Genomic DNA, 50,776 nt, shown 5'->3' on the forward strand with positions numbered 1-50,776 from the left:
CCTGGGGTCCGCGAGCCACGCGGGCCAATTGAGGGATCTGCGGGGGTGGGTGCGGGGGGCTGGGCGCGGGGGGTGGGGCATGTGCCGTCGCTGGGGCGTGGGTTGGGTGCGACGTGACGCGAGATGCGAGGGACGCGAGGGATGCGATGCCTGCGGCGGCCTGCTGGTGTTCGGTGGGGGTGCGCGTGGCGGTTCGGTGCGTGGGTCGGGGTGCGAGGGATGCCTGCGGCGGCCTGCTGGTGTTCGGTGGGGGTGCGCGTGGCGCGGTTCGGTGGGTGGGTGGGTCGGTGCCGCGCCGGGGGTGTCCGCCCTCGGTCCGGTGGCAGGCGTTGCGCGAGAGGTCCTGTCCCTTGACACCGGACTGAGGTCGGGGCCGCGCCGGGGGGTGTCCGTCCTCGGTCCGGTGGCAGGCGTTGCGCGAGAGGTCCTGTTCCTTGACACCGGACTCTGCGGGCGGGCACTCCCCGACACGTCCCCTTCGCGCCGCGGGCGACTGCGGCCCGGTGGGGCCATCGCCCCATCTCGCCCCCGACGGGCGGATGATGCCGGATGCGCGATCGACGGCCGGTGGGGGCTGGTCGCGCGGTTCCCCGCGCCCCTGTGGGGCGATGCAGCCCCGCACCCTTCAACCCACCCGCAGGCCCGGACACCTCCAGCCCGTCCGGCGTTTGAGGACGAGGCCGTGCAGGCCGACGGGGGTCCAGGGGGCGGAGCCCCCTGGCGGGGTGGAAGGGGCGGAGCCCCTGGGGATGGGACGGGTAGGGGCGGCGGGGGCGAGAGACCCCCGGGGTCGGGCAGGAGGGCGCGGTGGAGTCCCCGGGGCCGGACGGGGACTTGGGTACGGCGGCTAGTCGGCCAGGTGGCGTTCCACCGTCTCGACCTTGGAGGTGAGACCGTCCGTCACGCCGGGGCGGATGTCCGCCTTGAGGACAAGGGAGACGCGAGGCGCGCGGGACTCGACCGCGGCCACGGCTCGCTTGACCACGTCCATGACCTCGTCCCACTCACCCTCGACGGAGGTGAACATCGCGTCGGTGCGGTTGGGCAGGCCGGACTCCCGGACCACTCGGACGGCGTCGGCGACGTACTCCCCCACGTCCTCGCCGACGCCCAGCGGTGTCACGGAGAACGCGACGATCATGCGTTGACGATCCCTTCCTTACGGGCGCGGGTGGCGATGACCGCGTCCTCGGCCTCGCGCTTGAGCTTGCGGTCGGCGAAGAAGCCGCCGGTCGGCAGGACGGAGAGGACGAAGTAGAGGGCGGCGGTCTTCAGCGGCCACTTGGCACGGTTCCAGGCGTCCGCCCAGAAGATCACGTACAGGATGAAGAGGACGCCGTGGACCGCACCCATCACGGGCACCGCGTTGAAGTCCGTGGTCCGCTTCAGCACCGAGCAGACGAGCAGGAGCAGGAACGACACCGCCTCGGGGGTCGAGACGAGGCGGAGGCGGCGGAGGGCGGTGGCGGTCTTGATGTCCACGGGTCACCTTCGGTGGGTTGGGTGGTTTCGGGGGAGAGACGTCGGTCGCTCGGACTGAGCTTGTGAACGCAAGCACAAACGCTCGTCCATTGTGGCAAACGCCGGGGGGTGGGTCGGCCTCGGGGTGGCGTCAGGGGTGAAGTCCACCCCCAGGATCTGTTGGCGGTGGGCACCGGCGGTTACCTTCGCTGCGTGGCGATGTTCCGACTGCAAGGCAGCAAGGTGCTCGCCGTCGACATGACCGGGGATGCCGTGAAGGCGAAGAACGGCTCGATGGTCGCGTACGACGGGCAGATGACCTTCAAGAAGATGAGCGGTGGGGGTGAGGGCCTGCGGGGCATGGTGACCCGGCGGCTCACCGGTGAGCAGATGACGGTGATGGAGGTGAAGGGGCATGGGACGTGCTGGTTCGCGGACCGGGCCTCCGAGATCAACCTGGTGAGCCTCCAGGGCGACAAGCTGTACGTCGAGTCGAGCAATCTGCTCGCCACGGACGCGGGGCTGCGGACAGGGACCAGCTTTACCGGGATGCGCGGCGCCTCACAGGGGAACGGGCTGTTCACGACCACCGTCGAGGGGCACGGCCAGGCGGCGATCATGTCGGACGGTCCGGCCGTGGTGTTGCGGGTCAGCTCGCAGTACCCGTTGACCGTCGATCCGGGGGCTTACGTGGCCCATCAGGGGAATCTGCGGCAGTCCTTCCAGTCCGGTGTGACGTTCCGCACGTTCATGGGGGAAGGCGGCGGCGAGGCCTTCCAGATCCGGTTCGAAGGGGACGGGCTGGTGTACGTACAGCCGAGCGAGCGGAACACGATCGCGGGGGACGTGTGAGATGGGCTTCCGCGAGATCAATTCCAAGATGGTCGAGGCGACCGTCATGCCGGGGCAGCGGCTGTTCAGCCAGCGCGGGGCCATGCTCGCCTACAAGGGCGAGGTGTCCTTCACTCCCAACATGAGCGGCGGTCAGGGCGGGATCATGTCGATGATCGGGCGCCGGGTGGCGAACGAGGACACCCCGCTGATGGCCGTCGAGGGCAGCGGGACCGTGCTCTTCGGGCACGGCGGGCATCACGTCCAGGTGATCAACCTCTCCGGCGACACCCTGTGCGTCGAGGCGGACCGCCTCCTCGCCTTCGAGGGCACCCTCCAGCAGGGCACGATGTTCCTCGGCTCGCAGGGCGGGGTCATGGGCATGGTGCGGGGGCAGGTCAGCGGGCAGGGGTTGTTCACGACGACCCTGAAGGGGCACGGGGCCGTGGCCGTCATGGCACACGGTGGTGTCTTCGAGATTCCGATCACCCCGCAGCGCCCGGTCCATGTGGACCCCCAGGCCTACGTCGCCCACCACGGCGACGTGCGCAACAAGCTGTCCACCGCGCTGGGCTGGCGCGACATGGTGGGCCGGGGCTCCGGTGAGGCCTTCCAGCTGGAGCTCAGCGGAAGCGGTGCGGTGTACGTCCAGGCTTCGGAGGAGAAGCTGTGAGCCAGTATCCGGGTGCGGGTCCGACCGTGTTCGACCCCATGACGCTGCCCTGCGACGACAACGTCAACGCCTACACCTTCTGCGTGGAGCTCAAGGGGAGCCAGTGGTTCCTTCAGAAGGGGAAGATGATCGCCTACTACGGCTCGATGGAGTTCAACGGCGTCGGGCACGGGCGACTCGACCAGCTTGTCCGTACGTCCTTTCATTCGCCACTGCACGCCAGTGACTGGGTCGTGGCGGCGGGCTCCGGCAAGATGCTGCTCGCTGACCGGGCCTTCGACGTCAATTCGTACGACCTCGAAGACGGCAACCTGACCATTCGCTCGGGCAACCTGCTCGCTTTTCAGCCAAGTCTTGCCCTCAAGCAATCAATCGTGCCGGGTTTTCTGACACTGATCGGAACCGGAAAGTTCGTGGCCGCATCTAACGGTCCGGTGGTGTTCATGGAACCCCCGATCCGGGTGGACCCGCAGGCGCTCGTCGGCTGGGCCGACTGCCCGTCGCCGTGCCACCACTACGACCATGGCTACATGACCGGCGTAATGGGCGGTCTACGTGCACTGACAGGCCTCGGCGGGGCCTCCGGAGAGGAGCATCAGTTCGAGTTCGCCGGAGCCGGTACGGTCCTGCTCCAGTCGACCGAGACCCTGATGGCCGAGCAGGCCACGGGGGCAGTTCCGTCGGGGGCCGGAGTACCGGGTGCCGGCGGGACGCACACAAGCCCTTCACAGACGGCCGGCACACAGCGCCTTCCCGGACAGCTCGGAGACCTCCAGCGTCGCTTCGGGCTGTGAGCGGTAGTCTGCGGAGTGTGACATCGAACGTGTGCGCACACAGGGATGTCACAGAAAACCCTCGCTAGTTCGCCTTTCAACTTTTTAGGTAGACTTCATTCATGGAGACCGAGACGGCCACCCACTGGCTGACCGATGCGGAGCAGTGCGCCTGGCGCACCCACCTGGAGGTCAACAGGCTCTTGACGTACCAGCTCGAGAAGGACCTCCAGCCGTTCGGCCTGACGATGAACGACTACGAGATCCTGGTGAACCTCTCCGAGTCGGAGGACGTACGGATGCGGATGAGCGACCTCGCGTCGGCCACCCTCCAGTCCAAGAGCCGCCTGTCCCACCAGATCACCCGGATGGAGAACGCGAACCTGGTCCGGCGTGAGAACTGCGAGTCCGACCGCCGCGGGCTCTACGCGGTCCTCACCGAGCACGGCATGGAGACGATGCAGAAGGTCGCGCCGCATCATGTGGCGTCGGTGCGCAGGCACTTCATCGACCTGCTGTCCCTCGACTCCCTGACCGAGCTCGACAAGGCCCTCAAGCCCATCGCCGAACACCTGCGCGGCCAGCGGGGACGTCCGTAACCCCGGCCCCCGGGGTCAGTGAGCCTGCGGCAGGCGGAGTTCGAACAGGGCTCCGCCCGCCGGCGCCCGGCCAACGGTGAGCGTGCCACCGTGCCGTACGGCGACGTCGCGGGCGATGGCCAGGCCAAGACCGGCACCGCCGTCGTCGCGGCTGCGGGCCTCGTCCAGCCGGACGAACCGCTCGAAGATCCGCTCCCGGTCGGCCTCGGCCACCCCGTCCCCGTCGTCGGCGACGGCCACGACGGCCCACTCCCCCTGCCGGTCGACGGTCACCGTGACCGCCGAGCGGGCGTGCCGCCCGGCGTTGTCCAGCAGGTTGGTGAGGATCCGCCCGACCTGTGCCCGCGACCCCGCCACCTCCACGGCCTGCGTGTCCGCCGTCACACCCGCGCGCCCCTCGGCCTGCTGCCGGGCCAGCGCGCCGAGGTCGAACCGCGTGTCACCGGGTCTCTCTCCCGCGTCCAGACGGGCGAGCAGCAGCAGATCCGCCGCCAGTGCCTGGAGCCGTACGGTGTCCTGCACGGCGCCGTCGAGGTCGAGCAACTCGGGGTGGGCGGCGCCCACTTCGAGCTGGGTGCGCAGCGACGCGACCGGGCTGCGCAGTTCGTGCGAGGCATCGGCTACGAACCGGCGCTGGCGTTCCACCGAGGCCTGGAGGGCGGCCAGCGTCTCGTTCGTGGTCAGCGCGAGGCGGGCGACCTCGTCGTGCGTGTCCGGCACCGGCACCCGGCGCGCGAGGTCCTCGGACGCGGTGATCGCGGCCATCTCGGTGCGGATGCCCTCGACCGGGCGCAGGGCGCGCCGGGTGACCAGCCAGGTGACGCCCGCGACGACGGCGAGCAGCAGCGGGAATCCGATCAGCAGGGCGGTCGACGCCGTACCCACGGCGCTCTGCTCGGCGGAGAGCGGCGCCCCGGCGTGGACGGTGAGGGTGCCCCTGTCCTCGAACTCGACCTCGACGGCGGCGAAACGGTAGTCCGCGGTCTTGCCGTCGAGGGTGGCGGAGCCGTTGCTGTAGTCGGTGTCCGTGCCGATCTCACCGGCCTCGGGGGCCTGGCCGGAGGCGCGGTCGTCCGAGTCGTCGGCGTCCTCGCGGCCCGTGCCGCCGGTGGCCGTGCGCGGGTGCACGGCGTCGACGCCCGTACCGCTGATCTTCTCCAGGTCCTCGCTGGCCGCGACCAGGTTCCCGTTCTCGTCGACGATCTGGACCGGCCGATCGTCGTCGTCGAGCGCGGACAGCCGGCCGTAGGGCCGCCCGTCGGACAGTTCGACGGCGATGTTCCGTGCGGTGCCCGCGGCCTCCGCTGCCGCCTGGCCGGTCAGGTTGGACCGCAGCGACAGCAGTACGGCGGTACCGGCAGCGACCAGTGCCACGGCGACGACGAGGGTGGCGGCCAGGGTCGCCCGGGACCGGACGGAACCGAAGAGCCGGCGGCTCATGGCGACGCCTCCATTCTCTCCAGCCGGTAGCCGGCCCCGCGCACCGTCCGGATGAGCCCGGCGCTCAGCTTGCGCCGCAGGGTGCTGACGTACACCTCGACGATGTTCGGGTCGCCCTCGTACGCGAAGTCCCAGACGTGCTCCAGGATCTCCGCCTTGGACACCACCTCACCGGCCCGCACCACGAGCTGCTCCAGGACCGCGAACTCCTTGGCGGTGAGGACTACTTCGCCGTCGCCGAGGAAGACGCGGCGCGCGGCGGTGTCGACCTTCAGATCCCCGTGGACGTGCACGGGCGAGGCCCCGGCGCCCTGTCCTCCGCGCCGCAGCAGCGCCTTGACGCGGGCGACGAGGACGACGTACGAGAAGGGCTTGGTCAGGTAGTCGTCGGCCCCGGTGTCCAGTCCCTCGGCCTCGTCGTACTCGCCGTCCTTGGCGGTGAGCATCAGGATCGGCACGTCGTGGCCGGCGGCGCGCAGGGCGGCGCAGACGCGGTAGCCGTTCATGCCGGGCAGCATGATGTCCAGGATCACGAGGTCGTACGACCCCTCCGAGGCCCGGTACAGCCCCTCCCTGCCGTCGTGTACGACGTCGACGGCGTACCCCTCGGCCGTCAGTCCCTTGGCGAGCGACAGGGCCAGCCGCTTTTCGTCCTCCACGATCAACAGGCGCATGCGTAAAGGTTCGCAAAGCGAAGCTGAAGATCTCTTCAGGGGGCTTCAGGTTCCTCTCAGCGTCGGTTCGGCAGATTGGTCTCCGTCGAAAGCAATCGCAGCAAAACGGGAGGGAACCCCCATGAAGCGCAACATCGTCATCGCCACCGTCGCCGCCGCGGCCCTGATCGGAGGCGGCACCGTCGCGGCCTACGCGTCCGGTGACGACGACAGCACGTCCACACAGCGTCAGTCGGCCGTCCGGGTCGCCGACGACCGGGACGACAGCGCGGAGGACGCGGCCGAGGACAAGGCGGACGACCGGGACGACGACGACCGTACGGCTGCCAACGGCACCCGTGTCACGGCAGCCGACGCGATCGCGGCCGCGCTCAAGCACACGCCGGGCACGGCCGTCTCCGCCGATCTGGACGACGACGGCTCCCACGTCTGGGAGGTGAACGTCGTCAAGGGCGACGGCTCCGACTACGACGTCCGGGTCTCCACCGACAACGGCAAGGTCCTCGGCGCCCAGCGCGACGACGATGACGACAACGACGGCCGCGAGGACCTCGCCGCGCTGAAGGGCGCGCGTGTGGACGCCCGCGAGGCCGCCCGGGCCGGCGCCGCGAAGGGCACTGTCACCGACGTCGACCTGGACGACGACGGTCCCGCCGTCTGGAACGTGGAGACCACGAAGGGCGAGTGGAAGGTCGACCTGAAGACGGGCAAGGTCACGCAGGACCAGGACGACCGTGACGGCGACGACGACTGACGGCCGACGGCAGGTAGCGCCTGACGGCCCGGGGACCGCGGATCATCGGCGACTGCGGTGCGTCGTGGCTCGTCGCCCGCGCGGCGGAGTCGCACATCGATACCGTCCCGCGTCTTCAGGTTGGCTGCGTTTCAGGCCCGCGTAAGCCCCGCCACCAGCTGGTCCGCCGCCCGGTACGGATCCAGTTCCCCGGCGACGATCTTCTCCGCCAGCGCACCCAGCCGGCGGTCGCCGTGGAGGTCTGCGATGCGTTCGCGCAGGGCGGTGACGGCGATGGTCTCGACCTCGCGGGCGGCCCGCGCGCGGCGGCGTTCGGCGAGGACTCCGCGCTCCTCCATCCACGCCCGGTGCTTCTCCAGGGCCTCCAGGACCTCGTCGACACCCTCGCCGCGCGCGGCGACCGTCTTGACGATCGGTGGGCGCCAGTCGCCGGGGCCGCGGGACTCGCCGAGGCCGAGCATGTGGTTGAGCTCGCGGGCGGTGGCGTCGGCGCCGTCGCGGTCGGCCTTGTTGACGACGTACACGTCGCCGATCTCCAGGATGCCCGCCTTCGCCGCCTGGATGCCGTCGCCCATGCCGGGGGCGAGCAGGACCACGCTCGTGTCCGCCTGGGAGGCGATCTCGACCTCCGACTGGCCCACGCCCACCGTCTCGACGAGGATCACGTCGCAGCCCGCCGCGTCCAGGACGCGGATCGCCTGCGGGGCCGCCCAGGCCAGACCGCCGAGGTGGCCGCGCGTCGCCATCGAGCGGATGTAGACGCCGGGGTCGGAGGCGTGGTCCGACATCCGGACGCGGTCGCCGAGGAGGGCGCCGCCCGAGAAGGGCGAGGACGGGTCGACGGCCAGGACGCCGACCCGCTTGCCCTGCTTGCGGTACGCCGTCACCAGCGCCGAGGTCGAGGTGGACTTGCCGACACCCGGTGAACCCGTCAACCCGACCACGTACGCGTTGCCCGTCAGCGGCGCCAGTGCCGCCATGACCTCCCGCAGCTGCGGGGACGCCCCCTCCACCAGGGAGATCAGCCGGGCCACGGCCCGCGGCCGGCCTTCCCTGGCCTGGGCCACCAGGGTGGAGACGTCCTGCATCACAGCTCCGTTCACGAAAGAGGTCCTACGGGGTCCTGCCAGGAGAACTCAGGCCTTGGGTACCCGCACGATCAGCGCGTCACCCTGGCCGCCACCGCCGCACAGCGCGGCCGCGCCGACGCCGCCGCCCCGCCGCTTGAGCTCCAGGGCCAGGTGCAGGACGAGCCGCGCACCCGACATACCGATCGGGTGACCCAGGGCGATGGCTCCGCCGTTGACGTTCACCCTTTCCGGGGACACTCCGAGGTCCTTCATTGACTGCACCGCGACGGCCGCGAAGGCCTCGTTGATCTCGATCAGGTCGAGGTCGGAGACCTCCAGGCCCTCCTTCTTCAGGGCGTGGGCGATGGCGTTGGACGGCTGGGACTGGAGGCTGTTGTCCGGGCCCGCCACATTGCCGTGGGCGCCGATCTCGGCGATCCAGTCCAGGCCGAGCTCCTGCGCCTTGGCCTTGCTCATGACGACGACCGCTGCGGCGCCGTCCGAGATCTGGGACGACGTACCCGCCGTGATCGTGCCGTCCTTGGCGAACGCCGGGCGCAGCTTGCCCAGCGACTCCGCGGTGGTCTCGGCGCGGATGCCCTCGTCCTTGCTGAAGACGACGGGCTCGCCCTTGCGCTGCGGGATCTCGATCGGGGTGATCTCGGCCTCGAAGATGCCGTTCTTCTGGGCGGCGGCCGCGCGCTGGTGGGACTGGGCGGCGATCTCGTCCTGCTCGGGACGCCGGATGCCGAGGCGGGTGTTGTGCTTCTCCGTGGACTCACCCATGGCGATGTTCTCGAAGGAGTCGGTCAGACCGTCGTACGCCATCGCGTCGAGCATCTCGATCGCGCCGTACTTGAAGCCCTCACGGGACTTCGGCAGCAGGTGCGGGGCGTTGGTCATGGACTCCTGGCCGCCCGCGACGACCACGTCGAACTCGCCGGCGCGGATCAGCTGGTCCGCGAGCGCGATCGCGTCGAGGCCGGACAGACACACCTTGTTGACGGTGAGCGCCGGGACGTTCATCGGGATGCCGGCCTTGACCGCGGCCTGGCGCGCCGGGATCTGGCCCGCGCCGGCCTGGAGCACCTGGCCCATGATCACGTACTGCACCTGGTCGCCGCCGATCCCCGCACGGTCGAGGGCGGCCTTGATCGCGAAGCCGCCGAGGTCGGCTCCGGAGAAGGACTTCAGTGAACCGAGCAACCGTCCCATGGGCGTACGCGCGCCCGCGACGATCACAGAGGTAGTTCCAGAAGACATGAGGTGCGATCCCCTTCCAGCTGGACAGCCGAGGAGTGAACGAGGGTTTACTTCGAATGTACTGAGTGGCACTCCGTGCCGTCACCGGGCCGTCAGTGTGATCGCGCGCACGTTGCGTAACCACCTCCGGGGCGCTGCACTGAATTCCATGCTGACGCGAATCGACCACATCGGGATCGCCTGTTTCGACCTGGACAAGACCGTGGAGTTCTACCGGGCCACGTACGGCTTCGAGGTGTTCCACTCCGAGGTCAACGAGGAGCAGGGTGTCCGCGAGGCCATGCTCAAGATCAACGACACCTCCGACGGCGGCGCCTCCTACCTGCAACTTCTCGAGCCCACGCGCCCGGACTCCACCGTGGCGAAGTGGCTCGACAAGAACGGCGAGGGTGTCCACCACATCGCTTTCGGTACGGCGGACGTGGACGGCGACGCCGCCGACATCAAGGACAAGGGCGTACGCGTTCTGTACGAAGAGCCCCGGCGCGGCTCCATGGGGTCACGAATCACCTTCCTGCACCCGAAGGATTGCCATGGCGTACTGACAGAACTGGTCACTTCGGCGCCTGTTGAGTCACCTGAGCACTGACCTCCGTACATATGGGCCGGTAGGGTTGGGGGCGGTCGCCGCTCAGTCCAGGGTGACCCGGCCCCTCCCGTCAAAGGTGGGACCGTTTCCGGGGTCCGGGTTTCGGGGGACGAGGGTGGGGCAACAGCCCGTGCTCCGCCGTTGATCTGACACCATTCCCCGGGGGCCCCGTTCGGCGGATGGACGGTGCTCGTATGGAGAGACTTGCGACCAGGGGACGGATGGGACCGCGCAGTGCGGGGCTACGAACGCCAGGAGCGAGAGCCGGCGGCTGACGTCGACCACCTCTCTCGGTTCGAGGCCGAGATGGATCGGCTGAAGACCGAGCGGGAGAAGGCGATCCAGCACGCCGAGGACCTCGGCTACCAGGTCGAGGTGCTGCGCGCCAAGCTGCACGAGGCGCGGCGGACCATCATGTCCCGGCCCGCCTTCGACGGCGGCGACATCGGCTATCAGGCCGAGCAGCTGTTGCGGAACGCGCAGGTCCAGGCCGACCAGCTGCGCCAGGAGGCCGAGCGCGAGCTGAGTCAGGCGCGTGCGCAGACCCAGCGGATCCTCCAGGAGCACGCGGAGAACGCGGCCCGGTTGCAGGCCGAACTGCACCAGGAGGCGGTGACCCGCCGCCAGCAGCTGGACCAGGAGCTGGCCGAGCGCCGGCAGACCGTCGAGTCGCACGTCAACGAGAACGTGGCGTGGGCGGAGCAGCTGCGGGCCCGGACCGAGCAGCAGGCCCGTCGGCTCCTCGACGAGTCGCGCACCGAGGCCGAACAGGCCATGGCGACCGCGCGCGCCGAGGCCGAGCGGCTCACCAGCGAGGCCCGCCAGCGGCTCACCAGCGCGGCCGAGGAGGCCCGCGCGGAGGCCGAGCAGATCCTGCGCCGCGCGCGGACGGATGCCGAGCGGCTGCTGAACGCCGCCTCGACGCAGGCCCAGGAGGCCACCGACCACGCCGAACAGCTGCGCAGCTCCACGGCGACCGAGTCGGACGCGGCCCGCCGGCAGGCCAGCGAGCTCAGCCGGGCCGCCGAGCAGCGCATGGCGGAGGCCGAGGAGGCGCTGCGCAAGGCGCAGTCCGAGGCCGAGAAGCTGGTCGCCGAGGCGAAGACGGCCGCCGAGAAGGCCCTCTCCAGCGCCGAGTCGGCCAACGAGCAGCGCACGCGTACGGCGAAGGAGCAGGTCGCCCGGCTGGTCAGCGAGGCCACCAAGGAGGCCGAGAGCACCAAGGCGGACGCGGAGCAGGTCGTCGCGGACGCCCGTGCCGAGGCCGAGAAGATCGTCGCCGAGGCCGCAGAGAAGGCCCGCACGGTCACCGCCGAGGAGAGCGCGACCCAGCTGTCCAAGGCGGCCAAGACCGCCGAGGACGTGCTGAACAAGGCGCAGGAGGACGCGCAGAACACCACCAAGGCCGCGGCCGAGGAGGCCGAGCGGATCCGTACGGAGGCCGAGGCCGAGGCGGACCGGCTGCGCGCCGAGGCGCATGACATCGCCGAGCAGCTCAAGGGCGCGGCGAAGGACGACACCAAGGAGTACCGCGCCAAGACGGTCGAGCTCCAGGAGGAGGCCCGTCGGCTGCGTGGCGAGGCCGAGCAGCTGCGCTCCGAGGCCGTCGCCGAGGGTGAGAAGATCCGCGCGGAGGCCCGCAAGGAGGCCGTCCAGCAGATCGAGGAGGCGGCCAAGACCGCCGAGGAGCTGCTGTCCAAGGCCAGGCAGGACGCGGACGAGCTGCGCCAGAAGGCCACGACGGACAGCGAGAAGGTCCGTACCGAGGCCATCGAGCGCGCGACGACGCTGCGCCGGCAGGCCGAGGAGACCCTCCAGCGCACCCGCCAGGAGGCCGAGCGGCACCGCGAGGAGGTCGTCGAGCAGGCCGAGGGCATCAAGTCCGACGCCGAGCGGGCCGCGCGGGAGCTGCACGAGGAGACCGAGCGGGCCATAGAGGCCCGCCGCACCGAGGCCGCCGAGGAGCTGGCGCGGCTTCACTCCGAGGCCGAGCAGCGGCTCGCGACGGCCGAGCAGGCGCTGAAGGACGCCCGCGAGGAGGCCGCGCGCATCCGGCGTGAGGCGGCCGAGGAGACCGACCGCCTGCGCGCCGAGTCCGCCGAGCGGATCCGTACGCTCCAGCAGCAGGCCGAGGAGGAGGCCGACCGGCTGCGCAACGAGGCCGCGTCGGACGCGTCCGCGTCCCGGGCCGAGGGCGAGGCCATCGCCGTACGCCTCAGGTCGGAGGCCGCGGCCGAGGCGGAGCGGCTGAAGTCGGAGGCGCAGGACACCGCCGACCGCGTCCGTGCGGAGGCGCAGGCCGCCGCCGAGCGGCTCGCCACGGAGGCGTCCGAGACGCTCGCCGCCGCGCAGGAGGAGGCCGCCCGGCGCCGTCGCGAGGCCGAGGAAACCCTCGGTTCCGCCCGTCAGGAGGCCGACCAGGAGCGCGAGCGGGCCCGCGAGCAGAGCGAGGAGCTGCTGGCCTCCGCCCGCAAGCGGGTGGAGGAGGCGCAGGCCGAGGCGGTCCGGCTGGTCGAGGAGGCCGACCGGCGCGCCACCGAGATGGTGTCGGCGGCCGAGCAGCACGCCCAGCAGGTCCGCGACTCCGTGTCGGGACTGCACGAGCAGGCCCAGGAGGAGATCGCCGGGCTGCGCAGTGCCGCCGAGCACGCGGCGGACCGTACGCGCAGGGAGGCGCAGGAGGAGGCGGACCGGGTCCGCTCCGACGCCTACGCCGAGCGGGAGCGGGCCAGCGAGGACGCGGGCCGCATCCGGCGCGAGGCGAACGAGGAGTCCGAGGCCGCCAAGTCCCTCGCCGAGCGCACGGTCGGGGAGGCGATCGCCGAGGCGGAGCGGCTGCGGTCGGACGCCGCCGAGCACGCCCAGCGGGTGCGTACGGAGGCGTCGGACGCCATCGCCGAGGCCGACCAGGCCGCGTCGCGCACCCGGGCCGACGCCCGCGAGGACGCCAACCGGATCCGGTCGGACGCGGCGACGCAGGCGGACACCCTCATCACCGAGGCGCGTTCGGAGGCCGAGCGGCTCCAGTCGGAGACGATCGCGGAGGCCGACCGGGTGCGCACCGACGCGCTCGCCAAGGCCGAGAAGCTGGTCGGGGACGCCACGTCGGAGGCGGAGCGGCTGCGCGCCGAGGCCGCGCAGACGGTGGGGTCGGCCCAGCAGCATGCCGAGCGGGTCCGCAGCGACTCCGAGCGCGTCAAGGCCGAGGCGGCCGCGGAGGCGGAGCGGCTGGTCAACGCGGCGCGCGAGGAGGCCGAGCGCACTCTCGAAGAGGCCCGCAAGGACGCCGGCAAGCGACGCCAGGACGTGGCCGAGCAGGTGGACAAGCTCATCACGGAGTCCACGGCCGAGGCGGACAAGCTGCTCACCGAGGCGCAGGCTCAGGCGCACAAGACGACCGCGGACGCCGAGGCGCAGGCCGACACCATGGTGGGCGCCGCCCGCAAGGAGGCCGACCGGCTGGTCTCCGAGGCGACGGTCGAGGGCAACTCGATGGTCGAGAAGGCCCGTACGGACGCGGACGAGCTGCTCGTCGGCGCCCGCCGGGACGCCACCTCGATCAGGGAGCGCGCGCAGGAGCTGCGCGACCGCATCACGACCGAGATCGAGGAACTGCACGAGCGGGCCCGCCGTGAGTCGGCCGAGACGATGAAGTCGGCCGGCGACCGCTGCGACGCGCTCATCAAGGCCGCCGAGGAGCAGTTGGCCAAGGCCCAGGCGAAGGCGAAGGAGCTGGTCTCGGAGGCCAACTCCGAGGCGGGCAAGGTCCGTATCGCCGCCGTCAAGAAGGCCGAGGGGCTGCTGAAGGAGGCCGAGCAGAAGCGGTCCACGCTGATCCGGGAGGCCGAGGAGCTGAAGGCCGAGGCGGTCCGCGAGGCGCGGCGCACGGTCGAGGAGGGCAAGCGCGAGCTGGAGGTCCTGGTCCGGCGCCGCGAGGACATCAACGCCGAGATCTCCCGTGTCCAGGACGTCCTGGAGGCGCTCGAGTCCTTCGAGGCGCCGTCCGCGGCGAAGGACGGCGGGGTCAAGGCGGGTGCGACGGTGGGAGCACCTCGATCGGGTGGCAAGTCATCAGACGGCTAGCGAAGCGGGAGCGTTCGGGTGTCTCCTGGGGCCTTTGACCAAGTTTTTGGCAAGCCGTCCGACGGTTAGCCACTCAAAAGGGGTCTCATTCTCCAGATCAAACACGTATCCGCTCGATGACACACCGCTTCGGCCCCTAGGATTCCACTTATCACCTCACCGGTCTCATTCGACAGGAACCCCATGAGCGACACTTCCCCCTACGGCTTCGAGCTTGTGCGGCGTGGGTACGACCGCGCTCAGGTGGACGAACGGATCTCGAAGCTCGTCTCCGACCGTGACAGCGCTCTCGCCCGCATCACCGCTCTGGAAAAGCGCATCGAGGAGCTCCACCTCGAGACGCAGAACGCCCAGGCTCAGGTAACCGACGCAGAGCCGTCGTACGCCGGTCTCGGCGCGCGTGTCGAGAAGATCCTCCGCCTCGCCGAGGAAGAGGCCAAGGATCTGCGCGAGGAGGCACGTCGCGCGGCCGAGCAGCACCGCGAGCTCGCGGAGTCGGCGGCCCAGCAGGTCCGCAACGACGCAGAATCGTTCGCTGCGGAGCGCAAGGCCAAGGCCGAGGACGAAGGCGTCCGGATCGTCGAGAAGGCCAAGAGCGACGCGTCCCAGCTGCGCTCCGAGGCGCAGAAGGACGCGCAGTCCAAGCGCGAGGAGGCGGACGCCCTCTTCGAGGAGACCCGTGCGAAGGCCGCGCAGGCCGCCGCCGACTTCGAGACGAACCTCGCCAAGCGCCGCGAGCAGTCCGAGCGCGACCTGGCGTCGCGTCAGCAGAAGGCGGAGAAGCGTCTCGCGGAGATCGAGCACCGCGCGGAGCAGCTGCGTCTGGAGGCGGAGAAGCTGCGCACCGACGCCGAGCGCCGGGCCCGCCAGACGGTGGAGACCGCCCAGCGTCAGGCCGAGGACATCGTGGCGGACGCCAACGCCAAGGCCGACCGCATCCGTTCGGAATCCGAGCGCGAGCTCGCGGCGCTCACCAACCGCCGCGACAGCATCAACGCTCAGCTGACGAACGTCCGCGAGATGCTGGCGACGCTCACGGGCGCCGCGGTGGCCGCCGCCGGCACCCCGGCCGAGGACGAGCCGATCTCCCGTGGGGTTCCCGCCCAGCAGACCCGGTAACGATCCGGCGCACGTCTGCTGAATTTTGGCAAAGCCCTCTGCCACTGGGGTGGCAGAGGGCTTTGTCCCGTTTTAGCGTGGGCGGCATGATCGAGCTTGAGGGGCTGACCAAGCGGTACGGCGAGAAGGTGGCGGTCAACAACCTCACCTTCACCGTCAGACCGGGCATCGTCACCGGCTTCCTCGGCCCCAACGGCGCCGGGAAGTCCACCACGATGCGGATGATCCTCGGTCTCGACCACCCCACCGCCGGCCATGTCCGTATCGACGGCAAGCGCTACGACCAGCTCAAGGACCCGCTCACGTACATCGGCGCGCTGCTGGAGGCGAAGGCCTGGCACGGCGGGCGCAGTGCGTTCAACCATCTGCTGTGTCTCGCACAGAGCAACGGCATTCCGACGAAGCGGGTGCGCGAGGTGCTGGAGACGGTCGGGCTGACGGCGGTCGCGAAGAAGAAGACCAAGGGCTTCTCGATGGGCATGGGCCAGCGGCTCGGCATCGCGGGCGCGCTGCTCGGCGATCCACGGATCCTGATGTTCGACGAGCCGGTCAACGGGCTCGACCCCGAGGGCATCCACTGGATCCGGAACCTGATGAAATCGCTGGCCGCTCAGGGGCGGACGGTGTTCGTCTCCTCGCATCTGATGAGCGAGATGGCCCTGACCGCCGACCACCTCGTGGTCATCGGACAGGGGCGGCTGCTCGCCGACACGTCCATGGCCGACTTCATCGAGCGGAACTCGCGCTCGTACGTCCGTATCCGCACCCCGCAGCGGGAGCTGCTGCTCGACGTCCTGCACACGGCCGGGATCACGGCGGTTCAGACCGGGGACGGGGCGTTGGAGGTCGACGGCACCAAGGCCGAGCAGATCGGTGAGCTGGCGGCGCGGCACGGGGTCGTGCTGCACGAGCTGAGCCCGCAACAGGCCTCCCTGGAGGAGGCGTTCATGCAACTGACCGCGGAGTCGGTGGAGTACCACGCGCACGCCGACGCCCTGCCCCCCGCACAGCAGCGGCTACAGCAACAGCAACAGCCGTGGGGCAGTGAGTGGAGGAGGAGCTGAGCATGGCAGCCACCCAGGTCGTCCGCTCCGAATGGACCAAGATCCGGTCCGTGGCCTCCACCGTGTGGACGCTGTCCCTCGCCGTGGTGGTCACCATCGCCCTCGGGATGCTGATCTCGGGTCTGTCGAACAGCGAGTTCGACAACATGAGCGAGCGGGACAGGCTCTCCTTCGATCCGACGTTCATCAGCTTCGCCGGGATGAGCCTCGGTCAGCTCGCGCTGATCGTGTTCGGTGTGCTCGTCGTGTCGAACGAGTACAGCACCGGCATGATCCGCACCTCCCTGGCCGCCGTACCGCGGCGCGGGACGTTCCTGGCCAGCAAGATCGCGGTCGCGACCGGCCTCGCGCTCGTCGTCGGCCTGGCCACCAGCTTCGTCACCTTCTTCCTTGGGCAGGCGATGCTAGGCGACCACCGGGCGGAGATCGGCGACCCGGGGGTGCTGCGGGCGGTGATCGGCGGCGGGCTCTACATGGCCCTCATCGCGATGTTCTCGATGGGCGTCGCCGCGATGCTGCGCTCGCCGATGCTGTCGCTGGGCATCCTGATGCCGTTCTTCTTCCTGGTCTCCAACATCCTCGGGAACGTCTCGGCGACCGAGAAGATCGGCCGCTATCTGCCCGACCAGGCCGGCAGCAGGATCATGCAGGTGGTCACCCCGATCGACGACGACAAGCCGTACGGCCCCTGGGGCGGCCTCGGGATCATGGTGCTGTGGGTGATCGCGGCGCTCCTGGGCGGCTACCTCACACTGAAGAAGCGGGACGCGTAGGCGCTCCGCCGGGAAGAGCCGCCCATGCCGTCGTTCGACTGCGGCGCCGTCGTGGCTGGTCGCGCCCACGCGGCGGTAGCCGCACATCGATCACAGCCCCGCGCCCCTTCGGGGCGCGTCACCGGACCCGCATCAGCGAGGGCCGTCGGCGAGTTTTTACTTGCCCTTGAGTGGAACCGTCAGCGCCTAGGTATCCTCCTAACCCTTACGGGGGGCGTGTGCCCCGCTGTCCTGATCCTTTCGATGGGTGCGGAGCATGATCGAAGCAGTCGGCCTGACCAAGCGCTACGGCGACAAGACCGCTGTGTACAACTTGTCCTTCCAGGTGCGGCCCGGTTCCGTCACCGGCTTCCTGGGCCCCAACGGCTCGGGCAAGTCGACGACGATGCGGATGATCCTCGGCCTGGACAACCCGACCGCGGGACGCGTCACGATCGGCGGCTACCCGTACCGCAAGCTGCCCAACGCCCCCCGCCAGGTCGGCGCCCTGCTGGACGCCAAGGCCGTGCACGGCGGCCGGGCCGCCCGCAACCACCTGCTGTCCCTCGCCCAGCTGTCCGGTATCCCGGCCCGGCGGGTGGACGAGGTGCTGGGCGTGGTCGGCCTCCAGGACGTGGCCGGCAAGCGCTCCAAGGGCTTCTCACTCGGCATGGGCCAGCGGCTCGGCATCGCCGCCGCACTGCTCGGCGACCCTCAGGTGCTGCTGTTCGACGAGCCGGTCAACGGCCTCGACCCCGAGGGCATCCTCTGGGTGCGGAACCTGATGAAGTCGCTGGCGGCCGAGGGCCGTACCGTCTTCGTCTCCTCCCACCTCATGAGCGAGATGGCGCTGACCGCCGACCATCTGATCGTGATCGGCCGCGGCCAGCTGCTCGCCGACATGAGCGTCAAGGACTTCATCGCGGCCAACTCCGCGGGCTTCGCCCGGGTCCGTACGCCCGACACCGAGCCGCAGCTGCGCGAGAAGCTGGCCGGCGCGCTCACCGAGGCGGGCGGCCACGTGCTGCCCGAGCAGGACGGCGCGCTGCGGGTGACGGGACTGCCGCTCCCCCGCATCAGCGACCTCGCGCACGACACGGACGTACGGCTGTGGGAGCTGTCTCCGCACCAGGCCTCGCTGGAGGAGGCGTACATGCGGATGACGCAGGGCGCGGTCGACTACCGCTCGACGACCGACCAGAAGGCCGGGCTGATGCAGCAGCAGCCGCCGGGCGCGCAGCCGCCGATGCCGGTGCCGGGTCAGGGCCAGCCCGGCTGGTACGCCCCGCCGCCGCCCCAGGAGGGCGGGCAGCCGTTCCCCGCGCCGCAGGGCCGGCCGGGGCCGTACGGCGGCCCTGGGGCGCCCGCCGCGGGTGCGCCCAACCCGTACGCCCAGCAGGCGCCCCAGGCACCGGCTCAGCCCCCTGCCGCACCGCCGCAGGCCCCGGCCCAGCCGCCCGCCGCGCCCGCCCCCTCCGCCCCTGCCGCCCTGACCAAGCCCGAGGACGCCCGATGAGCACGCCCCAGCCCCCGATGCCGCAGACCGCCGCACCGAACTGGCAGGCGGCGCCCGGCTCCTCGTATCCCACCTACACCTCGCCGATCCCCGTCGTGCGCACGCACCTCGGGCACGCGCTCGCCTCCGAGTGGACGAAGATCCGGTCAGTGCGCTCGACGATGTGGACGCTCGGCGTGTTCGTGCTGCTCGTCGTCGGCATCGGTCTGGCGGCCGCCGCGCTGGTCGCCGCCAACTCCTCGGACGGCAGCCTGAGCGGGGAGAGCCCGCTGGGGCTCGGCTTCTTCGGGCTGCTGCTCGGCAGCATGTGCATCATCACGCTCGGCGTGCTGACCACCGCTTCGGAGTACGGCACCGGCATGATCCGGACCACGATGACCGCCTGCCCGTCCCGCGGCCGCGTGCTGGTGGCGAAGGCGATCGTGTTCTTCACGGTCGCGTTCGTGGTGACGCTGGCGTCGTCCTTCATCGTCGCCCTCGCCGACGTGTCCATGGTGGACGCGCGCGAGCCCAGCGGCGAGGAGTGGTTGAAGGGCACGGTAGGCATCTCGCTCTACATCGCGCTGCTCGGCCTGCTCTCGCTCGTCGTCGGCTCGGTCATCCGGCATTCCGCGGGCGCGATCACGATCATGATCGGTGTGCTGCTGGCCCCGCTGGTCATCGCGCTGTTCATGTTCTCGGAGTCGCTGAAGGACCTCCAGCAGGCCCTGTTCGAGTACTCGATCCCGAGCCAGCTCGGCGTCTTCTACTCCCAGTCCCTCACCGACTCCGGCCCGTCCGGCTGGGACCCCCTCTGGATCATGCTCGGCGTCACCGCGGCCGCCTTCGCCGGCGCCTACGCCCTCCTGGAGAAGCGGGACGTCTGACCCGCCCCGACACCCCTGGAACTTCGGCGCGTTACAGGACCGCCGCACCCGCGTGGTGCGGCGGTCCTTGGCTTTCCAGCACGTCCGGAACGATCGAGCCGCCCGACAACCCCTAGAACTTCGGCGCGTTACGGGACCGCTGCACCCGCGTGGTGCGGCGGTCCTTGGCGTTCCAGCAGGCCTTGTGCCAGTGGCGGCGGTCGTCCACGCCCGCGTGGGCCTGCCAGGCGACGACGTGGGGGACGCCGTCCGGGATCAGTTGGTCGCAGCCGGGGCAGCGGTACGCCTTGCCCTGGGCGCTGGCGCCCGCCACATGCCGTACGTTCCAGTCCTCGCCCTGCCAGCTCTCCGTGGACTGCCAGCCGCCGTAGCGCGCGGAGCGGTCGTCCTCGGCGCTGTGTCCGGACGAGCCGGCTCCCTTGGGTCGGTTGCGACGCGGGGACACGGAACACCTCACGGGGCTATACAGGATGCGGGGGCCATGTCCAGCCTACGCCGCGCGGACAGGGGTAGCCGTACGGAACCAACCCCCACAAGTCCCCCACGCCGACGACCGATTCTGAAGACAATCCGCAAATCTCTTCGTCAAGCCGTGTCCTCGGCACGTGTCAGACGGTTATGCCGGGTGGGGGAGCTCCACGTCGGAGCCAAGGAAGCAGGAAAAGGCAATGCACGTAGGAAGTTTCGTGTTGGCGGCCCGGTTCCCGGGACAGGGCGAGGGGGAGGCGCTGCACCGCGCCGTCCGCTCCGCCGAGGTCGCCGAGGAAGCGGGGCTCGACTCGGTCTGGGTGGCCGAGCACCACTTCGTGCCGTACGGCACCTGTCCGTCCGCGATCACCCTGGCCGCCTTACTGCTCGGCCGTACCCGTCGGCTGAGGGTCGGCACGGCGGTCAGCGTGCTGCCCACGGCCCACCCGGTGGCCCTCGGCGAGCAGGCCGCGCTGCTGCACATCACCTCCGGCGGGCGGTTCTCGCTCGGCGTGGGGCGCGGCGGTCCGTGGGTCGACCTGGAGGTGTTCGGGTCGGGTCTCAAGGCGTACGAGGAGGGGTTCCCCGAATCGCTCGATCTGCTGCTGCGCTGGCTGCGCGAGCCCTCGGTCGCCTCCGCCGGCGAGCAGTTCGACTTCCGTGAAGTCCCCGTCGTGCCGAGGCCGTCGGAGTGCCTCACGGACGCCGAGGGCCCCGAGGTCGTCGTCGCGTGTACGTCACCGAAGAGCGTGCGGCTGGCGGCCGAGCGCGGGCTGCCGATGTTGCTCGGGATGCATGTGGGCGACGAGGAGAAGGCCGAGATGGTCGCTCTGTGGCGGGAGCACGCCCGCGCGGCCGGGCGACCGGCCGACGAGATCCGGGGCGCGGCCCATGTGTCGGCCGGCGTCTGCCAGATCGCGGACCGGCGCACGGACGCGGTGGAGACGCTGACCAAGGCGATGCCGGGCTGGCTCCGTCAGGGCCTGGAGGCCCATGTGACGGTGGACGGCCGCCATCGCGCGATGCGCGACCCACTGGCGTACACCGAACTGCTCTGCGGACTGCACCCGGTGGGCACCCCGCGCCTCGCCGCCGACCGCCTGGCGGCGACCAGCGAACGGACCGGTATCTCCCGTTTCGCCCTGCTCGTCGAGGGCTCGGGCGACCTGGCGGCCACCGAGGAGAACGTCCGTCGACTGGGCGCCGAAGTGCTGCCGCAGCTCGGCTGAAAGGCCCTGTGTCACCGTGCCGCCAGGGACTTGCCGCCCCGTACTGATTGCACCTCCCGCGTACGGAGCGGCAAGCAAGCGGCTTACCGCGTCAGCAGTCCCTGAATTCCGGGGACTGGTTCAGCAGCTGGCTGCGCACCGAGGTGAAGCGGGCGAGCGTCTCGTCGACCGAGGCGTCAAGCGGGAACACCGCCACCCGGTGGCAGTTCTGGAAGGCCAGTCGCACCCCGAAGTGCCGCTGCAGCGCGCCGCGTATCGCGTCACTCGCAAGTGCACGCAGCAACTGGCCACGTGCCTGCTCGTCCGGCGGGGGCGTCTGGTTGTCGGCGAACTGACCGCCGTCGACCTTCAGCTGGGCCACCAGGGAGCTGATCATCTCCCACGCATAGGGCAGGGAGGTCCGGACGCAGTCGACGAAGGCTGCTTCGTCGACCTCGCCTCGCTCGGCCTGTTCGAGTAGGGCCGGTGAGACGTCGAGCGACATGGGTTCTCCTCTCGCACCCCCACAACAGCGGGGGTTGCCTGACAGATAGGGGAGTTCGCGATACCGAACACTCTGTGTACACGCGTCGCGACCTCCCGTTTAATACGGTAGGCAACAGACGGTGACGGCACCAGGAGAATGCGTACATGGGCGGTCCCCGTTGGGCACACCAGGCCCACAATCGGCCAGAAATGAACAGTGGCATGCCGGGGTCATACGGACTCCCCCAGGGCGAATCGCGTCGACACCGGCCCGTCGAGTAGCGTTGCGGACCATGCGTCTCGTCATTGCCCGATGCTCCGTCGACTACGCGGGCCGGCTCACCGCCCACCTGCCCTCGGCGCCCCGTCTGATCCTGGTCAAGGCGGACGGAAGCGTCTCGATCCACGCGGACGACCGGGCCTACAAGCCCCTGAACTGGATGTCGCCGCCGTGCACCCTGAAGGAGGGTGACGGCGAGCAGAAGGACGTCTGGACCGTCACCAACAAGGGGGGCGAGAAGCTCATCATCACGATGGAGGAGATCCTCCACGACTCCTCGCACGAACTCGGCGTGGACCCCGGCCTGATCAAGGACGGCGTGGAAGCGCACCTCCAGGAGCTCCTCGCCGACCGCATCGAGACCCTCGGCGAGGGCTACACGCTCATCCGCCGCGAGTACATGACTGCCATCGGCCCGGTCGACATCCTGTGCCGCGACGCCGACGGCCAGACCGTCGCGGTCGAGATCAAGCGTCGCGGCGAGATCGACGGCGTGGAGCAGCTGACGCGCTATCTGGAGCTGCTGAACCGGGATCCCCATCTCGCGCCGGTACGCGGGATTTTCGCGGCCCAGGAGATCAAGCCCCAGGCCCGCGTCCTCGCGACGGACCGCGGGATCGGCTGCCAGGTGCTGGACTACGACGCCATGCGCGGGATCGAGGACGACAAGCTGCGGCTGTTCTGACGCGCGGCGGTTGGCAGTTCCACGACGGTGAGGGCCGGGTCCGTTCAACGGACCCGGCCCTCTTGTCTTGATCAGTGCCTCAGATCACGGTGTCCGAGCTGCTCGGTGAGCCTGCCTCCGTCGTCTCCGGTGCGCTGGCCGAACTGCTCGCAGGGGCACTGGAGCTTGCCGGGCCGCTGGCCGAGTCCGAGGTGGACGGTGTGGGCGTCGGTGTCGGCGTCGGTGTCGGGGTCGGCGTCGGCGTGGGAGTCGGTGTCGGTGTCGGTGTCGGCGTGGGAGTCGGCTTCGGTGACGAGGACGACGGCTTCGATGTCGGCTTCGTCGGAGAACTCGTCGTACCACCGCCGGAACTGTTCGTACCGCTCGGGTCGTCCGACGGCTCCGTCGCACCGTCCGTCGGCGTCGGGTCGTCCGACGTGCCGGGGGTGCCGTCGGGCCCCGGATCCGTCGGCCGGCTGGTCGCCGTACCCGTGTCGCCGGAGCTCTTCCCGTCGTCGCCCTCCGCCTTGTCGGCGCCGAGGCTGTCGTCGCCGATGCCCTGGCTGGCGGACGGGTTGACACCGACCTGGGTGGCCGGGGTGTCGGGGTTGTTGTCGGACGTGGCGCCGAGGGTCACCACCGTGCCGAGGACGGCCACGAGCAGGGCGCCCGAGCCGGCCGCGACGAGGTTGCGCCGGGCGAAGCCGCGGATGCCGCCCCGGCCCTTGTGCGAGGGCGCCGGGGACGGCGAGGGCGACGGTGCCGAGGCGCGGTGGGTGACCAGGGTCGTGGCGTCCCCGCCGGGCGGGAACGCGGCGGCCGGTACGCCTCCGGGCGGCGACTGCGACTCCTCGTAGCGCGCGTCCGGCACCTCCTCCCCCGCCGTGGCACCGAACGCGGCCACTCCCGGGGTCGTGCCGGAGCGGTCCGAGACCAGTGCGAGGGCTCGGCGGCCGGCGACGGTGCCGCGCTTGTCGGCGAGGGCGCCGCGCAGGCCGATGGAGGTCTCCAGCTCGGCGCGGGCCCGGTCCAGCCGGCCGCCGCAGAGCGCGAGGATGCCCAACTCGTGGTGGAAGTAGGCCTGTTCGGCGACGTCACCGGCCAGTCGGGCGGCCTCGGCGCCGACCCGCAGCGCCCGCTCCCAGGCGCTCCAGTGCAGCCCGGCCGCGAACGCGGGCCCCGCCGTGCGGGCCAGCTGCACGGTCGGGCTCTCCTCGCCCTCGGCGGGCGGTGTCGTAGCGGGCACGAGTACGCCGAGGGCGGCGAGCACGGCGTCCGCCTCGGCGCACACGCGCTCCGGGGTGACCGAGGGGTGGCCGGCCCACCAGCCGTAGTGCTGGGCGGCGGTGAGGGCGTTGTCCTGGACGTCCTCTGTGTATCCGGCGGCCTCGAGCTGGGCCTGCACGCCGGCGGCGAGCCGGTAGCGGGAGCCGACCGGTGAGACCAGTCCGCAGTCGGCGAGCTCGCCCAGCGCGGCGTCCGCGTGGGTGTCGCCGACCAGCGCGGGCAGATGCGCCTGGTGCGGCACCTCGCCGCCGAGCGCGACGGCGAACCTCAGGGCGGTACGGGCCGAGGCGCTGAGCCGTGAGGCGAGCAGCGGCGCGGGGCCGGCCGCCTCACCGAGGGAGGGCAGGGGTGTCTCCTCGCCGCGGCCCTCGGTGCCGTACGCCCCGTCGAAGGGCGCGTCGGCCGGGGGCGCGGTGTCCTCGAAGACGCCGTACTCGTCGACCGCTTCCGCGCCGGCCCGCAGCCGGTCCCGCTGCCGCAGCAGGGCGCCGGCCTGGACGAACCTGAGCGGCAGGCCCTCCGACTCGAACCACAGGTCGCCCGCCCAGTTCGCCTCGTCCTCGGTGAGGACCCGGCCGACCTGGCGCTCCAGGAGCTCCACGCTCGCGGCCCGGTCGAACCCGCCGAGGGCGACCTCCTCGATGCCGGAGTCGACGGACGGCGCGGGCACGTCGGGCGTGGCGCCGAGCAGGAACGCGCACTCGGGGGTCGCGTCCAGCAGCTCGTCGAGCGCGGCGCCGCCGAACTCGACGTCGTCCAGGACGACGACCGCGCCGATCTCCCGTACGAAGCCGAGCAGTTCGTCCCGATCCGGGCGGTGCAGGGGGGCGCTGTAGACGGCGTAGAAGAGGTCGTACAGCAGATCGTCCGGTGTGCGGTGGTAGCCGCTGAGCCGGACCACGCCGTCGGGGGCGAGGTCCGCGCAGTCCTCGGCAACGAGGTCGAGGAGACTGGTGCGGCCGGCGCCCGGGGCGCCGACCAGGCGCACGGAGCGACCACGGGCGAGCATCCGCACCAGCTGTTCGCGCTCGTCCTGGCGGGCCAGCAGCGGCTCGGTGGGACGGGTCGGGCCGGGGGGGACGGGTGGCTTGGCGGCGCGGTCGACCTCGGCGCGTTCGGCCGGGGTCAGCTTCGCGGGCCGCGACGGCCGTTCCGCCGGCGGGCAGACCTCGATCTCGCTGCCGTCGACCGGGTTGACGGTGAGCAGGAAGTCGCCCGAGACCAGCTGCACGGTGCGGGCGAGTGCGGGCGCGTGCTGTCCGAAGTCGGATGTGAGGGGGTCCCTGGGCGGGCGATGGCGCGACGACTGGCCGTCACCGTCATGGCCGTACTCCTCGGGTCCCCGGTTGTTCGGGTCCATAGGTTTCAAGCCCCCCAAAAGCGTCGTGTGCCCAAGCCAAGCCCCTCCCGGCCTTGCTGCACACCGCGCTGTCGCTTCTGGTCCGGGCCCGCTCGAAGGGGTTTGTCTAGGCGGCGGGCAGCCGAACCTTAAACCTTTGCACAGTATCTACGACAGGTCGGGGTACCGCGCCGTCCGAGACGTCACAGTCTCGTGAGGATTGTGCGTGACGTGCGCTTCGCAACCGGAACGCCCGACTGTCCCGCCCCACCCGTGCCGGGGGTCACACCCGAGGCAGGGACTCCACCCCGATACCGCCCTCGATCGCCAGGATCCGGTGCAGCCGGGTGGCCACCAGCAGGCGCTGCATCTGCGGCGGTACGCCGCGCAGCACCAGGCGCCGGCCGCAGCGGCCGGCCCGCCGGTGGGCCCCCATGATCACCCCGAGTCCGGTGGCGTCCCAGGAGTCCAGCTCGGACAGGTCGAGCACCAGATCGCCGACTCCGTCGTCGATGGCCGAGTGCAGGACAGTACGGGCGTCCGCCGCGCTGCGGACGTCGAGGACGCCCCCGACGACCAGTTCGGCGTGGTCGCCCCTGATGTGCATATGCGCTCCCCAAGCGTGCGTCGGTGCTCCGCGATGCGTGCCTGTGCTTGTTCCTGTGCCTGTGATTGCTATGAGTCTTCGCTGTGGCCGGTGATGCAACCTCTGACTGCGTTCAGCGGTCAGAGGTTGCCGTCTGTAAGCGAACCGATACCGAATTCACCCCATCGCGTGATGGGCGCGGGGGCTGTGCGGTGGTCTACGAAACCTCAGTAGCTGTAAAAGCCTTGCCCGCTCTTGCGGCCGATGTCACCCGCGTCCACCATCCGGCGCATCAGCTCCGGCGGGGCGAACTTCTCGTCCTGGGACTCGGTGTAGATGTTGCTGGTGGCGTGCAGCAGGATGTCGACGCCGGTGAGGTCCGCGGTGGCGAGCGGGCCCATGGCGTGGCCGAAGCCCAGCTTGCAGGCGAGGTCGATGTCCTCGGCGGTGGCGACGCCCGACTCGTACAGCTTGGTGGCCTCGACGACGAGGGCCGAGATCAGCCGGGTGGTGACGAAGCCGGCGACGTCCCGGTTGACGACGATGCAGGTCTTGCCGACGGACTCGGCGAACTCCCGTGCGGTGGCGAGGGTTTCGTCGCTCGTCTTGTAGCCGCGGACCAGCTCGACGAGCTGCATCATCGGCACCGGCGAGAAGAAGTGGACGCCGACGACCCGCTCGGGGCGCTCGGTCGCCGCCGCGATCTTGGTGATCGGGATCGCGGAGGTGTTGGAGGCGAGCACGGTGTCGTCCCGCACGATCTTGTCGAGCGCGCGGAAGATCTCGTGCTTGACCTCGAGCTTCTCGAAGACGGCCTCGATGACGACGTCCGCGTCGGCGGCGGCGTCCAGGTCGGTGGTCGCGGTGATCCGGGCGAGGGCGGCGTCGGCGTCGTGCGCCTCCAGCTTGCCCTTGCTGACGAACTTGTCGTACGACGCCTTGATGCCGTCGGTGCCACGCTTGAGAGCCTCGTCGGTGACGTCCCTGAGGACGACGTCCCACCCCGCCTGAGCGGAGACCTGGGCGATCCCGGAACCCATCAAGCCGGCGCCGATGACGGCAAGCTTCCGTGCCACTGTTGCGACTCCCCTTTGAAACGCCTTACACCCTGTTTAGGTTGCTCTTCGGCGGACCTTAGCGCTCGTGAGGGACTGTGTGACCGGTTAGTAACGCGAGTCACGTCTCATCTGACGGACATCACACCGGCACGGGTCATTCCACGCCTCGGACGGCGTAGTTGAGCACCTTCTCGCTCAACAGCTCCTCGATGTCGTCGAGAAGTACGAGCATCTCGCGTGACACTTTGCCCGGTTTGCGCCCGGCGACCATCTCCCGCCCGATGTGGACGAACACCGTCTGGTGGATCCAGGCGATCTGACCGGCGATCAGCCCCGGCAACGGGTCACCGGGCTCCGCGCCGGCCTCTTCACGCAGGGTCGACTCCAGGTGGTCGTGGATCTCCTGCTGAAGGCTCCACAGCCGCGAGCGCAGGGGCGGCGCCTCGTGGATGCAGCGCATGAACCGGTCGTAGCCCTCCATGAGTCCCAACCGGGGCGAGACGGCCTCGACCTCGGCGCGCAGCTCGCGCAGCACGGCCCGGGCGGCCGACTCCCCCGCCTCCCGGCCGCGCACCCAGCGGGAGAGCTGGTCGACGACGCCGGCGGAGCGGTCGAAGAAGAGGTCCTCCTTCGCCGGGAAGTAGTTGTAGACGGTGTTCACGGAGACGTCGGCGGCCTCTGCCACGTCCGCGATCGTCACGGTCACGAAACCGTGCTCCAGGAACAGCCCGGTGGCGATGTCCGAGATCCGCTGCCTCGTCTCGCGCTTCTTCCGCTCCCTGAGCCCTTCCGCCATGGACCCATCCTAGCTTCCGTGGACTCTCTTAAACTTTGGGGTCATTGCAAAATTTAAGGGACTCTGTTTTTCTGGGGTCATGCCCATCATCAGTACGGCCGGACTGGCCCGTACCTTCCAGACCAGGCTCGGCCCCGTGGAGGCCGTGCGCGGCATCGACCTGACCGTCCGCGAGGGTGAGATCCTCGGCTTCCTGGGCCCGAACGGGGCCGGCAAGACGACGACCCTGCGGATGCTGACGACCCTGCTGGCGCCCACCGGAGGCGCGGCCACCGTGGCCGGCCACGACCTCGCGACCGACCCCGCCGGGGTGCGCCGGGCGTGCGGATACGTGGCACAGTCGGGCGGCGTCGATCCCCAGATCACCATGCGGGAGGAGCTGGTCACCCAGGGCCGCCTGTACCGCCTGACGAAGGCGCAGGCGGCCGAGCGCGCCGAGGAACTGGCCCGCGACCTGGGACTGACCGACCTCCTCGACCACAAGGCGGGCGCCCTCTCCGGCGGGCAGCGGCGCCGCCTCGACATCGCGATGGCGCTCACGCATCGCCCGAAGGTCCTGTTCCTCGACGAGCCGACGACCGGCCTCGACCCCGGCAGCCGGGCCGACCTGTGGGACCTGATCCGGCACCTGCGCGACGAGCACGGCACGACGGTGTTCCTGACCACCCACTACCTCGACGAGGCCGACGCCCTCTCCGACCGCCTGGTAGTCGTCGACAAGGGCGTGGTCGTGGCGACGGGCACGCCGAGCGCGCTGAAGCTGGAGTACGGCGGCTCGATCGACGCGACCCTCCAGGACACCTTCCTCGCCATCACCGGCCGCAGCGTCACGCCGGCCGACGCCACCCCCGTAGCCGTATAGGAATCCCACGAAGATGCTGCTGCACGACACCGCCCTCATCTACGGCCGGTACCTCCGCCAGTCCCTTCGCTCCCGGTTCGCGCTGCTCTTCGGCGTGCTGATGCCGCTGCTGTATCTGCTGTTCTTCGGTCCACTGCTGACGGATCTGCCGCTCGGCGGGAGGGGGAGTTCATGGCAGGTGCTCGTCCCCGGTCTGCTGCTCCAACTAGGCCTGTTCGGGGCGTCGTTCGCCGGCTTCGCCGTCATCATCGAGAAGGGCCAGGGGGTGGTGGAGCGCATGCGCGTGACACCCGTCAGCCGCCTCGCCCTGCTGCTGGGGCGCGTCCTGCGGGACGCCACGGTGTTCGTCTTCCAGGCCGTGCTGCTGGTGCTGGCGGCACTCGTGATGGGACTGCGGGCTCCCCTGCCCGGTGTGCTGATCGGCTTCGCGTTCGTCGCGCTGCTGACGGTGTCGCTGGCCTCGTTGTCGTACGCGCTCGCGATGAAGGTCGACAGCCCGGCGGAGTTCGGCCCGGCGGTCAACGCCATGACGATGCCGATGATGCTGCTGTCGGGCCTGATGCTGCCGATGACGCTGGGGCCGCGGTGGCTGGATGTCCTGTCCCACTTCACCCCGTTCCGCTATCTGGTGGACGCGGTGCGAGACGCGTACGTCGGCTCGTACACGACGGCACACATGCTGTACGGCGCTTTGGTGGCCGTCGCCTTCGCGGCGCTGGCCGTGACGGTCGGCACACGCGTGTTCCGAACGGCCGGGGCGTAACTACGCTGGCCATATGGTCAATCTGACGCGCATCTACACCAGGACCGGCGACCAGGGCACCACCGCCCTCGGCGACATGAGCCGGGTCGCCAAGACCGATCTGCGGATCTCGGCGTACGCCGACGCCAACGAGGCGAACGCGGTGATCGGCACGGCCATCGCGCTGGGCGGGCTCGACGAGGAGGTCGTCAAGGTCCTCACCCGGGCGCAGAACGACCTGTTCGACGTGGGTGCGGACCTGTCGACGCCGGTGGTGGAGAGCCCGCAGTTCCCGCCGCTCAGGGTCGAGCAGTCCTACATCGACAAGCTGGAGGCGGACTGCGACCACTTCCTCGAGGGACTGGAGAAGCTGCGCTCCTTCATCCTCCCGGGCGGCACCGCGGGCGCGGCCCTGCTGCACCAGGCCTGCACGGTCGTACGCCGGGCCGAGCGCTCGACGTGGGCGGCGCTCGAGGTCCACGGCGAGACGATGAACCCGCTGACGGCGACGTACCTGAACCGCCTGTCCGACCTGCTGTTCATTCTGGCGCGGACGGCGAACAAGGAGGTCGGGGACGTGCTGTGGGTGCCGGGCGGCGAGCGCTGAGCCGCCCGGCCGAAGTCGGCGCGGCCGCGCCCCCGAAGGGGCGCGGGGCTGTGTTGAATCTGCGGCTACCGCCGCGCGGGCGCGACCAGCCACGAAGGGCCCGCAGAGGACCACGGTCTACAAGACCCGTTCCTTCGACGTGACAAGGCTGTCGGTGGCCTCAGAGCCACCCTTCGGCTGCCTCGGCCAGATCAGGTAGGTCAGCGCGACCAGGCCATGGATGCCGGCGGCCCGCAGCGCCACCCATTGGAACGACCGCAGCGACGACGTGTCACCGTCCCCGACGTACCAGATCGCCCCCTGGAGCAGGGCGAGCGCCACCGCCGCCGCGAGCAGTGTCCGCAGCCACAGCCGGCCCTCGTGCCGGGCCCGTGCCATGCCGTACTGCGGAGGCTTGGGCGGGCGCGGGGCACCGGCCAGGCGGTGCGCGGCGTGGCCGTCCAGCCAGCGGATCGTGTAGTGGCCGTAGGCCACGGTGAAGCCGATGTAGAGCGCGGCCAGGCCGTGCTCCCAGCCCGGCTCGGCGCCGTTCTTCAGGTCGATCGCCGTCGCGACGAACAGGACCAGCTCCAGCAACGGCTCGCACAGCAGCAGCACCACGCTCGTGCGGCGCCACTTCAGCAGGTAGCGGACGGCGAGGCCCAGCGCCAGCAGCACCCAGAAGCCGACCTCGCAGGCGATGATGAGGGCGACGATCACTTCATGCTCCCTTCGGTCACCGTTCCAGGCTCCCGTCGGGACCGGCCGCTTTCGTCGTCGGCGGTGACGAACTCGCGGTACATCGAAAGATGCAGTCCAGGACCCTTCCGCGGAACCAGGCGCCGAGCGCCCGGCCCGTGTTGGATGGAGGACATGGCCGTACGACTGCCCCGCCCGCACCGCTACGACTTGTGCGCCGCGCTGGCCGGACTGCTCGGCGGACTGCTGCTCTGGGGAGTGGGTCTCGCCACCCGGCCACGCAGCGAACCGCTCGTCCTGTGGGACGGACGCTGGCCCATCCTGCTGCCGCTCGCCGTCATCTCCTGCTGCGAGCTGCTGCGGCGCACCCATCCCCGCACCGGTCTGCTGATCGGCGTCGCCGCGCTGACCGTGGACACCATCACCCAGGGCAACCTGGTCACCCTCGTGATGTTCACGGACCTGGTCTACGCGGCCGTCCTGTACAGCCCGCCCGCCCCCGCCCGCCGTGTCCTGTGGATCAGCGGTCTGATGACCGTCGTCTGCACGGTGTTGCCCCTCGCCGTCTGGCGCACACCTGAGGCGCTGCTGGTCGGCGTGGTCGTGGGCCTGGTGGCGTTCACGCCCGCGGCCAGCGGCTGGATCGTGCGCAACCACCGCGACGCCGCCGACGCCGCCCGCCTGCGCGCCGAGCAGACCGCACTCCTGGCCGAGATGGACCGCGCCCAGGCCGTGACGGCGGAGCGCGCCCGCATGGCACGCGAGTTGCACGACATGGTCGCCAACCACCTCTCCGCCATCGCCATCCACTCCACGGCCGCGCTCTCCATCGCCGACCCGAAGACCTCCCAGGAGGCCCTGTCGGTCATCCGCGAGAACAGCGTCGAAGGGCTCGCCGAGATGCGCCGGCTCATCGGCATCCTGCGCGACGGCAACGGTGACACCGAGCCCGCCGCAACCCCCACCCTCGACGGTCTCGGCGCCCTCGTCGGCACCGCCCGCACCAACGGCCTCGACGTCACCCTCGACGCCGATCACGCCGGCAACCTCCCCGCGCCGGTGGAGCTGGCCGCGTACCGGATCGTCCAGGAGTCCCTCACCAACGCCTTGAAGCATGCCGGCCCCGGCCGGGTCACCGTCGCCCTGCGGCAGCGGGACGGCTCGCTGACCATCGCCGTGACCAGCCCGTACGGGGGCGACAGTGATGCGCCGCGCGCGCCGGGCTCCGGTGCCGGCCTGGTCGGGATGCGGGAGCGGGCCACCCTGCTCGGCGGCACGCTTCGGGCCGAGCCCGAGGACTCGGCGGACGGCAAGATCTGGGCCGTACGCGCCACACTCCCCATCGTCGAAGGAGACCCCGCATGATCCGCGTCCTCGTCGCCGAGGACCAGTCCGCCGTCCGTGCCGGGCTCGTCCTCATCCTGCGCAGCGCGCCCGACATCGAGGTGGTCGGCGAGGCGGCTGACGGCGAGCAGGCGGTGGCGCTGGCCCGGGAGCTGCGGCCGGACCTGGTGCTGATGGACGTACAGATGCCGCGTCTTGACGGGGTGTCGGCCACGCGACAGGTCGTGGCCGAGCAACTGGCCGATGTCCTCGTGCTCACCACCTTCGACCTCGACGAGTACGTCTTCGGCGCACTGCGCGCGGGCGCGTCCGGCTTCCTGCTGAAGAACACGGACGCGAAGGATCTGCTGGCGGCCGTGCGGACGGTGGCCCGCGGGGAGGGCCTGATCGCACCGGCCGTCACACGGCGGCTCATCGCCGAGTTCGCCGCCAAGCCCGTACGCGAGCCGAAGGCCGACCCCACGGTTCTGGATCAGCTCACCCGGCGCGAGCGCGAGGTGCTGTCCTGTCTCGGCGAGGGGCTGTCCAACGCCGACATCGCGTCCCGCCTCGACATGGCCGAGGCCACGGTGAAGACCCACGTCAGTCGTCTGCTGGGGAAGCTGGAGCTGCGCAGCCGGGTTCAAGCGGCCGTGTTGGCCCAGGAGTTGGGCATCTAGGGGTGGGGGCCCGGCCGTATACGAGAGTGGTCCAGACCTATTGACCTGTGGTCCAGACCTTTCTATTCTCGCGGCACCGTGGGCGTGAAGGCTCAGTCACGCCCCCAACTCCCCGAGGAGGCGCAGCATGCGCTTCAGACACAGAGCCATGGCGGGGTTCGCGACCCTGCTGCTCCCGCTGGCCGGTCTGGTCGGCCTCGCGAGCCCGGCCGAGGCAGCGACTTCCGCCACCGCCACCTACGCCAAGACCCAGGACTGGGGCTCCGGCTTCGAGGGCAAGTGGACGGTGAAGAACACCGGCACCACCTCCCTCAGCTCCTGGACCGTCGAGTGGGACTTCCCCTCCGGCACGTCCGTCACCTCCGCCTGGGACGCCGACGTCACATCGTCCGGCACCCACTGGACCGCCAGGAACAAGTCCTGGAACGGCACCCTCGCCCCCGGCGCCTCCGTCTCCTTCGGCTTCAACGGCGCCGGCTCCGGCTCGCCCGCGGGCTGCAAGCTGAACGGCGGCAGCTGTGACGGCGGAAGCGTCCCGGGGGACACGGCACCCTCCGCCCCCGGCACGCCCGCCGCCTCCGACATCACCAACACCTCGGTGAAGCTGTCCTGGAGCGCCGCCACCGACGACAAGGGCATCAAGAACTACGACGTCCTGCGCGACGGCGCCAAGGTCGCCACCGTGACGACGACGTCGTACTCCGACACCGGCCTCACCGCCGGCACCGACTACTCCTACACCGTCCAGGCCCGTGACACCGCCGACCAGACCGGCCCGGTCAGCGGCGCCCGCGCGGTGCGCACCACCGGCGGCACCACCGACCCGCCGCCCACCGGCGACAAGGTCAAGCTCGGCTACTTCACCGAGTGGGGCGTCTACGGCCGCAACTACCACGTCAAGAACCTGGTGACGTCGGGCTCGGCGTCGAAGATCACCCACATCAACTACGCGTTCGGCAACGTCAAGAACGGTCAGTGCACCGTCGACGACACCTACGCCGCCTACGACAAGGCCTACACCGCCGACCAGTCCGTCAGTGGCACCGCCGACACCTGGGACCAGCCGCTGCGCGGCAACTTCAACCAGCTGCGCCAGCTGAAGGCCAAGTACCCGCACATCAAGGTGCTGTACTCCTTCGGGGGCTGGACCTACTCCGGCGGCTTCGGCCAGGCCGCCGCCAACGCGGCCGCCTTCGCCAAGTCCTGCAAGGCCGTCGTCGAGGACCCGCGCTGGGCCGACGTCTTCGACGGAATCGACATCGACTGGGAGTACCCGAACGCCTGCGGCCTGACCTGCGACACCTCAGGACCTGCGGCCTTCAAGAACCTGATGTCGGCGCTGCGCACCGAGTTCGGCCCGAACTACCTGGTCACCGCGGCCATCACCGCCGACGGCTCCTCCGGCGGCAAGATCGACGCGGCCGACTACGGCGGCGCCGCCCAGTACCTCGACTGGTACAACGTGATGACGTACGACTACTTCGGCGCCTTCGACAAGGACGGCCCGACCGCCCCGCACTCCCCGCTCACCTCGTACGCCGGGATCCCGCAGGCGGGCTTCAACTCCGCGGACGCGATCGCCAAGCTCAAGTCCAAGGGCGTGCCCTCCAAGAAGCTGCTGCTCGGCATCGGCTTCTACGGCCGCGGCTGGACCGGCGTCACCCAGGCCGCCCCCGGCGGCTCGGCGACCGGCGCGGCTCCCGGCACCTACGAGGCCGGCATCGAGGACTACAAGGTCCTGAAGAACTCCTGCCCGGCCAGCGGCACCATCGCCGGCACGGCATACGCCTACTGCGGCAACAACTGGTGGTCCTACGACACTCCGTCGACGATCGCCGGGAAGATGACCTGGGCCAAGAACCAGGGCCTCGGTGGCGCGTTCTTCTGGGAGTTCAGCGGCGACACCGGCAACGGTGAGCTGGTGACCGCCATCAACAACGGGCTCAACCAGCAGACGAACCAAGCGACACAGACGTACTAGGCGACATTGACGCGCTGACCGGGCGGGGCTGCCTCAAGCCACGCGAGGAAACCGGTCAGCGCGTCTTCGCTCATGGCGAGTTCGAGGCGCGTGCCCCGGTGCAGACAGGTGAGGATCACCGCGTCGGAGAGCAGCGCCAGCTCCTCCTCGCCGTCGGGGACCCGGCGGCCGGCCACCTCGATGGCGGAGCGCTCCAGGATGCGGCGCGGGCGGTAGGCGTAGGAGAAGACGCGGTACCACTCGATGCGGTCGCCGTTGTAGCGGGCGACGCCGTAAGACCAGCCTTTGCCGTTGGTGTCGGGTTTCTCCGGGACGTCCCAGCGCAGCGAACAGTCGAAGGTGCCGCCCGAGCGCTGGATGAGTCTGCGGCGCAGGCCGAAGACGAACAACCCCAGCACCACGAGGGCGACGACGATTCCGCACACAGTCAGAGCGAGGACCATCGACACCGACCTCCTCGTCTCCTAGGTAACGGAACGGAAAAAACTTCCATATCTGCCTCAGCCGCGACCGGCACCGGATTGCTCCGGTCCCAGCCGCGGCTGAGTGACGTCATCGCGTGCGCTCCCCCAGAGCCTAAAGGGCTCGGGAGGTGACCTGGGGGGTCAGCGCGCCGTCGCCGCCCGCAGGCGGACCTCCGCGCGGCGCTCGGCGGACGCGTCGTCGTCCCCCTTCGCGCGCTCGAGTGCCCGCTCCGCGCGCTGGACATCGATCTCGTCCGACAGCTCGGCGATCTCGGCCAGCAGCGACAGCTTGTCGTCCGCGAAGGAGATGAAACCGCCGTGCACCGCGGCGATGACGGTTCCACCTTCACTCGTACGGATGGTCACCGGGCCCGACTCCAGCACACCGAGCAGCGGCTGGTGACCGGGCATGACGCCGATGTCGCCGGACGTGGTGCGCGCGATGACCAGGGTGGCCTGGCCGGACCAGACCTCACGGTCGGCGGCGACCAACGCGACGTGCAGCTCAGCAGCCAAGGTGGCTCCTCGGTTCACCACCCGGCGGTTCTGCCGGGTGTTGGTTACAAGTCTAGTAGGCGTGGATGAGGGGGCGGGACGAACCCCCGCCCCCTCCGTCAAGAGCTCAGTGGCTCAAGAGCACCGTGCGTCAGGAGACGCCCAGCTCCTTCGCGTTCTTCTTCAGGTCCTCGAGACCACCGCACATGAAGAACGCCTGCTCCGGGAAGTGGTCGAACTCGCCGTCGCAGATCGCGTTGAACGCGGTGATCGACTCGTCCAGCGGCACGTCCGAGCCGTCCACACCGGTGAACTGCTTGGCGACGTGCGTGTTCTGGGACAGGAAGCGCTCGACGCGGCGGGCACGCTGGACGACCAGCTTGTCCTCCTCGCTGAGCTCGTCGATACCGAGGATCGCGATGATGTCCTGGAGGTCCTTGTACTTCTGGAGGATCCCCTTGACACGCATGGCGGTGTTGTAGTGGTCCGCCGCGATGTAGCGCGGGTCCAGGATGCGGGACGTGGAGTCCAGCGGGTCGATCGCCGGGTAGATGCCCTTCTCGGAGATCGGACGGGACAGCACCGTCGTCGCGTCGAGGTGGGCGAACGTGGTGGCCGGGGCCGGGTCGGTCAGGTCGTCCGCGGGGACGTAGATCGCCTGCATCGAGGTGATCGAGTGACCACGGGTCGAGGTGATGCGCTCCTGGAGGAGACCCATCTCGTCGGCCAGGTTCGGCTGGTAACCCACCGCGGAGGGCATACGGCCGAGCAGGGTCGACACCTCGGAACCGGCCTGGGTGAAGCGGAAGATGTTGTCGATGAAGAACAGCACGTCCTGCTTCTGCACATCGCGGAAGTACTCCGCCATGGTCAGACCGGCGAGGGCCACGCGCAGACGGGTGCCCGGGGGCTCGTCCATCTGACCGAAGACCAGCGCGGTCTTGTCGATGACGCCCGACTCGCTCATCTCGTCGATGAGGTCGTTGCCCTCACGGGTGCGCTCACCGACACCGGCGAACACCGACACACCGTCGTGGTTGTTGGCGACGCGGTAGATCATCTCCTGGATGAGCACCGTCTTGCCGACGCCGGCGCCGCCGAACAGACCGATCTTTCCACCCTTGACGTACGGGGTGAGCAGGTCGATGCACTTGACGCCGGTCTCGAACATCTCGGTCTTCGACTCGAGCTCGTCGAAGTTCGGCGCCTTGCGGTGGATGGACCAGCGCTCGCCCTCGTAGGTCTCGTCGACGTTCAGCACCTCACCGAGGGTGTTGAACACCTTGCCCTTGGTGAAGTCGCCGACCGGGACAGTGATGCCCTTGCCGGTGTCGGTCACCGCGGCCTGGCGGACCAGACCGTCGGTGGGCTGCATGGAGATGGTGCGGACCAGGCCGTCACCCAGGTGCTGGGCGACTTCCAGGGTCAGGATCTTCTTCTCGCCCGCGTTCGCCGGGTCGGCGACCTCGACGTGGAGGGCGTTGTAGATCTCCGGCATCGCGTCGACGGGGAACTCCACGTCGACGACCGGGCCGATGACCCGGGCGACGCGGCCCGTGGCCGTCGCGGTCTCAACAGTGGTGGTCATTAGCGGTCACTCCCCGCGGTCGCGTCGGCCAGGGCTGCGGAGCCACCGACGATCTCGCTGATTTCCTGGGTGATTTCGGCCTGGCGGGCCGCGTTCGCGAGCCGGGACAGCGTCTCGATGAGCTCTCCGGCGTTGTCGGTGGCCGACTTCATCGCGCGCCGCGTGGCGGCGTGCTTGGAAGCGGCCGACTGGAGGAGCGCGTTGTAGATACGGCTCTCCACATAGCGCGGCAGCAGGGCGTCGAGGACGTCCTCCGCCGAGGGCTCGAAGTCGAACAGCGGAAGGATCTCGCCCTTGGACGGGGCCTCCTGCGCGACCTCTTCGAGACGGAGCGGCAGAAGCTGGGCGTCCAGCGCCTGCTGCGTCATCATCGACACGAACTCGGTGTAGACGATGTGGAGCTCGTCCACGCCGCCCTCGGCCGTCTCCGTCTCGATCGCCTCGATCAGCGGCGCCGCGACCTTCTTGGCGTCCGCGTACGTGGGCTCGTCGGTGAAGCCGCTCCACGACTCCGCGATCGTGCGCTCACGGAAGTTGTAGTGCGCCACACCACGGCGGCCGACGATGTAGACGTCGACCTCCTTGCCCTCGCGCTCCAGGCGCTCGGTCAGCTGCTCCGCCGCCTTGATGGCGTTGGAGTTGAAGGCGCCGGCAAGGCCACGGTCGCTCGTGAGGAGCAGCACCGCGGACCGCGTGACCGTCTCGGCCTGCGTGGTCAGCGGGTGCTTGGTGTTCGAGCCGGTGCCGACCGCCGTGACCGCGCGGGTGAGCTCGGTCGCGTACGGCGTGGAGGCCGCCACCTTGCGCTGCGCCTTGACGACGCGCGAGGCGGCGATCATCTCCATCGCCTTCGTGATCTTCTTGGTCGCGGTGACGGATCGGATGCGACGCTTGTAGACCCGGAGCTGGGCTCCCATGAGTCAGGTCCCTTCCTTACGTCACTTGGAGGCGCTGGTCGCCTTCGGGGCGGCCGGAGCCTCTTCGCCGAGGAGCTTGCCGTCCGCGGTCTCGAACTGCTTCTTGAACTCCGCGATGGCGTCGGCGACGGCGGTCAGGGTGTCGTCCGACATCTTGGCGCCCTCCTTGATGGAGGTCATGAGGCCCTGCTCCTTGCGGTGCAGGTACTCCAGGAGCTCCTTCTCGAAGCGGCGGATGTCGCCGACCGGGACGTCGTCCATCTTGCCGGTGGTGCCGGCCCACACGGAGACGACCTGGTCCTCGGTGGCCATCGGCTCGTACTGGGCCTGCTTCAGCAGCTCGACCATGCGCTGACCGCGCTCCAGCTGCGCCTTCGACGCGGAGTCCAGGTCGGAACCGAAGGCGGCGAACGCCTCCAGCTCACGGAACTGGGCGAGGTCGACGCGGAGACGGCCGGAGACCTGGCGCATCGCCTTGTGCTGCGCGGAACCACCGACTCGGGAGACGGAGATACCGACGTTCAGCGCGGGGCGCTGACCGGCGTTGAACAGGTCCGACTCCAGGAAGCACTGGCCGTCGGTGATGGAGATGACGTTGGTCGGGATGAACGCCGAGACGTCGTTGGCCTTGGTCTCGACGATCGGCAGACCGGTCATCGAGCCGGCACCCATGTCGTCGGAGAGCTTCGCGCAGCGCTCCAGCAGACGGGAGTGCAGGTAGAAGACGTCACCCGGGTAGGCCTCACGGCCCGGCGGGCGGCGCAGCAGCAGGGACACGGCGCGGTAGGCGTCGGCCTGCTTCGACAGGTCGTCGAAGATGATGAGGACGTGCTTGCCCTCGTACATCCACTGCTGGCCGATGGCCGAACCGGTGTACGGCGCCAGGTACTTGAAGCCGGCCGGGTCGGACGCCGGGGCGGCGACGATGGTCGTGTACTCCAGCGCGCCGTTCTCCTCCAGCGCGCGGCGGACCGACGCGATCGTCGAGCCCTTCTGGCCGATGGCGACGTAGATGCAGCGGACCTGCTTGCTCGGGTCGCCGGTGCGCCAGTTGTCGCGCTGGTTGATGATCGTGTCGACGCACAGCGCAGTCTTGCCGGTCTGGCGGTCACCGATGATCAGCTGACGCTGGCCACGGCCGATCGGGGTCATCGCGTCGACGGCCTTGTAGCCGGTCTCCATCGGCTCGTGCACCGACTTGCGCTGCATGACCGTGGGGGCCTGCAACTCAAGGGCGCGGCGGCCGGACGTCTCGATCTCGCCGAGGCCGTCGATCGGGTTGCCGAGCGGGTCGACGACGCGGCCGAGGTAGCCCTCGCCGACGGCCACGGAGAGGACCTCACCGGTACGGGAGACCGGCTGACCCTCCTCGATGCCGCTGAACTCACCGAGGACGATGGCACCGATCTCGCGCTCCTCGAGGTTGAGGGCGAGGCCGAGGGTGCCGTCCTCGAACTTCAGCAGTTCGTTGGCCATGGCCGAGGGCAGGCCCTCGACCTTCGCGATGCCGTCGCCGGCAAGGGTGACCGTACCGACCTCCTCGCGCGAGGCCGCGTCCGGCTTGTACGACTGGACGAAGTTCTCCAGCGCGTCCCGGATCTCCTCCGGCCGGATCGTGAGCTCCGCCATCTGGGTTCCCTGCTCTCCTTGTTGGGCCCGAAGTTTCACTTTGGGGGTCTGGGGGCGACCCCCAGGATCCTTCTGCACGGCCCAACCAGGGCCGTCGTAAGTACGTACTGCCTATGAAGTTGCTGGTCAGCTCGCCAGTCGGCGGCCGGCGTCCTCGATGCGGTCCGCGAGGGAGCCGTTGATGACCTCGTCACCGACCTGCACCCGGATTCCGCCGACGACCTCGGGGTCCACGTCGAGGTTGAGGTGCATCGGGCGGCCGTAGAGCTTCGCGAGGGCGGCACCCAGGCGCTGCTTCTGCCGGTCGCTCAGCGGCACCGCCGAGGTGACCACGGCCACCATGCGGTCCCGACGGTCGGCGGCGAGCTTGGACAGGGACTCCAGTCCCGACTCCAGGCTACGTCCACGCGGCGCGGTCACAAGACGCGTGACCAGACGCTCGGTGGTCGCCTTGGCCCGGCCGCCGAGCAGGCCGCGCAGCAGCTCGCCCTTGGCCGAGACGGTGGCGGCGCGGTTGGTCAGCGCGGCACGCAGCTCGGTGCTCGAGGAGACGATCCGGCCGAACCGGAACAGCTCGTCCTCGACCTCGTCGAGCGTGCCCGCCTTCTGCGCGGCGGTGAGGTCGGCGGTGACCGCCAGCTCCTCCAGCGCGTCCACCAGGTCGCGGGACTGCGACCAGCGGGAGCGCACCATGCCGGCCAGCAGGTCAGCGGCCTCGCCGCCGACCTGGCCGCTGAGCAGGCGCTGGGCCAGCTCGGCCTTCGCCTCTCCGGCCTGCGCCGGGTCGGTCAGGACCCGACGCAGCGACACCTCGCGGTCGAGCAGCGCGGTGACGGCGGCCAGCTCGTCGGCGAGCTTGGCCGCGTCGACGGACGTGGAGTCCGTCAGCGCGTCGAGACGCTCACGTGCGGCTGCCAGGGCCTCGCGGCTCGCTCCGTTCATCGCGCGGCCTCGGCCTTCTCCTCGAGGTCCTCGAGGAAGCGGTCGATGACACGGCTCTGCCGGGCGTGGTCCTCCAGGGACTCGCCGACGAGCTTGCCGGCCAGTTCGGTGGCGAGCTTGCCGACGTCCTGGCGCAGCGCGGACGCGGCGGCCTTGCGGTCGGCCTCGATCTGGGCGTGACCGGCGGCGACGATCTCCTCGCGCTGCCGCTGGCCTTCCGCGCGCATCTCGGCGATGAGCGTGGCGCCCTGCTCCTGCGCCTCCTGGCGCAGACGCGCGGCGTCGTGCCGGGCCTCGGCGAGCTGGGCCTTGTACTGCTCCAGGACGCTCTGGGCCTCGGTGCGAGCCTCCTCGGCCTTCTCGATCCCGCCCTCGATGGCCTCGCGGCGCTCTTCCAGAACCTTGTTGATGTTCGGAAGGAGCTTCTTGCCCAGGACGAAGAAGACAATCGCGAAGGCGATCAGACCGATGACGAGCTCGGGGATCTCCGGGATCAGAGGATTCTGGGCTTCCTCCGCCGCGATTTGCAGCAAGGGCGAAGTCACATCAGTTCCTTCCGTGGAATTCTCTCGTCGGACGAGACGGTCAGGACGGGTAGACGAAGCCCATGACCAGACCGATCAGGGCGAGCGCCTCACAGAGCACGAAGCCCAGGATCTGGTTCTGACGGATCAGGCCGGCGGCCTCGGGCTGGCGGGCGAGCGCCTGGGTGCCGTTACCGAAGATGATGCCAACGCCGACGCCGGGGCCGATGGCCGCGAGGCCGTAGCCGATGGCAGCGAGGTTGCCCTTGATTTCGACCGCGGCGAGGGTGTCGAGAGCGGACATGCCGTAACTTCCTTCTCTTTACACAGGCCGGTGGGGGTTGGCCACCGGAAGTTCAGGGGGTGGTGGTGCGGGTGCTCAGTGGTGCTCGGCGAGCGCGCCCTGGATGTAGCTACAGGACAGGAGGATGAAGACGTAGGCCTGAAGGGCCTGGATGAACAGCTCGAATACCGTCATCACGATCACCATCAGGAACGAGACCGCGGAGTACGCGATGCCGATGCCGTTGAGCAGGTACCAGGTTCCGATGGTGAAGATCAGGATCAGGACGTGCCCGGCGAACATGTTGGCAAAGAGCCGGACGGCGTGGGTGAAGGGCCGGATGAACACGTTCGACAGGAACTCGAAGAACATGACCATCGGGAACACCGGGCCGAGCGACGGGTCGTAGCCGGTGATGTTCTTCCAGCCGCCGATGAAGCCGTGCCGCTTGAAGGTCAGGCTCATCCACAGGATGTAGACGATGGCGGCGAGACCGGCGGGGAAGGCGATGACCGCGGTGGCGGGGAACTGGGCGACCGGGATGATCGACCAGAGGTTCATGATCCAGATGAAGAAGAAGAGCGAGACCATCAGCGGGACGTACTTCTCGCCCTCGCGCTTGCCGATCGTCTCGTAGACGACGCCACGACGTACGAAGTCGTAGCCCGCCTCACCGATCATCTGGAGCTTGCCCGGGATCAGCTTCGGCTTGTTGAAAGCGGCCCAGAAGAATCCGATGACGACGAGCGTGCTCACCAGCGACAGCAGCATCGGCTTGTTGAAGTCGATGCCGCCGACGGTGAACATCGGCTCGAAGAGGAACGAGTGCAGGCCGGGGGTCGGGAAACCGCACCCGTCGAAAATATGACAGTCGGTCTCGAAGGCGAGCGTCTTGGCATTACTCACCGCGAGCTCCTTCAGAGTGGCGCATGGGTACGGCAACCTCGATGTGTCGGCGCGGCCTGCGACCGCGGGACGGCACTGGACTGGACTTGCGGATTTGGGGGCGGCGACTGGGCTCCGAGCCGTGAGGTGTCACAGGCACGGCTGCCGCCCACGCCAGCTCTGCCGCAGTTGTGGCGAGACCATAGCAAATGAGCGGAAGCCTCTTTACACCGGCCCTACAGGTCACGACGACGCCCGAGCGGAGTCCGGCTCGACGTAGGGAATCTTGGCCTTCATGTGCGAGAGCACCTGAGCGGCGATCCACACCAGAGTGGCCGCGAGCAACGTGAAGGCGAAGCATTTCGGATTGAACACCGACGTCCCCCTGAAGGCGATCAGCACGATCATGAGCAGAAGGATCTGCGTCGTGTAGAGCAAGAGCCCCATCGACTGAAAGAGGTGGGGGAACTGGCGCGCGGTACGCAGCAGCACCGTCAGCCCACTGCTCATGAACAGCAGGACGAGAAGCGCACCGAGGGCGGCACCGAGTGCCCCCTTGCCACCGGCGACGGCGGCACTCACCGCGGCTCCCGCCACACCCGCAGCTGCGGTGGGCAGGGCACAGTGCATGAGCGTTCGTGCGTCGTTGGACTGCATGGCGGCAACTCCGCGTTCAAGGGGGGCAGGGTGTCGTCATGGACGAGCGTATCCCCGGGCAGAGGGGCGTGAGACCGCGCGCCGCCTCGCTCCGGCGGCCCGCTTCGCGACGGCCCGTCGACTGTTCCCGGGGTTCTCGTGAACGGTATCACAAACTATTTGATGAGGTCTTTACCTGAGGGGTGCGCGCTGTCACACATGAGAGTGAAGGTGCGCGTCTGTACAAGAACCCGGGCGGGTTGTCTGCTAATGGGGGCTTTGCCCACCGACCCTTCCCCCATGACTTGGCAATGCTCTAGTCAGATTCTTACCTTGGCGCTCACCGTAGGACAGGGCGTAAGAGAGGTCAGTAGGCGTAGAAGCCCTGCCCCGACTTCCGGCCGAGCAGGCCGCCGTCCACCATGCGGGAGAGCAGCGGCGGTACGGCGTGGGTGGGCTCCTTGAACTCCTCGTACAGGGCGGTGGCGATGGCCGCGACGGTGTCGAGCCCGATGAGATCGGCCAGTGCCAGCGGCCCCATGGGGTGGGAGCAGCCCATGGTCATGGCCTGGTCTATGTCCCGCGCGCTGGCGTAGCCGGCTTCCAGCATCCGGATCGCGGACACGAGATAGGGGATCAGCAGGGCGTTGACCACGAAGCCCGAGCGGTCGCCGGCCTGGATGGCCTGTTTGCCGAGGGTCCCGGTGACGAACTCCGTGGCGATCTGCCGGCAGCGGTCCTCCGTCAGCAGGGAACTGATCACCTCGACCAGTGGCAGCACCGGGGCAGGGTTGAAGAAGTGCAGTCCCAGGACCTGGCCCGGACGGTCGGTGGCACGGGCCAGCCGCATGACGGACAGGGCGGAGGTATTGGAGGCGAGGATCGCCTCCGGGTCCTCGACGACCTTGTCCAGGGCCGCGAAGATCCGCAGCTTCGTGGGCTCGTGCTCGGGAGCCGCCTCCAGCACCAGTTGCCGGTCGTGGAACGCGGCGAGGTCGGTGGTGTACGAGACGTGCGCGAGCGTCCGCTCCCGCTCGGCGTCGGTGATCTTGCCCTTGTCGGCCGCGCGGGCGAGAGAGCGCTCCAGCCGGTCACGGCCCCGGGCCAGGCCGGCCTCCCCCGAGGAGACGAGCAATACGTCACGGCCCGCGCGGGCGCACACTTCGGCCAGGCCCGCGCCCATCACCCCGCAGCCGACCACGCCTACGCGCTGGATCGCCCTGGCCGCCTCGGCGGGTGCGGAGGTGGGGGAGGTGGGGGAGGTCGTCGTCGCGGTGGTCATCACTTCTCCTCTGGGCCGGGCACCGCCCGGCGGGCTCTCCGCCGCCTGCGCGGGCAGCGGTTCTCCTGGGCGGATTTCAACGGACGTCAGAAGCGGTGCCACCGGACGGCGGCCCGGGCGAGGGGACGGTCAGGCCATGGCGAGACCGCGGAGCGGGTTGAGGCGGTCCTCGCCGATCCGTGCCCGCAGTTCGGGGTCGGTGACGCCCTGTCCGGGGCCGGAGGCCAGGCAGAGCACGCCCACCTTGCCGAGGTGCCGGTTCGTCTGGACCGAGCGGGCGGCCTCGCCGATCTCCTCCAGCGGATAGACCTCGGACAGCGTCGGCATGATCCGGCCCAGGGAGATGAGCCGGTTGGTCTCCCACTGCTCCTGGAGGTTGGCGGCGTGGCTGCCGATGATCCGCTTGAGCTTCATCCACAAGTACCGGTTGTCGTAGCCGTGTTGATAGCCGGTGCTGGAGCCGCAGGTCACCACCGTGCCGCCACGCCGGACGACGAAGACCGAGACCCCGAAGGTGGCGCGGCCCACGTGCTCGAAGACCACGTGCGGGTCCTCCCCCACCTGTTCCCGGATGGCACTGCCGAGCTTCTTGCCCACCTCGATGACCCGGCGCGGGTCGTCGGCGGTGCGGTCGTCAAGACCGATGTCCTGCCGGTTGATGACCACGTCGCAGCCGAGCCGACGGGCCGCGTCGGCCTTCGCGGGCGAGCTGACGACGCCGACCGGGATACCGCCGCCGTTCTTGACGAACTGCACCGCGTAGGCGCCAAGCCCGCCGGCCGCCCCCCAGATCAGCACGACGTCACCCTGCTTGAACCGGGCCCCCCGGTCGCCGACCAGCATCCGGTACGCCGTCCCGGCGCACAGCGGGTTGCAGGCGGCCTCCTCCCAGGTGAGATGCGCGGGCTTGGGGATCAGCTGGCTCGCCCTGACGACGGCGTAGTGAGCCAGGCCGCCGAAGTTGGTCTCGAAGCCCCAGATGCGCTGGTCGGCGCCGAGCATGCCGTCGTGGTGGGTGGCGGGTTCCTGGTCGTCCGGCTGGACGCAGCTCATCACCACATGGTCGCCGACGCTCCAGCGCCGTACGCCGGAGCCGGCGCGCACGATCACGCCCGCCCCGTCGGAACCGATCACATGGTGCGGCAGATCGTGCCGCTCGGCCCAACCGCCCTGTGCCGCGAACTGCTTCAGGAAGCGGAACGTGGGAATCGGCTCGAACATCGCCGACCAGACGGTGTTGTAGTTCACGGCACTCGCCATGACGGCGACCAGCACCTCGTCCGGCGCCAGTTCGGGCATGGGCACCTCGCCGACCCGCAGCGACTTGCGGACGTCCTTGTCCGCGACCCCGTCGAACATCCGGGAGTCCGCGGACTGGATATAGGCGGCGGTGTACTCCCGGGGCAGTTCCGCCCGCTCCAACTCCTGCGGCGACGCACCCGCGCGTACCGCCTCGGACAGCTGGGTCATGGTTGGTTCACCTTTCCCGGGAGTCATGAACCCGAGCATCGATTTCCTGGCGGGGTCAGACCCGGTAGCAGTGGACCTCGTCCGCGGGGATCCACTCGCTGTCGGCTTCGAACTTGATGAAGCCGCATTTCAGGTAGTGGTTCTCGTCGATGATCTCGTACCGCTCCTTGAGCATGAACCAGTGACCGAAACCCATGCATTCGCCGGTGAAGACGAGATAGCCGTCCTGCCATCCCTCCGTGGTCAGCAGGGTGCGGTTTCCCCAGTCGTCAAAGTAATAGCCGGAGAACGACTTGTCCCGCTCGACCCACTGGACGACGAAGCGGCCGGTGAGGTCGTGTTCCGGTACCAGCTGAGTCATCTCGTACGCGTGACCGCCGAAGGTCGACACGGTGTTCCAGGCCGCCGTGCCCTTCTGGGCCGGATCGGCGGTGAAGTTCGTCCACTCCGCGCGGAAATCACCGAGCAGAAAGTCGAGGTCCCGCATCCTTTCCGGCGCCGACGGCTTTACGAATTGCTGCTCCGCCGATTCCGCGGCTTTCTCCTCAGAAACACTCATTGCGGGGATACACTCCTGTCCTCGTCACGGCACGGGAATTCACGCCGAGGCTAGGCAGGGCAAACCCCTATCGCCAACCCCTACACCGCCATATACGTCTGCCTGCGACTTCTGGGGTGGCTATGGGGACGCCGTTAGGGGTGCGAGGTTCGTACCTTCGCCCTTGAAGGGCGCGGTATGCCAATCTCTCAGGTGGGGTTCTCGGGTGACGAACGAAGCGCAGCTGGTTGATTACCTCAAGAAGTTGGCAGCCGATCTGCGGCAGGCCCATCGGCGCATCAAGACACTTGAGGCCGGGGACACCGAGCCGGTGGCGATCGTCGGCATGGCCTGCCGGCTGCCCGGAGGCGTCGGTTCGCCCGACGAGCTGTGGGACCTCGTGCTGCGCGGCGAGGACGCCGTCACCGGGATGCCGTCGGACCGCGACTGGCCGCTCGGTGAGCTCTACGACCCCGATCCCGACCACCCGGGCACCACCTATGCCACCGAGGGCGGATTCCTGCGCGGCGCCGCCGAGTTCGACGCGGAGTTCTTCGGGGTCTCCCCGCGCGAGGCGCTGGCTATGGATCCGCAGCAGCGGCTGCTGCTGGAGACCGCCTGGGAGGCGCTGGAGAACACCGGGGTGGACCCGCGGTCCCTGGCCGGTTCCCGGACCGGCGTCTTCACGGGCCTGATGTACCACGACTACGCCTCCGGTCCGGGTGTCCTGCCCGACGAGGTGGAGGGCTATCTGAGCACCGGCATGGCCGCGAGTGTGGCGTCGGGCCGGATCTCGTACTTCCTCGGTCTTGAGGGCCCGGCGGTCACGCTCGACACCGCCTGCTCGTCGTCGCTGGTGGCGCTGCATCTCGCGGTGCAGGCGCTGCGTGAGGGGAACTGCGATCTGGCGCTGGCGGGCGGTGCGACGGTCATGTCCACCCCGGCCACCTTCGTGGAGAACTCCCGTCAGCGTGGCCTCGCCCGTGACGGCCGGTGCAAGTCGTTCGCCGCCGCGGCCGACGGCGTCGGCTGGGGCGAGGGCTCGGCGTTGCTCGTGGTGGAGCGGCTCTCCGACGCCCGCCGCGCCGGCCACCAGGTGCTGGCGATCGTCCGCGGCAGCGCGGTCAACCAGGACGGCGCGTCCAACGGCCTCACCTCCCCCAACGGCCCCTCGCAGGAGCGGGTCATCCAGCAGGCGCTGGCCTCGGCCCGGCTGGGCTTCGCGGACGTCGACGTGGTCGAGGCGCACGGCACCGGCACCCGCCTCGGCGACCCCATCGAGGCCCAGGCCCTGCTCGCCACCTACGGCCAGGAGCGGCTGGAGGGCAGCCCGCTGCGGCTGGGCTCCGTCAAGTCCAACCTCGGTCACACCCAGGCCGCCGCGGGCGCCGCCGGGGTCATCAAGATGGTCATGGCGCTACGGCACCAGCAGTTGCCCAGGACCCTGCACGTCGACCGGCCGACGCCCGAGGTGGACTGGTCGGCGGGCGCGGTGGAGCTGCTGACCGAGAACCGGGCGTGGCCGCGCGGCGAGCGGCCCCGGCGGGCCGGGGTGTCCTCGTTCGGCATCAGCGGCACGAACGCGCACATCATCCTGGAGGAACCGGCCGCGGCCGATCTCCCGGCGGACGAGGCGGACGAGGCGGTGGGAGGCGGCCAGGGCCGGCCCCCCGTGACGCCCGTGCTGCTGTCGGCGGCCACCTCCGCCGCCCTGCCGGCGCAGGCGGAGCGGCTGCGCACGCATCTGCTGGACCACCCCGAGCTGCCGCTCGGCGAGCTGGCGGCCGCCCTGGCGACCACCCGTACCGCCTTCGAGCACCGCGCGGTGCTGCTCGCCGAGGACCGCGAAGAACTGCTGGACGGGCTGGCCCGGCTGGCGCGCGGGGAACGTCCCGCCTCCCTCGTGAGCGGTGTCGCCGACGAGGTGCGCAGCGCCTTCCTGTTCACCGGCCAGGGGGCCCAGCGGCCCGGCATGGGCCGGGAACTGTACGAGACGTTCCCGGTGTACGCCCAAGCTCTGGACGAGGTCTGCGCGGAGCTGGACACCCGCCTCGACCGGCCGCTGCTGCCCCTGCTGCTGGCCGAAGCGGGCAGCGCCGAGGCGGGGCTGCTGGACCGGACGCTGTACACCCAGTCGGCCACGTTCGCCCTCGGGGTGGCGCTCTTCCGGCTGCTGGAGGAGTGGGGGGTACGGCCCCGGCTGCTGTCCGGGCACTCGGTCGGCGAGCTGACCGCCGCGCATGTCTCGGGCATGCTGTCGCTGGCAGACGCCTGCGAACTGGTCGCCGCGCGGGGCCGGTTGATGCAGGAGCTGCCCGAGGGCGGGGCGATGATCTCGGTGGCGGCGACCTCTGACGAGGTGCTGCCGCTGCTCGCCGGGCACGAGTCGGTGGCCGGTGTCGCGGCCGTCAACGGGCCCGGTTCCGTGGTGGTGTCGGGCGACGAGGACGTCGTGACCCGGATCGCCGCGCACTTCACGGAGCTGGGGCGCAGGACCCGGCGGCTGCCGGTGAGCCACGCCTTCCACTCCCCGCTGATGGAGCCCGTCGTCGAGGCGCTGGGCGAGGTCGCCGGACGGCTCTCGTTCGAGCCGCCGCGCATCCCCGTCGTCTCCAGCGTGACGGGCAGCCTGCTGGGGGCCGCCGACTGGGCGGACCCGGCGTACTGGGCGCGGCAGGCGCGCGAGCCGGTCCGTTTCCATGACGTGGTGCGCGCCCTCGACGCCGAGGGCGTCACCGTCTTCCTCGAACTCGGGGCCGATGCCGCGCTCACGTCGATGACCGAGGAGACCCTGGCCGCCACGGGCACCACCGCCGTCGTCGCCCCGGCGCTGCGGCGAAGCCGCCCGGAGGTGCGAACGCTGACGGCCATGCTGGCCCAGGCGCACACGGCCGGTGCGCCGGTGGACTGGGCCGCGTTCCTCGGCGGCCCTCCGGCGCGGCGGGTACCGCTGCCGACGTACGCCTTCCAGGGCACCCGGTACTGGCTGCGGACCTTGCCCGGGGCCGGCGACCTGGGCGCGGCGGGCCTGGTGCCCGCCGAACATCCGCTGCTGGGGGCCACGTTGGTGCCCGCGGCGGGGGGTGGCCGGCTGTTCACGGGCCGGTTGTCCGTGGACAGCCTGCCGTGGCTGGCGGACCACACGATCGGGGACACGGTCCTGCTGCCGGGCACCGCCGTGGCCGAACTCGCCCTGTGGGCGGGCGGACACGCCGGTCTCGACCAGATCGCGGACCTCACGCTGGAGCTGCCCCTCGCCCTGCCGCGCCAGGGCGGCCTGCGCGTCCAGCTCGCCCTGGACGCCCCGGACGCGTCGGGCGAGACCGGGTTCGCTCTGTACACACAGGCCGAGGACGCGCCCGAGGACGTATGGACTCGGCACGCCGGCGGCACCCTCACCACGGCCGGAGGCACCCCCGAGGAGCAGCTGACGGCCTGGCCGCCCACGGGGGCCGAGGAGCTGGACATCGACGGCTGCTACGCGGACTTCGCGGCGGCCGGAGTGCACTACGGGCCGGCGTTCCAAGGGCTGCGCGCGGTGTGGCGGCGCGGCGAGGAGGTGTATGCCGAGGTCGGGCTGCCCGACGAAGTCGCCCAGGACGTCGGTGAGTTCGGCCTCCATCCGGCGCTCGCGGACGCCGCCCTGCACGCGTCGGCGTTCGTCCCGGGCGAGTTCGCCCAGGAACAGCGGGGCAGGCTGCCCTTCGCCTGGCGCGGGGTGTCCCTGCACGCGACCGGAGCTTCCGTCCTGCGCGTACGACTGACCCCGACCGGCCCGGACACCCTCGCGCTGCTCTTCGCGGACGCCGCCGGCCGGCCTGTGGCCACGGTGGAGTCCCTGGTCGTACGGCCCGCCGAAGCGGTCACGGCACCGGACGGCGCGGCGGGCGCGCTCCTGGTGCCCTCCTGGGCGCCGGTCGGTCTTGCCGGAGACGAGTCGGCGGCGCGCTGGGCCGTGCTGGGGTCAGGGCCGCTGGCCGGTCTGCCCGGTGCCGAGGTCCACGCCGGTCCGGCCGAGTTCAGGGCCGCGGTGCAGGCGGGGGCCGAGGTCCCCGATGTCGTCGTCGCCGCGGTCGGGACATCCGCGGGAACGGGCGACTCCGTCGACGCCGACGCGGCGCACGAGAGTGCCCAGCAGGCGCTGGAGTTGCTGCGGGCATGGCTCACCGACGAACGGCTCGGTGCCGCCCGGCTGGTGGCGGTGACCTGGAACGCGGTGGCCGTGACCGAGGACGCGGCCCCGGATCCGGCCCAGGCGGCGGCATGGGGTCTGCTGAGCTCGGCGGTGACCGAACACCCCGGCCGGATCGTCCTCGTGGACCTCGACGGCACGGCCGAGTCGCTGGCCGCGCTGCGCACGGCGGTCACGTCGGACGAGCCGCGGCTGGCGCTGCGGGAGGGCAGGGCCGTCGCGCCACGGCTGGCCCGGGCCGCGGTGACGCCGCGGCTTCCCCGGGGTATCGATCCGGACGGCACCGCCCTCATCACCGGCGGCACCGGCACCCTCGGCACCCTCCTCGCCCGTCACCTCGTCCACCACCACGGCGTCCG

47 protein-coding genes are annotated in these 50,776 nt (G+C 70.2%); 21 read left to right on the forward strand and 26 right to left on the reverse strand.

Annotated features, from left to right (window positions below; all coding sequences use genetic code 11):
- Positions 1 to 847 precede the first annotated feature (847 nt).
- Positions 848 to 1,141, reverse strand: a complete 294-nt coding sequence (locus tag KUM44_RS31180; RefSeq protein ID WP_217213121.1) for an MTH1187 family thiamine-binding protein — start codon at positions 1,139 to 1,141, stop codon at positions 848 to 850.
- Entirely contained in the window at positions 1,138 to 1,482 is a 345-nt protein-coding gene (locus KUM44_RS31185; protein WP_217213122.1) for a DUF3817 domain-containing protein, read from the reverse strand. The genes KUM44_RS31180 and KUM44_RS31185 overlap by 4 nt, the downstream gene beginning before the upstream one ends.
- A gap of 198 nt (positions 1,483 to 1,680) precedes the next feature.
- Here KUM44_RS31185 and KUM44_RS31190 point away from each other — a divergent pair, with 198 nt between their 5' ends.
- From KUM44_RS31190 to KUM44_RS31205, 4 genes are all read left to right on the forward strand, one after another.
- Positions 1,681 to 2,313, forward strand: coding sequence for an AIM24 family protein (locus KUM44_RS31190; RefSeq protein WP_217213162.1), 633 nt, complete (start codon positions 1,681 to 1,683; stop codon positions 2,311 to 2,313).
- 1 nt (position 2,314) lies between these two features.
- The gene (locus KUM44_RS31195) at positions 2,315 to 2,965 is read left to right on the forward strand and encodes an AIM24 family protein (protein WP_217213123.1); all 651 of its coding nucleotides are present in this window, start codon (positions 2,315 to 2,317) and stop codon (positions 2,963 to 2,965) included.
- Positions 2,962 to 3,759, forward strand: a complete 798-nt coding sequence (locus tag KUM44_RS31200; RefSeq protein ID WP_217213124.1) for an AIM24 family protein — start codon at positions 2,962 to 2,964, stop codon at positions 3,757 to 3,759. Before KUM44_RS31195 ends, KUM44_RS31200 begins: the two co-directional genes overlap by 4 nt.
- A 101-nt stretch (positions 3,760 to 3,860) precedes the next feature.
- Entirely contained in the window at positions 3,861 to 4,337 is a 477-nt protein-coding gene (locus KUM44_RS31205) for a MarR family winged helix-turn-helix transcriptional regulator (RefSeq protein WP_217213125.1), read from the forward strand.
- 15 nt (positions 4,338 to 4,352) lie between these two features.
- Here the strand turns inward: KUM44_RS31205 and KUM44_RS31210 are convergent, their stop codons facing one another.
- Together KUM44_RS31210 and KUM44_RS31215 are read right to left on the reverse strand one after the other, a co-directional pair.
- On the reverse strand, positions 4,353 to 5,777 hold the full coding sequence (locus KUM44_RS31210; protein ID WP_217213126.1) for a cell wall metabolism sensor histidine kinase WalK: 1,425 nt from the start codon (positions 5,775 to 5,777) through the stop codon (positions 4,353 to 4,355).
- Positions 5,774 to 6,451 carry a response regulator transcription factor gene (locus tag KUM44_RS31215; protein WP_217213127.1) on the reverse strand — a complete coding sequence of 226 codons (678 nt, stop codon included), beginning with the start codon at positions 6,449 to 6,451 and terminating at the stop codon, positions 5,774 to 5,776. Before KUM44_RS31215 ends, KUM44_RS31210 begins: the two co-directional genes overlap by 4 nt.
- 121 nt (positions 6,452 to 6,572) lie before the next feature.
- Here KUM44_RS31215 and KUM44_RS31220 point away from each other — a divergent pair, with 121 nt between their 5' ends.
- Positions 6,573 to 7,205 carry a PepSY domain-containing protein gene (locus KUM44_RS31220; RefSeq protein WP_217213128.1) on the forward strand — a complete coding sequence of 211 codons (633 nt, stop codon included), beginning with the start codon at positions 6,573 to 6,575 and terminating at the stop codon, positions 7,203 to 7,205.
- A gap of 131 nt (positions 7,206 to 7,336) precedes the next feature.
- Here the strand turns inward: KUM44_RS31220 and meaB are convergent, their stop codons facing one another.
- Together meaB and KUM44_RS31230 are read right to left on the reverse strand one after the other, a co-directional pair.
- The gene (gene meaB, locus KUM44_RS31225) at positions 7,337 to 8,293 is read right to left on the reverse strand and encodes a methylmalonyl Co-A mutase-associated GTPase MeaB (RefSeq protein WP_217213163.1); all 957 of its coding nucleotides are present in this window, start codon (positions 8,291 to 8,293) and stop codon (positions 7,337 to 7,339) included.
- Between the two features lie 48 nt (positions 8,294 to 8,341).
- Positions 8,342 to 9,538 carry an acetyl-CoA C-acetyltransferase gene (locus tag KUM44_RS31230; RefSeq protein WP_217213129.1) on the reverse strand — a complete coding sequence of 399 codons (1,197 nt, stop codon included), beginning with the start codon at positions 9,536 to 9,538 and terminating at the stop codon, positions 8,342 to 8,344.
- A 148-nt stretch (positions 9,539 to 9,686) separates the two neighbouring features.
- Here KUM44_RS31230 and mce point away from each other — a divergent pair, with 148 nt between their 5' ends.
- From mce to KUM44_RS31265, 7 genes are all read left to right on the forward strand, one after another.
- Complete coding sequence (gene mce / locus KUM44_RS31235; protein ID WP_048582912.1) at positions 9,687 to 10,127, forward strand: methylmalonyl-CoA epimerase; 441 nt, start codon at positions 9,687 to 9,689, stop codon at positions 10,125 to 10,127.
- 234 nt (positions 10,128 to 10,361) lie between these two features.
- Complete coding sequence (scy, locus tag KUM44_RS31240) at positions 10,362 to 14,210, forward strand: polarized growth protein Scy (RefSeq protein WP_217213130.1); 3,849 nt, start codon at positions 10,362 to 10,364, stop codon at positions 14,208 to 14,210.
- Positions 14,211 to 14,393: 183 nt separating this feature from the next.
- Positions 14,394 to 15,329: a cellulose-binding protein gene (locus KUM44_RS31245; protein WP_030046672.1), complete on the forward strand. Its 936-nt coding sequence runs from the start codon at positions 14,394 to 14,396 to the stop codon at positions 15,327 to 15,329.
- Between the two features lie 86 nt (positions 15,330 to 15,415).
- Positions 15,416 to 16,393, forward strand: coding sequence for an ABC transporter ATP-binding protein (locus KUM44_RS31250; RefSeq protein WP_217213131.1), 978 nt, complete (start codon positions 15,416 to 15,418; stop codon positions 16,391 to 16,393).
- A gap of 2 nt (positions 16,394 to 16,395) precedes the next feature.
- On the forward strand, positions 16,396 to 17,166 hold the full coding sequence (locus KUM44_RS31255; protein WP_217213132.1) for an ABC transporter permease: 771 nt from the start codon (positions 16,396 to 16,398) through the stop codon (positions 17,164 to 17,166).
- A gap of 256 nt (positions 17,167 to 17,422) precedes the next feature.
- Positions 17,423 to 18,661, forward strand: coding sequence for an ABC transporter ATP-binding protein (locus KUM44_RS31260; protein WP_217213133.1), 1,239 nt, complete (start codon positions 17,423 to 17,425; stop codon positions 18,659 to 18,661).
- Positions 18,658 to 19,527 (forward strand): ABC transporter permease subunit, encoded by an 870-nt coding sequence (locus KUM44_RS31265; protein WP_217213134.1) that lies wholly within the window; start codon positions 18,658 to 18,660, stop codon positions 19,525 to 19,527. The genes KUM44_RS31260 and KUM44_RS31265 overlap by 4 nt, the downstream gene beginning before the upstream one ends.
- Before the next feature lie 112 nt (positions 19,528 to 19,639).
- On the opposite strand, the gene KUM44_RS31270 is transcribed toward KUM44_RS31265, so the two are convergent.
- A complete protein-coding gene (locus KUM44_RS31270; RefSeq protein WP_217213135.1) occupies positions 19,640 to 19,972 on the reverse strand; it encodes an ATP/GTP-binding protein in 333 nt (110 codons plus the stop codon).
- A 223-nt stretch (positions 19,973 to 20,195) separates the two neighbouring features.
- Between KUM44_RS31270 and KUM44_RS31275 the strand changes: the two genes are divergently transcribed.
- Positions 20,196 to 21,224, forward strand: coding sequence for an LLM class flavin-dependent oxidoreductase (locus KUM44_RS31275; RefSeq protein ID WP_217213136.1), 1,029 nt, complete (start codon positions 20,196 to 20,198; stop codon positions 21,222 to 21,224).
- Positions 21,225 to 21,315: 91 nt separating this feature from the next.
- Here the strand turns inward: KUM44_RS31275 and KUM44_RS31280 are convergent, their stop codons facing one another.
- Complete coding sequence (locus KUM44_RS31280) at positions 21,316 to 21,708, reverse strand: SCO5389 family protein (RefSeq protein ID WP_215161494.1); 393 nt, start codon at positions 21,706 to 21,708, stop codon at positions 21,316 to 21,318.
- A gap of 274 nt (positions 21,709 to 21,982) precedes the next feature.
- Between KUM44_RS31280 and nucS the strand changes: the two genes are divergently transcribed.
- Positions 21,983 to 22,654, forward strand: coding sequence for an endonuclease NucS (nucS, locus tag KUM44_RS31285; protein WP_217213137.1), 672 nt, complete (start codon positions 21,983 to 21,985; stop codon positions 22,652 to 22,654).
- Between the two features lie 79 nt (positions 22,655 to 22,733).
- On the opposite strand, the gene KUM44_RS31290 is transcribed toward nucS, so the two are convergent.
- The 4 genes from KUM44_RS31290 to KUM44_RS31305 all read right to left on the reverse strand — a co-directional run bounded on the left by KUM44_RS31290 (position 22,734) and on the right by KUM44_RS31305 (position 27,699).
- Positions 22,734 to 25,280 carry an ATP-binding protein gene (locus KUM44_RS31290; RefSeq protein WP_217213138.1) on the reverse strand — a complete coding sequence of 849 codons (2,547 nt, stop codon included), beginning with the start codon at positions 25,278 to 25,280 and terminating at the stop codon, positions 22,734 to 22,736.
- A 262-nt stretch (positions 25,281 to 25,542) separates the two neighbouring features.
- Positions 25,543 to 25,866: an STAS domain-containing protein gene (locus KUM44_RS31295; protein ID WP_217213139.1), complete on the reverse strand. Its 324-nt coding sequence runs from the start codon at positions 25,864 to 25,866 to the stop codon at positions 25,543 to 25,545.
- A 206-nt stretch (positions 25,867 to 26,072) separates the two neighbouring features.
- Entirely contained in the window at positions 26,073 to 26,921 is an 849-nt protein-coding gene (locus KUM44_RS31300; RefSeq protein WP_217213140.1) for a 3-hydroxyacyl-CoA dehydrogenase family protein, read from the reverse strand.
- Positions 26,922 to 27,057: 136 nt separating this feature from the next.
- Positions 27,058 to 27,699: a TetR/AcrR family transcriptional regulator gene (locus KUM44_RS31305; RefSeq protein WP_217213141.1), complete on the reverse strand. Its 642-nt coding sequence runs from the start codon at positions 27,697 to 27,699 to the stop codon at positions 27,058 to 27,060.
- A gap of 79 nt (positions 27,700 to 27,778) precedes the next feature.
- Here KUM44_RS31305 and KUM44_RS31310 point away from each other — a divergent pair, with 79 nt between their 5' ends.
- Genes KUM44_RS31310 through KUM44_RS31320 form a run of 3 tightly spaced genes read left to right on the forward strand, consistent with a single transcriptional unit; the run spans position 27,779 to position 29,910 of the window.
- Entirely contained in the window at positions 27,779 to 28,561 is a 783-nt protein-coding gene (locus tag KUM44_RS31310) for an ABC transporter ATP-binding protein (protein WP_217213142.1), read from the forward strand.
- A gap of 13 nt (positions 28,562 to 28,574) precedes the next feature.
- The gene (locus KUM44_RS31315; protein WP_217213143.1) at positions 28,575 to 29,324 is read left to right on the forward strand and encodes an ABC transporter permease; all 750 of its coding nucleotides are present in this window, start codon (positions 28,575 to 28,577) and stop codon (positions 29,322 to 29,324) included.
- Positions 29,325 to 29,337: 13 nt separating this feature from the next.
- Positions 29,338 to 29,910 (forward strand): cob(I)yrinic acid a,c-diamide adenosyltransferase, encoded by a 573-nt coding sequence (locus tag KUM44_RS31320; RefSeq protein WP_217213144.1) that lies wholly within the window; start codon positions 29,338 to 29,340, stop codon positions 29,908 to 29,910.
- Positions 29,911 to 30,027: 117 nt separating this feature from the next.
- Here KUM44_RS31320 and KUM44_RS31325 read toward each other — a convergent pair whose 3' ends face one another.
- Complete coding sequence (locus KUM44_RS31325; protein WP_217213145.1) at positions 30,028 to 30,609, reverse strand: hypothetical protein; 582 nt, start codon at positions 30,607 to 30,609, stop codon at positions 30,028 to 30,030.
- 153 nt (positions 30,610 to 30,762) lie between these two features.
- Between KUM44_RS31325 and KUM44_RS31330 the strand changes: the two genes are divergently transcribed.
- The 3 genes from KUM44_RS31330 to KUM44_RS31340 all read left to right on the forward strand — a co-directional run bounded on the left by KUM44_RS31330 (position 30,763) and on the right by KUM44_RS31340 (position 34,572).
- A complete protein-coding gene (locus KUM44_RS31330) occupies positions 30,763 to 31,953 on the forward strand; it encodes a sensor histidine kinase (RefSeq protein ID WP_217213146.1) in 1,191 nt (396 codons plus the stop codon).
- Positions 31,950 to 32,591, forward strand: coding sequence for a response regulator transcription factor (locus tag KUM44_RS31335; protein WP_217213147.1), 642 nt, complete (start codon positions 31,950 to 31,952; stop codon positions 32,589 to 32,591). The genes KUM44_RS31330 and KUM44_RS31335 overlap by 4 nt, the downstream gene beginning before the upstream one ends.
- A gap of 127 nt (positions 32,592 to 32,718) precedes the next feature.
- Positions 32,719 to 34,572: a glycoside hydrolase family 18 chitinase gene (locus KUM44_RS31340; protein WP_217213148.1), complete on the forward strand. Its 1,854-nt coding sequence runs from the start codon at positions 32,719 to 32,721 to the stop codon at positions 34,570 to 34,572.
- Here the strand turns inward: KUM44_RS31340 and KUM44_RS31345 are convergent.
- The 13 genes from KUM44_RS31345 to KUM44_RS31405 all read right to left on the reverse strand — a co-directional run bounded on the left by KUM44_RS31345 (position 34,569) and on the right by KUM44_RS31405 (position 46,246).
- Positions 34,569 to 35,015: a DUF2550 domain-containing protein gene (locus KUM44_RS31345; protein WP_062717680.1), complete on the reverse strand. Its 447-nt coding sequence runs from the start codon at positions 35,013 to 35,015 to the stop codon at positions 34,569 to 34,571. The two genes, KUM44_RS31340 and KUM44_RS31345, sit on opposite strands and share 4 nt — an antisense overlap.
- Before the next feature lie 162 nt (positions 35,016 to 35,177).
- Positions 35,178 to 35,552 (reverse strand): F0F1 ATP synthase subunit epsilon, encoded by a 375-nt coding sequence (locus tag KUM44_RS31350; protein ID WP_217213149.1) that lies wholly within the window; start codon positions 35,550 to 35,552, stop codon positions 35,178 to 35,180.
- A gap of 130 nt (positions 35,553 to 35,682) precedes the next feature.
- Positions 35,683 to 37,119, reverse strand: a complete 1,437-nt coding sequence (atpD, locus tag KUM44_RS31355) for a F0F1 ATP synthase subunit beta (RefSeq protein ID WP_217213150.1) — start codon at positions 37,117 to 37,119, stop codon at positions 35,683 to 35,685.
- On the reverse strand, positions 37,119 to 38,036 hold the full coding sequence (locus KUM44_RS31360) for a F0F1 ATP synthase subunit gamma (RefSeq protein ID WP_217213151.1): 918 nt from the start codon (positions 38,034 to 38,036) through the stop codon (positions 37,119 to 37,121). Before KUM44_RS31360 ends, atpD begins: the two co-directional genes overlap by 1 nt.
- Before the next feature lie 21 nt (positions 38,037 to 38,057).
- Positions 38,058 to 39,665: a F0F1 ATP synthase subunit alpha gene (gene atpA, locus KUM44_RS31365; protein WP_217213152.1), complete on the reverse strand. Its 1,608-nt coding sequence runs from the start codon at positions 39,663 to 39,665 to the stop codon at positions 38,058 to 38,060.
- Positions 39,666 to 39,791: 126 nt separating this feature from the next.
- The gene (locus KUM44_RS31370) at positions 39,792 to 40,607 is read right to left on the reverse strand and encodes a F0F1 ATP synthase subunit delta (RefSeq protein ID WP_217213153.1); all 816 of its coding nucleotides are present in this window, start codon (positions 40,605 to 40,607) and stop codon (positions 39,792 to 39,794) included.
- Complete coding sequence (locus tag KUM44_RS31375; RefSeq protein WP_217213154.1) at positions 40,604 to 41,152, reverse strand: F0F1 ATP synthase subunit B; 549 nt, start codon at positions 41,150 to 41,152, stop codon at positions 40,604 to 40,606. Before KUM44_RS31375 ends, KUM44_RS31370 begins: the two co-directional genes overlap by 4 nt.
- Positions 41,153 to 41,192: 40 nt before the next feature.
- Positions 41,193 to 41,435, reverse strand: coding sequence for an ATP synthase subunit C (locus tag KUM44_RS31380; protein WP_054220475.1), 243 nt, complete (start codon positions 41,433 to 41,435; stop codon positions 41,193 to 41,195).
- 75 nt (positions 41,436 to 41,510) lie between these two features.
- Positions 41,511 to 42,320 carry a F0F1 ATP synthase subunit A gene (gene atpB / locus KUM44_RS31385; protein WP_217213155.1) on the reverse strand — a complete coding sequence of 270 codons (810 nt, stop codon included), beginning with the start codon at positions 42,318 to 42,320 and terminating at the stop codon, positions 41,511 to 41,513.
- 222 nt (positions 42,321 to 42,542) lie between these two features.
- The gene (locus KUM44_RS31390) at positions 42,543 to 42,956 is read right to left on the reverse strand and encodes a hypothetical protein (protein WP_217213156.1); all 414 of its coding nucleotides are present in this window, start codon (positions 42,954 to 42,956) and stop codon (positions 42,543 to 42,545) included.
- 346 nt (positions 42,957 to 43,302) lie between these two features.
- Positions 43,303 to 44,217, reverse strand: coding sequence for a 3-hydroxybutyryl-CoA dehydrogenase (locus KUM44_RS31395; protein WP_217213157.1), 915 nt, complete (start codon positions 44,215 to 44,217; stop codon positions 43,303 to 43,305).
- Between the two features lie 129 nt (positions 44,218 to 44,346).
- Positions 44,347 to 45,687, reverse strand: coding sequence for a crotonyl-CoA carboxylase/reductase (gene ccrA / locus KUM44_RS31400; RefSeq protein WP_217213158.1), 1,341 nt, complete (start codon positions 45,685 to 45,687; stop codon positions 44,347 to 44,349).
- A gap of 55 nt (positions 45,688 to 45,742) precedes the next feature.
- Entirely contained in the window at positions 45,743 to 46,246 is a 504-nt protein-coding gene (locus tag KUM44_RS31405; RefSeq protein ID WP_217213159.1) for a hypothetical protein, read from the reverse strand.
- Between the two features lie 205 nt (positions 46,247 to 46,451).
- Between KUM44_RS31405 and KUM44_RS45965 the strand changes: the two genes are divergently transcribed.
- A partial coding sequence (locus tag KUM44_RS45965) for a beta-ketoacyl synthase N-terminal-like domain-containing protein (RefSeq protein ID WP_308402775.1) occupies positions 46,452 to 50,776 on the forward strand: 4,325 nt, incomplete at its 3' end.

This window comes from Streptomyces sp. AC550_RSS872 (assembly GCF_019049285.1).
Classification (GTDB): Bacteria; Actinomycetota; Actinomycetes; order Streptomycetales; family Streptomycetaceae; genus Streptomyces.

What these genes read in the sequence shown, in the direction of transcription:
- KUM44_RS31405 (WP_217213159.1), bottom strand. Translation starts at nt 46,246, where the DNA reads ATGAGTGTTTCTGAGGAGAAAGCCGCGGAATCGGCGGAGCAGCAATTC.
- KUM44_RS31265 (WP_217213134.1), top strand. Translation starts at nt 18,658, where the DNA reads ATGAGCACGCCCCAGCCCCCGATGCCGCAGACCGCCGCACCGAACTGG.
- KUM44_RS31380 (WP_054220475.1), bottom strand. Translation starts at nt 41,435, where the DNA reads ATGTCCGCTCTCGACACCCTCGCCGCGGTCGAAATCAAGGGCAACCTC.
- KUM44_RS31195 (WP_217213123.1), top strand. Translation starts at nt 2,315, where the DNA reads ATGGGCTTCCGCGAGATCAATTCCAAGATGGTCGAGGCGACCGTCATG.
- KUM44_RS31190 (WP_217213162.1), top strand. Translation starts at nt 1,681, where the DNA reads ATGTTCCGACTGCAAGGCAGCAAGGTGCTCGCCGTCGACATGACCGGG.
- KUM44_RS31220 (WP_217213128.1), top strand. Translation starts at nt 6,573, where the DNA reads ATGAAGCGCAACATCGTCATCGCCACCGTCGCCGCCGCGGCCCTGATC.
- KUM44_RS31280 (WP_215161494.1), bottom strand. Translation starts at nt 21,708, where the DNA reads ATGTCGCTCGACGTCTCACCGGCCCTACTCGAACAGGCCGAGCGAGGC.
- meaB (WP_217213163.1), bottom strand. Translation starts at nt 8,293, where the DNA reads ATGCAGGACGTCTCCACCCTGGTGGCCCAGGCCAGGGAAGGCCGGCCG.
- KUM44_RS31395 (WP_217213157.1), bottom strand. Translation starts at nt 44,217, where the DNA reads ATGACCACCGCGACGACGACCTCCCCCACCTCCCCCACCTCCGCACCC.
- KUM44_RS31310 (WP_217213142.1), top strand. Translation starts at nt 27,779, where the DNA reads ATGCCCATCATCAGTACGGCCGGACTGGCCCGTACCTTCCAGACCAGG.
- KUM44_RS31340 (WP_217213148.1), top strand. Translation starts at nt 32,719, where the DNA reads ATGCGCTTCAGACACAGAGCCATGGCGGGGTTCGCGACCCTGCTGCTC.
- KUM44_RS31345 (WP_062717680.1), bottom strand. Translation starts at nt 35,015, where the DNA reads ATGGTCCTCGCTCTGACTGTGTGCGGAATCGTCGTCGCCCTCGTGGTG.
- KUM44_RS31255 (WP_217213132.1), top strand. Translation starts at nt 16,396, where the DNA reads ATGGCAGCCACCCAGGTCGTCCGCTCCGAATGGACCAAGATCCGGTCC.
- KUM44_RS31360 (WP_217213151.1), bottom strand. Translation starts at nt 38,036, where the DNA reads ATGGGAGCCCAGCTCCGGGTCTACAAGCGTCGCATCCGATCCGTCACC.
- KUM44_RS31275 (WP_217213136.1), top strand. Translation starts at nt 20,196, where the DNA reads ATGCACGTAGGAAGTTTCGTGTTGGCGGCCCGGTTCCCGGGACAGGGC.
- KUM44_RS31320 (WP_217213144.1), top strand. Translation starts at nt 29,338, where the DNA reads ATGGTCAATCTGACGCGCATCTACACCAGGACCGGCGACCAGGGCACC.
- KUM44_RS31370 (WP_217213153.1), bottom strand. Translation starts at nt 40,607, where the DNA reads ATGAACGGAGCGAGCCGCGAGGCCCTGGCAGCCGCACGTGAGCGTCTC.
- KUM44_RS31230 (WP_217213129.1), bottom strand. Translation starts at nt 9,538, where the DNA reads ATGTCTTCTGGAACTACCTCTGTGATCGTCGCGGGCGCGCGTACGCCC.
- ccrA (WP_217213158.1), bottom strand. Translation starts at nt 45,687, where the DNA reads ATGACCCAGCTGTCCGAGGCGGTACGCGCGGGTGCGTCGCCGCAGGAG.
- nucS (WP_217213137.1), top strand. Translation starts at nt 21,983, where the DNA reads ATGCGTCTCGTCATTGCCCGATGCTCCGTCGACTACGCGGGCCGGCTC.
- atpA (WP_217213152.1), bottom strand. Translation starts at nt 39,665, where the DNA reads ATGGCGGAGCTCACGATCCGGCCGGAGGAGATCCGGGACGCGCTGGAG.
- KUM44_RS31245 (WP_030046672.1), top strand. Translation starts at nt 14,394, where the DNA reads ATGAGCGACACTTCCCCCTACGGCTTCGAGCTTGTGCGGCGTGGGTAC.
- KUM44_RS31295 (WP_217213139.1), bottom strand. Translation starts at nt 25,866, where the DNA reads ATGCACATCAGGGGCGACCACGCCGAACTGGTCGTCGGGGGCGTCCTC.
- KUM44_RS31260 (WP_217213133.1), top strand. Translation starts at nt 17,423, where the DNA reads ATGATCGAAGCAGTCGGCCTGACCAAGCGCTACGGCGACAAGACCGCT.
- KUM44_RS31205 (WP_217213125.1), top strand. Translation starts at nt 3,861, where the DNA reads ATGGAGACCGAGACGGCCACCCACTGGCTGACCGATGCGGAGCAGTGC.
- KUM44_RS31390 (WP_217213156.1), bottom strand. Translation starts at nt 42,956, where the DNA reads ATGCAGTCCAACGACGCACGAACGCTCATGCACTGTGCCCTGCCCACC.
- atpD (WP_217213150.1), bottom strand. Translation starts at nt 37,119, where the DNA reads ATGACCACCACTGTTGAGACCGCGACGGCCACGGGCCGCGTCGCCCGG.
- KUM44_RS31330 (WP_217213146.1), top strand. Translation starts at nt 30,763, where the DNA reads ATGGCCGTACGACTGCCCCGCCCGCACCGCTACGACTTGTGCGCCGCG.
- KUM44_RS31180 (WP_217213121.1), bottom strand. Translation starts at nt 1,141, where the DNA reads ATGATCGTCGCGTTCTCCGTGACACCGCTGGGCGTCGGCGAGGACGTG.
- KUM44_RS31335 (WP_217213147.1), top strand. Translation starts at nt 31,950, where the DNA reads ATGATCCGCGTCCTCGTCGCCGAGGACCAGTCCGCCGTCCGTGCCGGG.
- KUM44_RS31290 (WP_217213138.1), bottom strand. Translation starts at nt 25,280, where the DNA reads ATGGACCCGAACAACCGGGGACCCGAGGAGTACGGCCATGACGGTGAC.
- KUM44_RS31210 (WP_217213126.1), bottom strand. Translation starts at nt 5,777, where the DNA reads ATGAGCCGCCGGCTCTTCGGTTCCGTCCGGTCCCGGGCGACCCTGGCC.
- KUM44_RS31250 (WP_217213131.1), top strand. Translation starts at nt 15,416, where the DNA reads ATGATCGAGCTTGAGGGGCTGACCAAGCGGTACGGCGAGAAGGTGGCG.
- mce (WP_048582912.1), top strand. Translation starts at nt 9,687, where the DNA reads ATGCTGACGCGAATCGACCACATCGGGATCGCCTGTTTCGACCTGGAC.
- KUM44_RS31315 (WP_217213143.1), top strand. Translation starts at nt 28,575, where the DNA reads ATGCTGCTGCACGACACCGCCCTCATCTACGGCCGGTACCTCCGCCAG.
- KUM44_RS31215 (WP_217213127.1), bottom strand. Translation starts at nt 6,451, where the DNA reads ATGCGCCTGTTGATCGTGGAGGACGAAAAGCGGCTGGCCCTGTCGCTC.
- KUM44_RS31305 (WP_217213141.1), bottom strand. Translation starts at nt 27,699, where the DNA reads ATGGCGGAAGGGCTCAGGGAGCGGAAGAAGCGCGAGACGAGGCAGCGG.